Below are 57,671 nucleotides of genomic sequence, written 5' to 3'. Positions count from 1 at the left end.
TATAGATAACTGTTGGTACCTGAACCTAACACGTTAGACAATGCATTCAGGGAAGCTTGCGTCTCTTCACCGCGATACGTTGTTGGCCAACCCACAAGCACCATCGGCTGACGAATATTGTCTTCTAAGGTGATGTACTTATCTTCTGTTAGAACAGCAGGTTGCTTCTCTGCCGCCTTTACTTCAGGACCTTGAGGGATTGGGCCGAAGTACTTGTTAACCCACTCTAGCGTGTCATCAACGTCGATATCACCACCAATCGTTAACACGGCATTGTTTGGGCCGTACCAACGTAGGAAGAACGCCTTTAGGTCATTCACGTCAACACGGTCAAGATCTTCAACATAGCCGATTGGCTGCCAAGAGTAAGGGTGACCTTCTGGGTAAAGCGCTTCGCCCATGCGTTCCCACATTAAGCCGTAAGGACGGTTTTCGTAGCTCTGCGCTCGCTCGTTCTTGACCGTGCCTCTTTGAACCTCAAATTTCTTCTGAGAAACCGCATCCAACAAAAAGCCCATTCGGTCTGATTCTAACCACAACATTTTTTCAAGTTGGTTAGAAGGAACAGTTTCAAAATAGTTGGTGCGGTCACGGTTGGTCGTGCCGTTTAACGAACCACCCGCTTCGGTAATGATCTTAAAGTGCTGTTGGTCACCAACGTTCTCAGAACCCTGGAACATCATGTGCTCAAAGAAGTGAGCAAAGCCCGACTTACCAATCTCTTCACGTGCTGAACCGACGTGATAAGTTACATCAACATGCACCAACGGATCGGAATCATCAGGGGAAAGAATAACTGTCAGGCCGTTTTCAAGCTGATACTTGGTGTAAGGAATCACCACTTTATCTTTAGAAGGCTTAACCTCTTCTAACAGAGTGACACCTTCAGGTAACGAGGAAAAGAAGGGCGTTGAGCTAGGTACATTGTAAGAACAGCCAGCAATGGCGATAAGAGAAAATGTACCAAGTAAAACCTTTTTCATAGGTTCTCCTTAGAAAAAACCGAAGTAGATAGCAGCAAGTAAGCTATAGCGAGCGGCTTTGCCAATCGCTATCAAAATAACGCTAGGGATGAATTTCATTCTTAGCCAACCCGCCGCTAGACACAAAGGGTCACCAATGATCGGTAACCAACTAAATAACAGTGTCCAGTAGCCATAACGACTCAGCCAAGCCATAGCCTTATGACCATGCTTTTCAGATTGAGTTCGATTAGGCAACCACAAACCAATCCAATAGTTAGTCAGGCCGCCTAAGGTATTGCCTAATGTCGCCACCAGAATGATCGATGAAGTTGAAAACTGATCTAAGCTCAATGCAGCCACAAGGCTCGCTTCTGAACCGCCGGGTAGTAACGTGGCACTCAAGAAGCCACTAATGAAGAGTACCCACAGCGCCGAGTCCGAGAACCACAGCGCGATATTTTCAAAAAGGGAGTTAAAAAATTCTAACACTGCCTATCAACTTTCTTGCATTTTAAGTAGCACCTTGCCTCTGGTGTGTCCGGTTTCAACCTGCAGGTGCGCCGACTGCGCCTCGTCTAACTGGTAGATACCTTGAATTTCTGTTTTGAGCAATCCGACGCTGACCATGTAAAGCATGGTGTCCATTTGCTCAGGGTTTGGTTCAACCAGCATGCCTGATGCAGTAAAACCTAGTAGTGTGGCTTTTTCGCAGATCAGTTCTGCAGATAGAGTTGGAACGGTTACTACTCTCGCACCATCTTTCAGGCACTTCAATGCATCAAGCGCGGTATCGCCACCAACCAAATCAATCAACACATCGACATCAGATACTCTTTCTGATGCTGGCGCAAACTTATAGTTAATCGCGTGAGCACCTAGCGTCGCAAGGTAATCAAAATTGGCTTCGCTACAGGTTGTGTAAACCTCAGCTTTTGCTGCCACTGCAATTTGAACCGCAAGGTGACCAACGCCGCCCGCGCCCGCTAAAATAAGCACGCGGTCGCCTTCTTTCACTTCGGCTTTGTTGAGCGCTTGTGCCGCTGTTTGACTCGCGAGTGGTAATGCCGCTGCCGCTTCTAGAGTGACAGAATCAGGAACCATACTTAATGCAGCTTCTGGAACACACACATATTGGCTGTAACCGCCACCTTGCAGTGGAAAACCAATAAAGCCAGCCACGTTATCACCAACAGTAAAGCGTTCAGCCTGTTCGCCTAGCGAGGCAATTTGCCCTGAAATATCGTAACCAGGTACCCAAGGTAGGTTATCTTTGTTTTGTGCTGCCGCCCAACCAAGGCCCGCTCGGGTTTTGACATCAATCGGATTAATGCCTGAAAAGGAAACTTTAACCACCACTTCTCCAGCCTTAGGCTCAGGGATCGCACTGGTTTGAATACTTAGGTTTTCGACGCCGCCGAATTGAGTAATCGCAATCTGTTTATTTTCCATTTCCACATTTCCTTGATTGATAAAAGCCCTAGTGAGCAAGCACCCTAATTAATAAAAAGAAAGGGATGCGAAAGCATCCCTTTGACTATAAACCATTTAATAAGGCTAAGTTAACCGCTCATTCGTAAATTGACGACCAATTAACGTAACGATACATGACCCAGCAAATCCACTAGCCCACGAGAGCTAATAGAATACCCGCCGCAACCGCACTACCAAGTACACCGGCTACGTTCGGGCCCATTGCATGCATCAACAAGAAGTTCTGAGGGTTTGCCTCAAGACCAACCTTGTTTACCACACGAGCCGCCATTGGAACCGCCGATACGCCAGCTGCGCCAATCAGTGGGTTGATGTCCTCTTTCGAGAAGCGGTTCAACACCTTCGCCATCAATACACCACCCGCCGTACCGATACTGAACGCCACCGCACCTAAGCCAAGAATACCCAGAGTCTCTAAGTTCAAGAACGTGTCCGCTTGAAGCTTAGAACCAACCCCTAGACCTAGGAAAATAGTTACAACGTTAATCAGTTCGTTTTGAGCTGTTTTTGAAAGGCGATCAACCACGCCCGCTTCACGCATTAAGTTACCCAAACAGAACATACCCACTAGAGGTGTTGCTGAAGGTAGGAACAAAATCGTCATCAGTAGTACAGCTAGCGGGAAGAGGATCTTCTCTGCTTTGCTAACATGACGAAGTTGAGCCATCTTAATTTTTCGCTCTTCAGGAGACGTTAACGCTTTCATGATTGGTGGCTGAATGATAGGAACCAAAGCCATGTAGCTATAAGCTGCTACTGCAATGGCACCTAAAAGATCCGGAGATAGCTTACTCGCCAAGAAGATCGCAGTTGGGCCATCGGCACCACCAATGATCGCAATTGACGAAGCATCAGCCATCGAGAACTCCATTCCTGGAACGTAGTTCAGCAAGATGGCGCCAAATAGTGTCGCGAAGATACCAAACTGAGCCGCAGCCCCCAGCCACAATGTTTTAGGGTTCGCAATCAACGCACCGAAGTCCGTCATCGCACCAACACCCATAAAGATCAGCAGTGGGAAAATACCTGTCTCAATACCAATGTAGTAGACGTAGTAGAGCAAACCGCCAGGATCAGTAAACCCAGCATTTGGAATGTTTGCTAATACAGCACCAAAACCAATAGGCAGTAGAAGTAACGGTTCAAATCCTTTACGAATTGCCAAAAACAACAGTAAGCAACCAACCAGCATCATACAGATCTGGCCGAACTCAAAGTTCGCAATCCCTGTTTCAGACCATAAGGTCATCAATCCTTCCATGGTACTCCCTTACGCTAAGCTTAGTAGTGGAGCGCCTACAGTAACTGCATCGCCTTCTTTAACATTCAATTCTTGAACGATACCACCGCGAGCAGCACGAACTTCCGTTTCCATCTTCATCGCTTCTAGGATTAGCAGAACGTCGCCTTCAGCAACCTCAGCACCCGCCTGAACGTTTACTTTGAAGATGTTACCCGCCAATGGAGCTGGAACCGCTTCAGCGTCAGACGCTGCTACTGGCGCAGCCTGAGCCGCTTGAGCAGGTTTTGCAGATGGCGCTACCGATGTCAGTTCACCTTGTGGACCAACTTCAACATCATAGACTTGCCCATCAACCTTCACGCTGTAGCTTTCAATACCACCAGAAGCTTGTAAAGGAGCTGCAGCAACTGGAGCCGCAACTTCTAGCGTTGGTGCAGGTTCAAATGCTTCAGGGTTACGACGGTTCTTAAGGAACTTAAGGCCCACTTGTGGGAAGAGCGCGTAAGTCAGTACATCATCAACCGTATCTTCAGCTAGAGAGATACCCTCTGATTTCGCTTTCTCTAACAGATCCGTCGTTAACGTATCCATTTCAGACTTAAGTAAATCGGCAGGACGACAAGTAATCGGCTCTGCACCGTCTAGAACTTTCGCTTGCAGTTCAGCATCCACTTCAGCAGGAGCTTGACCATACTCACCTTTCAGTAGACCAGCAGTCTCTTTCGTGATGCTCTTGTAGCGTTCGCCCGTTAAGACGTTAATAACCGCTTGAGTACCGACAATCTGAGACGTTGGTGTTACCAAAGGAATGTAACCAAGCTCTTTACGTACGCGTGGGATCTCTTCTAGAACTTCATCCATGCGATCGGCTGCGCCTTGCTCTTTAAGTTGGCCTTCCATATTAGTTAACATGCCACCAGGAACTTGAGCGATTAAGATACGAGAATCGACACCTTTCAGCTGACCTTCCCATTTCGCGTACTTCTTACGTACATCACGGAAGTAAGCCGCGATGGGTTCAATTTGGTCTAGTTTAAGATTCGTGTCGCGCTCCGTACCTTCTAACATCGCAACAACCGTTTCGGTTGGCGTATGACCGTAAGTACAGCTCATTGAAGAGATAGCGGTATCTAGAATGTCGATACCCGCTTCAACGGCTTTAACCGCTGTTGCAGTCGATAGACCGGTTGTCGCGTGGCTATGCAGTGCTAGAGGAACGTCACACGATGCTTTGATACGTGTAATCAGCTCTTCCGCTTCATACGGCTTTAATAAACCGGACATATCTTTGATACATAGTGAGTGACAACCTAGGTCTTCTAGGCGCTTAGCCAAATCAACCCAAGTATCTGAGTTGTGAACCGGACTGGTTGTGTAAGACAACGTACCTTGAGCGTGGCCACCAACGTCGATCGTTGCTTTCACTGCTTTTTCAAAGTTACGTACGTCATTCATCGCATCAAAGATACGGAATACGTCCATGCCGTTTTTATGGGCACGTTCAACAAATTTTTCTACTACATCATCCGCGTAATGACGGTAGCCCAATAGGTTTTGACCACGCAGTAGCATCTGCATTGGTGTGTTTGGCATCGCTTTTTTCAGCTCACGCAAACGCTCCCATGGATCCTCGCCAAGAAAACGGATACACGAATCAAACGTCGCGCCGCCCCAAGTCTCAAGTGACCAGTAACCGACTTTATCCAGTTCTGCCGCAATTGGCAGCATATCTTCGATACGCATACGAGTAGCAAATAGTGACTGGTGCGCGTCACGAAGTACCACATCTGTGATAGCTAGTGGTTTAGACATGCTCATAAACTCCTTTTTAATCCTTTAAATGCTACTTAGCAGTAGACGCACGGTATTGATGAACCGCGGCCGAAATTGCTGCCACTACCTGTGGACTAACAGCTGAAGGGTTTGATTGTGATTTTTGAATTTTTTTAGGTGCTGCGATCGGCTCTGGTACTTCTTCTGGTACCAGTTTTGACATCAACCGAACGAGGTAAACTAGAATAGTTAGGAAAATAAAGACAACGGACATCCCCGTCATCATTAGAGTCGCCGCATCTCCCAGCAGGCTTCCAATATTAGTCATGTTGCTTCCTTTCTTCGTCATCCTGACATACGTACAGGATTTCAGCGAATAGTGATCCCGACCCATGGATTATCTCGATTGGTAAAAGTTTGTCAATTTTGTTTAAGGTTCTGTTACGGATAACGCACACATAAGGTTAATTATTCGCCTATCAGATCACATAAATCTGTCAAACACGTCATTTTTAGATATTTAAACTGTGACTTAAACGGGGCTTTTCTGGGAATTGATATGAGAAAGGTGGAATAACAAAGAAGTAATCAAGAACTACTTTAAATACAACAAGTTAAATAACGAACAAATTTAACATTGTCGCAACAAATTTGCAGCGGACATAAAAAAAGCCTCGTATAAACGAGGCTTTTTCTAATAATGTGGCGCGCTCTGGAGGATTCGAACCTCCGACCGCCTGGTTCGTAGCCAGGTACTCTATCCAGCTGAGCTAAGAGCGCACAGTTTTAATATCAATTCATTGTTACTAACAATAGATCAATATAAGGATTTCATTCTTATAAGAAAGAAGCCCTAAATAGTGGCGCGTCCTGGAGGATTCGAACCTCCGACCGCCTGGTTCGTAGCCAGGTACTCTATCCAGCTGAGCTAAGGACGCACGGTTTTCGATATCAGTATTTCCAATATCAGGAGTTCATAAGGAAACCCTAAAGAGTGGCGCGTCCTGGAGGATTCGAACCTCCGACCGCCTGGTTCGTAGCCAGGTACTCTATCCAGCTGAGCTAAGGACGCGCAGTTTTCGATATCGGTATTCCCAATATCAGGGGTTCATAAAAGAAACCCTAAATAGTGGCGCGCTCTGGAGGATTCGAACCTCCGACCGCCTGGTTCGTAGCCAGGTACTCTATCCAGCTGAGCTAAGAGCGCACGGTTTTAGTATCAATTCGTTGTAAACAACAACTCAATACAAGGATTTCTGTTCTTATAAGAAAGAAGCCCTAAATAGTGGCGCGTCCTGGAGGATTCGAACCTCCGACCGCCTGGTTCGTAGCCAGGTACTCTATCCAGCTGAGCTAAGGACGCACGGTTTTTGATATTAATTCTCGACGAACGATTTATCAATATCAGGATTCACATTCTTATAAGAACTAAACCCTAAATAGTGGCGCGCTCTGGAGGATTCGAACCTCCGACCGCCTGGTTCGTAGCCAGGTACTCTATCCAGCTGAGCTAAGAGCGCACGGTTTTAGTATCAACTTAGTCAATACAAGGACTTTCATTCTTAAAAGAAATAAACCCTTAAATAGTGGCGCGTCCTGGAGGATTCGAACCTCCGACCGCCTGGTTCGTAGCCAGGTACTCTATCCAGCTGAGCTAAGGACGCACGGTGTTCATTCATTAAGAATGAAGTTGTGAAATATATCACATTCTTCTTGCTACGAAGAAAAAAAAAGGCCATCGGCCTGTAATGAATGGCGGTGAGGGAGGGATTCGAACCCTCGATGCAGCTACAAACCACATACTCCCTTAGCAGGGGAGCGCCTTCGGCCACTCGGCCACCTCACCTAATTCATTATTCTCAAATCACTTACAAGTAAGAGAAGAGAGAATGGCGCGTCCTGGAGGATTCGAACCTCCGACCGCCTGGTTCGTAGCCAGGTACTCTATCCAGCTGAGCTAAGGACGCACATTTACATTGTCTAAATTGCTAATTTTAGACTCGCAAGAAATGGCGGTGAGGGAGGGATTCGAACCCTCGATGCAGCTACAAACCACATACTCCCTTAGCAGGGGAGCGCCTTCGGCCTCTCGGCCACCTCACCGTCTTGCGGAGGCACATATTACGTTTTACCGAAAATATGTCAAACACTTTATTGAAAAAAATTGGACAAAAACACTCAACCGTTTGCTATTTAATCAAAGCGCTTGCAAATTGAACTTATAAGATTCAAATCGCGCTTTTTCCCTTAAAAATTAAGGTGAAAGATTGGCAATAATAAACAGCCGAAAACAATTATCTAATTTATCCAGCAGCAAGTGCTACCGCTGATGGCACAATACTACGGGATGCGTATTTGCGCCATAGGGGAAGCGAATAAATCTTGAGTTTTGCCAAACAAAATACAGAGCAACCGTTCTGTTCAACCTTGTCTGATTCTCACAACATCACAAAGCATTCACTTCACCACTTTGAGACCGATCCGTTATCCAACCCATCTATGTCCCAATCAGTGTTTCGGTTCCCCAAGATCAAAAAAGGCTAGCAATAATGCTAGCCTCTTCTCTACGCAAAAGTATTAGTAGTTGCCAGATGCAACGTTACCATTACCTTTTTCAGCTTGAATGCGCATGTAGATCTCTTCACGGTGAACAGATACTTCTTTAGGTGCGTTAACACCGATACGTACTTGGTTACCTTTAACGCCTAGTACAGTAACTGTTACTTCATCACCAATCATCAGTGTTTCGCCAACGCGGCGAGTCAAAATTAGCATTCTTTGCTCCTTGAGTAATCTCTAAATTTATCTAGCTACGAGAGCATTATCCAACAAAAGTTATATTTTCGTAAACTATCGATTGAGTTTATTTAACCAAAATGCACTTCTTTTTTAGGATAACCCTGTGTTTCACGCGCTACGATGTATGCATTGTGTAATATGTTAGCAGCCATATCGACTTGCGTTGGTGATATCACCAAAGTTAAAGACTGCTGCTGCAATAAGTGATGCTGTACATCAATTTCGCCTTCAGACAACAATCCATGTGAACTGACCACAATTTCTTGTGTTCGGCTTCCTACCACAGTTAACAAACTAACCTGTTCACTATTACGGATTTTCTCGTCAAAAACTAGTTTTAATTTGGCACTTATGTCTTGTTTAATAATGAGTGCTGCCCGTTCTGTTTCCTCGATCACACTACAGACTTCGATCCCCAACAGTTGGCAATGTGAAATGAAAGACGGTAAATCTTCATTCAAACACTCGATACGTACCATATCTCTTTGGATGGCGATGCCAGCAATATCATTCAAACACTGATTACCCGCGATCAATGTGCCCTCGCCTTGTTCAAAGCTTGAAAGCACTCGCAATGGCACGTTGTGCTGCCATGCATACTGAACACAAGGAAGGTGCAATACCTTAGCGCCTCGGCGAGCCATCTCTTCCATAGAAGGAAAGTCTAAAGTATCTAATTTCTGAGATTGTTTTACGACTCTAGGGTCACAAGAGTAAACACCATCTACATCAGTATAGATCTGGCATTCTTTCGCCTGCAAGGCACCTGCAAGCGTTACCGCTGTAGTATCTGAACCACCGCGGCCTAATGTTGTGATATCACCTTTCGCATTAAACCCTTGAAAGCCTGCAACAATAACAATCTGATTGTCATCTAGCAGAGCTTGAATAGGAGCAGTATCAATACGCTCAATCGCTGCATTATTATGATTAGAATCCGTGTGTATCTTGGCTTGGTAGCCAGTCATCGATGTCGCTTCATAACCTAACTTGTGTAACGTCATTGCTAACAAGGCCATGGAAACTTGCTCGCCAGCCGTTAGCAACACATCCAGTTCTCTAGCGTTTGGTACGCTATCAACTTGTGTGGCTAAGTTAACTAACCGATTTGTTTCACCAGACATAGCAGAAACGACAACCAAGATCTGGTTCCCTTCATTTTTCGCTTCAATGATTTTTTCTGCTACATGATGGATTCGTTCAATTGAACCCACCGACGTTCCACCAAATTTCTGCACGATAAGAGGCATTTTCACCCGTCCTCACCTTCCCAAGACCAATGTCTATATATGACAAAAAAACACATACTCCGCGTCAGGGCGAAGCAATAAAAAATTAACCAAGGAGTCTAACGCCACCATTAGACTTCTTGGGTAATCTCAATCAAACCTTGTTTAAACACACTTCCAATAAGCAAAATAAAAGATGCCCAATCAACTGATTGGGCATCTTTGTATCAATTACTTAAGCTTAAAGACGTTCTTCTAGCCAAGTACGCACAGATTTAAGCGCTTCTGGCAGTGCTTCAACGTCCGTACCGCCCGCTTGAGCCATATCTGGACGACCGCCGCCTTTACCGCCAACTTGCTCAGCAACCATCTTAACAAGGTCACCCGCTTTTACTTTGCCGATTAGGTCTTTGGTTACACCAGCAATCAAGCCAACTTTACCGTCTGCGATGTTCGCGATAAGGATGATACCGCTACCCACTTGGTTTTTAGCGTTATCAACCATAGTACGTAGGTTCTTGTTGTCTGCGCCTTCAATTGCAGCAACCAAAACCTTAGTACCAGAGATGTCTTCTACTTTACCCATGATGTTTGCACTTTCTGCAGCAGCCATCTTTTCTTTAAGCAGTTGGATTTCTTTCTCTAGCGATTTCGCTTTCTTAGCTGATTCAGCAAGTTTCTCTTCGTAAGCGTTAGCCTGAGCTTCTACTGCATCTAGAGCAGCTTCACCCGTTACCGCTTCAATACGACGAATACCCGCAGCAATACCACCTTCAGAAGTGATCTTGAATAGGCCGATATCACCCGTGTTGCTTGCGTGGATACCGCCACAAAGTTCAGTAGAGAAATCGCCCATAGATAGAACACGAACTTCATCATCGTACTTCTCGCCAAACAGTGCCATTGCACCTTTTTCTTTCGCTGACTCGATGTCCATGATGTTGGTTTCAATCACGTGGTTCTTACGAACTTGTGCGTTAACCAAACGCTCTACTTCTTTAATCTGTGTCGGTGTTACCGCTTCAAGGTTAGAGAAGTCAAAACGTAAGTTGTCTGGCTTAACTAAAGAACCTTTCTGAGCAACATGCTCACCTAGCACTTCGCGCAATGCAGAGTGAAGTAAGTGCGTTGCAGAGTGGTTTAGTGAGATAGCAGCACGACGCTCAGCGTCAACCGTTGCTTCTACTTTATCGCCCTTAGCAAATACACCTTCAACTAGCTCACCGTGGTGAGCAAATGCGTTACCTAGCTTCTGAGTATCTTGTACTTTGAAAAGACCCGACGCTGTTTTTAGTGTACCAGCATCACCACATTGACCGCCTGACTCAGCGTAGAATGGTGTCTCTTCAAGGATGATGATTGCTTTGTCGCCAGCCGATAGTGAAGATACTTCTTCGCCGTCAACAAATAGCGCAGAGATTTCACCTGCACCTTCAGTTGCTGTGTAACCACAGAACTCAGTGTTGGTGTCTACTTTGATTGTCGCGTTGTAATCCGTGCCGAATTGGCCAGCTTCACGTGCACGCTTACGCTGTGCTTCCATCGCCTTCTCAAAGCCTTCTTCATCGATAGTAAAGTCGCGTTCACGAGCTACATCGTTAGTAAGGTCAGCTGGGAAGCCGTATGTATCGTAAAGTTTGAAAACTGTTTCGCCGTCAAGCTCTTTGCCTTCAAGTGCATCTAGTGCGTCATTAAGAATAACCATGCCGCGCTCTAGAGTACGACCAAAGTTCTCTTCTTCAATACGAAGTACTTTTTCAACAAGCTCTTGCTGTTTCTTAAGTTCATCTGCCGCAGAGCCCATCACTTCAGCCAGTACACCCACAAGTTTGTGGAAGAACACGCCTTGTGCGCCAAGCTTGTTACCGTGACGAACTGCACGACGAATAATACGACGTAGAACGTAGCCACGCCCTTCGTTTGAAGGCATAACGCCGTCAGCGATTAGGAATGAACAAGAACGGATGTGGTCAGCAATAACGCGTAGCGATTGGTTAGATAGATCGTCATGACCCACAACTTCCGCTGTCGCTTTGATTAGCTTTTGGAATACATCAATTTCGTAGTTAGAGTGAACGCCCTGCATAATTGCAGAAATACGCTCAATACCCATACCTGTATCTACAGCAGGCTTAGGTAGCGGTTCCATTGTACCGTCAGCGTGACGGTTGAACTGCATGAATACGTTGTTCCAGATCTCGATGAAACGGTCACCATCTTCTTCAGGTGTGCCAGGACGGCCGCCCCAGATGTGCTCACCGTGATCGTAGAAGATTTCAGTACATGGACCACAAGGACCTGTGTCACCCATCGTCCAGAAGTTATCAGACTCGAACTGTTTACCGCCTTCTTTGTCGCCAATGCGAACGATACGGTCAGCAGGAACACCTACTTTCTTGTTCCAGATATCGAATGCTTCATCATCTGTCTCGTATACCGTTACCAGCAGGCGGTCTTTTGGCAGTTGAAGAGTTTCAGTCAGGAATTCCCAAGCAAAACCAATCGCTTCTTCTTTGAAGTAGTCGCCAAAGCTGAAGTTGCCTAGCATTTCGAAGAACGTGTGGTGACGAGCCGTGAAACCTACATTTTCAAGGTCATTGTGTTTACCACCCGCACGTACACAACGCTGAGCCGTAGTTGCTCGAGTGTAGGCACGCTTTTCGGCGCCTAAGAAGCAATCTTTGAATTGGTTCATACCTGCGTTAGTAAATAGCAGGGTTGGATCGTTATGTGGAACTAACGATGAACTGTCTACGATTTGGTGTTCTTTGCTCTCAAAGAACTTAAGGAACGCGTTGCGAACCTCATCAGTGCTCATGTACATGCAGCTCTTCCTGAAAATAGTCGAGTTAGAATTTTGCCGTATTGTAGATCATGGTTAAGGCTTCGACTAGTTTTCTTGTAGAAAAGACACCCTTGGGCAGGATTTTAGTGGGAATTCGATAAAATGAAGAATATTCCACTATATCTAGCCGTGGAAAAGCAGAACTAAATTGACGACCTAATATCGAAGAAACTCAGTCAACGAAAGAGAGTTGACCAAAGACATGCTCGACGGAGCTGCTCCAATAAAAAAGCCCCGCATAAAATATGCGAGGCTTTAAGTTCTTTCAAAGCGGATGGCTTCTTTCAAACACCCACTCTACAAAACGTTAGCTTATAGCTCTTCGTTTTCTTCTTCTTTCTCTGCGTCTTTCTCTTCAAGAACAGCAGGAGTCAGTAGTAACTCACGAAGTTTAGTATCGATCTCTAGAGCAACTTCTGGATTTTCACGTAGGTATTTACCAGCGTTAGCTTTACCTTGACCGATCTTATCGCCTTTGTAGCTGTACCAAGCGCCTGCTTTTTCTACTAGCTTATTCTTAACACCTAGGTCGATAAGCTCACCTTCGCGGTTGAAGCCTTTACCGTAAAGGATTTGAGTTTCAGCCTGTTTGAATGGTGCTGCAATCTTGTTCTTAACGACCTTGATACGAGTTTCATTACCAACAACTTCATCACCATCTTTAATCGCACCAGTACGGCGAATATCAAGACGAACAGATGCGTAGAACTTAAGTGCGTTACCACCTGTTGTTGTTTCTGGGTTACCGAACATCACACCAATTTTCATACGAATTTGGTTAATGAAGATAGCCATACAGTTAGACTGCTTAAGGTTACCCGTCAGCTTACGCATTGCTTGAGAAAGCATACGAGCCTGAAGACCCATGTGGCTATCGCCCATTTCGCCTTCGATTTCTGCTTTTGGTGTTAGTGCTGCTACTGAGTCAATAACAAGAACGTCGATTGCACCTGAACGAGCCAGTGCATCACAGATTTCAAGCGCTTGCTCACCCGTATCTGGTTGAGAAACAAGAAGTGCATCGATATCAACACCAAGCTTTTGAGCGTAGATAGGGTCTAGTGCGTGCTCCGCATCAACGAATGCACACGTTTTGCCCACTTTCTGTGCTGCAGCAATAAGCTCAAGCGTTAGCGTTGTTTTACCTGATGATTCAGGACCGTAAACTTCTACGATACGTCCCATCGGTAGGCCACCAGCACCTAGTGCGATATCTAGAGATAGAGAACCTGTAGAAATAGTTTCTACGTCCATTGTGCGGTTATCACCAAGACGCATGATAGAACCTTTACCAAATTGCTTTTCAATCTGACCAAGGGCTGCGGCTAACGCTTTTTGTTTATTCTCGTCCATTTCTATCTCCACATAATCGGTTGTCTCAACAAACGATCTAGAATCTATTTCTAACCCACATAGGGGTGACTAATTGGCTTTCATTATACTGTTGATTCATACAGTGTCTATACCTGTATGAAAATAATTTGTACAAATGTTATTTACCTTCCATTGATAGGTAATCATAAATAACTTGCAGGGCATGGTGCGTGGCTTGTTGGCGTACTTGTGATCTGTCGCCTGTAAATACATGCGTTTCTACTTTATACCAGCCATTTAGCGCTTTCCACGCGAAGCATACTGTACCAACAGGCTTATCTTCGGTCGCGCCACCTGGGCCAGCGATGCCACTGATTGATACAGAGATCGTCCCGTTTGAATGTTGCAATGCCCCGCTCGCCATTTCTATTACGACAGGCTCACTCACGGCGCCGAACTCCATTAAGGTTTTAAGCTGTACACCGATCATCTCTTGTTTGGCTTCATTGCTGTACGTAACAAAAGCGCGATCAAACCATCCAGAGCTGCCCGCAATATCGGTGACTGCACTCGCGACACCTCCGCCAGTGCAAGATTCAGCCGTCACTAACACGTGTTTGTGTTTAGCGAGTAAATGTCCAAGCTGTTCACTAAGGTCTTGAGTCATCTGCATCATCTGCTTCCCTTTATTTACTGTCATATCATTTGGATTCGCATCTTTTCGCATCAGCCGCTTTTCGCACGAAACGCTTTCACGTATCCTAAGCCGCAATAGAAATAAACGAAAGAAGTTAACTGTGAAAGCCGATCAAAAACATACTCCCATGATGCAGCAGTACCTAAAACTGAAAGCAGAAAACCCAGAAATTCTGCTGTTCTACCGCATGGGCGATTTCTACGAGCTTTTCTACGATGATGCTAAAAAAGCTTCTCAACTCCTCGATATTTCACTGACTAAACGCGGTTCATCAAACGGTGAGCCTATTCCTATGGCGGGTGTTCCTTACCATGCCGTTGAAGGGTACCTTGCAAAGTTAGTGCAACTTGGTGAATCCGTAGCAATTTGTGAACAGATTGGTAATCCAGCAACTTCAAAAGGCCCTGTTGAGCGTGCTGTTGTACGTATCGTCACACCCGGTACCGTGACCGATGAAGCATTGCTTTCTGAGCGCGTTGATAACCTGATTGCTGCCATCTACCATCACAACGGTAAGTTTGGTTACGCGACACTGGATATCACCTCCGGTCGGTTCCAACTCTGCGAGCCAGAAACCGAAGAAGCAATGGCCGCAGAACTGCAGAGAACCTCACCACGTGAGCTACTCTTCCCTGAAGATTTCGAACCCGTCAATCTAATGGCAAGCCGTAATGGCAACCGCCGCCGCCCTGTATGGGAATTTGAATTAGACACCGCTAAGCAGCAATTGAATAAGCAGTTTGGCACTCGCGATCTGGTTGGCTTTGGCGTAGAAAGCGCGAAACTGGGTCTATGTGCGGCTGGTTGTTTGATCCAATACGTGAAAGATACCCAGCGTACTGCCCTTCCTCATATCCGTTCACTGACGATGGATAAACAAGATCACTCGGTGATCCTTGATGCTGCAACTCGTCGTAATTTGGAGATCACGCAAAATCTTGGTGGTGGTACTGATAACACCCTTGCCGAAGTACTTGATCACACTGCGACAGCAATGGGTAGCCGTATGCTTAAGCGCTGGTTACATCAACCAATGCGCAATATCTCTGCACTCGATCAGCGCCTAGATGCGATTGGTGAGATGAAAGATCTGGCTCTATTCACAGAGCTACAGCCAACCTTAAAGCAGATTGGTGATATTGAACGTATTCTTGCTCGGTTAGCACTTCGCTCTGCTCGTCCACGTGATATGGCGCGTCTTCGCCAAGCAATGGAATATTTGCCAGAGCTTGCTGAAACACTGACGCAACTGAAGCACCCATACCTAACTCAACTTGCTCAATATGCTTCTCCTGTGGATGAGGTTTCTGAGCTGCTTGAGCGTGCAATCAAAGAGAACCCACCGGTCGTTATCCGTGACGGTGGTGTGATTGCAGAAGGCTACAATGCCGAGTTAGACGAATGGCGCGACCTTGCAGCAGGCGCAACCGAATTTCTTGATAAGCTTGAGCAAGAAGAGCGTGAACGTCATGGCATCGACACGCTAAAAGTTGGCTACAACAACGTACATGGTTTCTTCATTCAAGTAAGCCGTGGGCAAAGCCATCTTGTGCCGCCACACTATGTTCGTCGTCAAACGCTGAAAAATGCTGAGCGTTACATCATTCCTGAGCTTAAAGAGCACGAAGACAAAGTACTTAACTCTAAGTCGAAAGCACTCGCTATCGAGAAACAGCTGTGGGAAGAGTTGTTTGACTTACTACTGCCGTATCTAGAGCGCCTACAAAATATCGCCTCTTCAGTATCTCAGCTTGATGTTCTACAGAACTTGGCTGAGCGTGCAGATACCCTTGATTACTGTCGTCCAACCATGACAGAGTCTGCTGGCGTACAAATTCAGGCCGGTCGTCACCCTGTTGTTGAACAAGTGATGGACGAACCTTTCATTGCTAACCCTATCGACCTGAATGATCAACGTAAGATGCTGATCATCACGGGTCCCAACATGGGTGGTAAATCGACCTACATGCGCCAAACGGCACTCATCGCATTGATGGCTCATATCGGTTGTTATGTTCCTGCAGAAAGCGCAACCATCGGCTCTATCGACCGTATCTTTACGCGTATTGGCGCATCCGATGATTTGGCTTCTGGTCGTTCAACCTTCATGGTTGAGATGACAGAAACCGCAAATATCCTGCACAACGCGACACCAAATAGCCTAGTGCTAATGGATGAAATCGGTCGTGGTACCAGTACTTACGATGGCCTATCTCTGGCTTGGGCAAGTGCGGAATGGCTAGCTAATCAAATCAATGCGATGACACTGTTTGCAACGCACTACTTTGAGCTAACTGAACTGCCTAACCAACTTCCAACACTGGCTAACGTACACCTAGATGCGGTTGAGCATGGTGACAGTATTGCCTTTATGCACGCAGTTCAAGAAGGTGCAGCAAGTAAATCTTACGGTCTAGCGGTTGCAGGTCTAGCTGGCGTACCGAAAGCGGTGATCAAGAATGCTCGTGCGAAGCTGACTCAACTAGAAGCGTTAAGTGTCGAGTCGCCAACATCGAAGCCAAGCGGTGTCGATATCGCAAATCAACTGAGTCTGATCCCAGAGCCGAGTGAAGTAGAGCAAGCACTGGCGAATGTTGATCCTGATGATCTAACTCCTCGCCAAGCATTAGAAGAACTTTACCGCTTGAAGAAGCTGCTTTAGTTTCTTACCAAGTAGCTTGTTATGGCCGTACTGCTATTTTCATTAGACGGCATGAAATACCAAAGCCACAAACAAAAAAACGCTGACTTAAAGTCAGCGTTTTTATTTGTCTTCTATTTAGAGAAGCATCATCCGTTCAACTAGTCGTTTTCTACGTTGAACAGGTTTTCCATATTCAGACCTTGCTTGATAAGAATCTCACGTAGACGGCGAAGACCTTCAACTTGGATTTGACGAACACGTTCACGAGTCAGGCTGATTTCGCGGCCTACTTCTTCTAATGTTGACGGTTCATAACCCAGTAGTCCAAATCGACGTGCAAGCACCTCTTTCTGCTTAGGATTCAGCTCATCAAGCCAGAAAATCAACGAGTTCTTGATATCGCTATCTTGAGTTGAAACCTCAGGATCTGAATTATTGATGTCTGGAATAATATCCAACAGCGCTTTCTCACCGTCACCACCAATTGGCGTATCAACAGAGCTCACTCTTTCGTTTAGACGAAGCATCTTGCTCACATCACCAACCGGCTTATCTAGCTTAGAAGCAATTTCTTCTGCCGTTGGTTCATGGTCAAGCTTTTGTGATAGCTCTCTTGCAGTACGTAGGTAGATGTTCAGCTCTTTCACAACATGGATTGGCAAACGGATAGTGCGAGTCTGATTCATTAACGCACGTTCAATGGTTTGACGAATCCACCATGTCGCGTAAGTTGAGAAGCGGAAGCCACGCTCTGGATCAAACTTCTCTACGGCGCGAATCAAACCTAGGTTGCCTTCTTCGATTAGATCGAGAAGTGCAAGGCCGCGGTTGCTATAACGACGTGAAATTTTTACCACTAAACGCAGGTTACTTTCGATCATGCGTTTACGTGCTGCTTCATCACCGCGTAGAGCTCGACGTGCATATAGCACTTCTTCTTCAGCGGTTAGTAGTGGTGAGAAACCAATTTCGCCTAAGTAGAGTTGAGTGGCATCTAAACTTTTAGACGTAACTTCAACTTCTTCTTTCGCTTCGGTTTTCTTAGTGACTGTTCGTTTTGCTTTTCCAAGAGCTTCCGGTTCCGTGGTTGCTTGGTCAAGATCGAACTCTTCTTTGGTTACTGCATTGCTTATACTCATAACGCCTCCCCCTGGCGAAATTAGCATGACATTACAACTTCATATGTCGCTAAATGACTATGTCACTCCATACAATACGTAATTTTTGCATATTGTATTTAAGGTAAATATCGTTTTGGATTAACGGATTTACCTTGGTAACGAATCTCAAAGTGCAACCTAACACTGCTGGCTCCAGAGCTTCCCATTGTTGCTATCTTCTGCCCTGGTTTCACACTTTGCCCTTCAGATACTAATAGTCGGTCGTTATGCGCGTATGCACTTAAGTAATTATCATTGTGCTTCACAATCACTAGATTGCCGTAGCCTCGTAGTGCATTACCCGAATAAACAACCGTTCCCCCTGCAGTAGATACTATTGGCTGACCTCGCTGTCCTGCTATGTCTATGCCTTTATTTCCTTGTTCGCCTACAGAGAAATTCTTGATTACTCTCCCTTTAGTTGGCCATAACCATTTGGATACTTTATCACTTGTTGGTTTGGTGGGCGGTGTAACATTCTGTTTACCTTTAGAACCAACATACTCCTTTGATTTGGATTGTTCAACCTTCTTCGGTGGATCTTTTTTCACCACTTTGGTGGTAGTTTGAGCTGGAGCCGGTTTAGAGTTTTTGCTCTTTTGTGGTGTGGTTTTCGGTTTACTTGCCGCAGATGACGTTGTGGATGCGGCGACAGGCGCAGCAACTGCTGCTGCCGCTACCGTTGACTTACCATACGCTGGCGCGTTGTAGCTAGGACGCCATAACTTAAGCTTCTGCCCTGGGTGGATAGTGTAAGGAGCAGACAACTTGTTATAACCGATGAGGTCTTTAACGTCTTTATTGGTGACATAAGCAATGAAGTAAAGGGTGTCGCCTTTTTTAACTTCATAGTAACTGCCACGATAACTACCACGATCAATCGATGAGTAATTCTTGTTTAGGTTTGAAACGGGCGCAGGCGAATTCGCTGCACACCCAACAAGGGCACAGCTAAGCAGTAAAGTACTTCCTTTTAACAACTTCGAACGCATCGACTCTCTATCCACCTACACCATTAGTCTTTTATTAAGCTAGCTCACCAGGAACAAGAGGTACAAATCTCACCATCTCGATAACACTCGATAAAAACTCATCGCCGTGTCGAACGATCTTCAATAGTTGCTGTTCGTCATCACCGACTGGAATCAGTAAACGACCGCCATCTTTCAGCTGTTGCAGAAGCGCTTGAGGAATCGACTCTGCAGCGGCGGTGACAATAATCGCATCAAAAGGGGCTTTTGAAGACCACCCTTGCCAACCATCACCATGCTTAGTTGAGATATTGTAGAAATCGAGTTGCTTCAACCTACGTTTCGCATCCCATTGTAGCGACTTTATTCTTTCAACCGAATACACATGATCAACAAGTTGAGCCAATACCGCAGTTTGGTAACCAGAACCCGTTCCGATCTCCAAGACACGGCTATCTTGTTGTAATTCAAGTAGCTCTGTCATTTTAGCAACAATGTATGGCTGTGAGATTGTCTGACCCTGACCGATAGGCAGCGCATTATTATCATAGGCTTGGTGATACATCGCCTGCGATAAAAAGCTCTCTCTCGGCAATTGGTAAATCGCATCAAGAACCTTTTGATCTCGGATGCCATTTTCAATCAGAAAAGTAATTAAACGCTCAGCTTGCGGATTACTCACTTACTTCTCCCCTAACCATGTTGCCATCGCGCCCAACGACTCATGCGCCGTCAGATCAACCTGCAACGGTGTTACCGACACAAAGCCATGCTCAATCGCGTAAAAATCGGTGCCTTCACCGGCATCTTGCTCTTTGCCCGGAGGGCCGAGCCAATAGATATCGTGACCACGCGGGTCTTTTTGCTTGATCATATCTTCAGCGTGATGACGAGCACCTAGGCGTGTCACCTGAGTACCGGACAGTTGTTCTAAGGCTAAATCAGGAACGTTCACGTTCAACAAGCGATTGGTCGGGATTGGGTTTGCTAAATGTTGTTCGACAATACGACGAGCAATCACTGCCGCTGTCTTAAAATGTTTTTTTCCCACCAGAGAAAACGCTACCGATTGAACACCTAGAAAATGCCCTTCCATTGCTGCTGCCACCGTGCCGGAATAAAGCACGTCATCACCCAGGTTAGCACCGTGATTAATGCCCGTTAATACCAGATCAGGCATATCGTTCTTTAGCAGTTCGTTTAACGAAAAATGCACACAGTCGGTCGGTGTTCCTTGTACCGAATAGGTATTTTCAGCAATCTCTTGAACACGCAGAGGTTGTTCTAAAGTTAATGAATTTGACGCACCCGAGCGATTACGGTCAGGGGCAACAATGATAACTTCAGCAAGATCACGTAGCTCATTTGCCAGCTCATGAATACCTTGAGCGTGCACACCATCATCATTGCTGAGTAAAATCTTCATCCTGTATCCTTTCTTTTGTTCCCATACTAAGCCAAGCCACTTAAATTCCAATATCAAGTGACCCAGCTCCAAGCAGAATCGTTATTGCTCGTAGGTTCTTTCTACGTGTACTTCTTCAACCAACTCTCGAACGATAGCAGTTGCGAAACAACCTGCGTCTAGAGAGAACTTAAGAGTGATATTATCTTCGTTCACTTCCCAAGTTAAATCGGTTGGTTTTAACGATGCTTCACGACGGTCATGGCGCATGCGGTTACCGCGAATCAGCGCCATTAGGTCAGGTTCAGAATCAAGATGTTTTTGCTCTAACGCTTGAGACTCATCAGTCGTTGGCAAAGCATTATCGCCAGCCAAAGCAACAGTAACCCATGCAGCGCCATTCAGGATGTCTTGGTTTACTGCTTCGATATTGTCCGCAGTTACCGCTAGTTGAGCGCCGTCTTTCATGACAATATCGCCAACCAATGCCGATGCAAACGCATCTTGCTCAATACGGTCTGACAGGATCAGGTTGTAAATCCACGAGCGAGCGGCAGAAAGGTACAAGCTGCGCTTATTCTGGTTACGAGTACGAACGTTATCACGGCCCCAACGACGAGCTTCAGATAAGTTGTTACCTTCATTACCAAAACGCTGAGCACCGAAGTAATTTGGCACGCCAACTTGAGCGACTTTTTCCAAACGTTTCACGACATCATCACAGTCTGTTACTTCAGACAAAGTCAGCTCGAATTGGTTGCCAACTAAATCACCCGGGCGTAACTTTTTGTTGTGTCGTGCTATCGCCAAGATCTCAATGCTTGGGTACTGTGCTAAGAAAGCTGAAAAGTCAGGCTCACCTTTTGGTAGGTGCACACTCAACCACTGCTCAGTTACTGCGTGACGGTCTTTTAAACCTGCCCAGCTCACGTCTTTCGACTTAACACCGCAAGCTTTAGCCAGCTCGTTTGCTACGAAACTCGTGTTTTCACCGGTTTTACGAATACGAACCATTAAGTGCTCGCCTTCACCAGTAAACTCAAAACCCAAGTCTTCATTAACGACAAAGTGTTCGGCTTTTGCTTTTAGTTTTGCTTTCGCAGTTGGTTTACCGTTTAGATAAGCCAATGAAGATAAAATATCTGACATGCTGTTCTTTTCGTGTTGGTGCTTACGCACTTTTAGTAATTAGGACCACCGCTTCACATGCGATGCCCTCTTTGCGACCTGTAAAACCTAAACGCTCAGTGGTCGTCGCTTTTACATTCACATTGCTAATGCTGGTTTCTAGGTCTTGAGCAATAGCTTGGCACATAGAGTCTATATGAGGCGCCATCTTTGGAGCTTGCGCCATGATAGTAATATCGGCATTACCAATCACGTAACCTTGTTCTTTTACTCGACGGTAAACATCTTTCAGTAGTTCACGGCTATCCGCGCCTTTCCATTCGTCATCGGTATCAGGGAAATGACGACCAATATCACCCGCAGCAATCGCACCTAATAGAGCGTCACACAACGCATGAAGGGCTACATCACCGTCTGAGTGGGCAATAAGACCTTGCTCGTAAGGGATGCTTACACCACCAATAATTACAGGGCCTTCACCACCAAACTTATGTACATCAAAGCCATGGCCAATACGAATCATCATTATTCCTTATTCTGACTTAAATAGAACTCAGCAAGCGCTAAATCTTCAGGCTGAGTAATCTTAAAATTATCTGAGCGCCCTGCCACTAAAGCGGGCGATAAACCTTTCCATTCAAAGGCTGAGGCTTCATCAGTAATTGAAGCGCCTTGTTGCAACGCCTCACTTAATACCTTCCACAGAGGCTTTGCTCTGAACATTTGTGGCGTAAGTGCATGCCATAAATCGGCACGCTCAACGGTATGCTCAATCTGCCCTTGGGCACCGCGCTTCATCGTGTCACGCACTGGAGCCGCTAAAATAGCGCCCACATCATGGCTCATTGCACCGGAAATTAGCTTGTCGATATCACTTAGCTGAACACACGGCCTTGCCGCATCGTGAACCATTACCCAATCACTAAGCTGCTGCTCAGCGATATAGTTTAGCGCAGAGAGTACAGAGTCTGCTCGCTCGCTTCCGCCAGACACTCGGATCACTTGTGGATTCTGGTTAAGTGCTAGCTCAGGGTAGTATGGATCATCATCACTGATCGCAACGACAATTTGAGCGACTTGAGGGTGAGACAGTAATTTCTCAACGGTGTGCTCTAAAATTGTTTTGCCGTGAATCTTAAGATATTGCTTAGGGCGGTCTGCCTTCATTCGGCTACCGACGCCTGCCGCAGGTACAACAGCAATCACGCTTTGAAGTTGAGTCGACATTAATGGGATTCCTCACCAATGATGCGATAAAACGTTTCGCCTTCTTTGACCATTCCAAGTTCATGACGTGCGCGTTCTTCTATCGCGTCTAAGCCTTGGCGTAGATCGTCAATTTCAGCAAACATTTCTGCATTTCGAATATGCAGCTTTTCATTTACTTGCTGTTGAACTTGGATTTCGTTGTTCACACCGTAGTAATCAGAGATACCATTTTTACCGAGCCACAGTGTGTGTTGTAGCCAGCCAAACACTATGAGCAGTACTAAAGCAAAAATTCGCATAACACCTTTCGCCGGTTGAAAAAGAAGGAGCTAGAATAAGGCACATATATACCATAATGAGCTTATTGGTGCGAGATATGTGGTGTCAGGGAATCAATAAGTCGGGGAATTATTGTTATTCGAAATCCACAATGAGATTCCCGACTCCCTCCTCCGTCGGTCTCGAGAATGACGGGGAATACAAATCACTGCAGACAAAAAACTCAAAGAGATAGCACCTTCCCTAAGCCACATACTCTCGTCATTCCCAAGAAGGAGGAACGACTGAGTTGGGAATCTATGGAGTCAAAGGTAAATAAGAGATTCCCTATTCCTTCCTTCGTCAGTCTAGGGAATGACGAATTTTAGGCAAAAAATGCCCCGCATAAGCGAGGTATTTAAAAAACTTAGATTAACAATTCGCTAGGAATTATTGACCTTTAACTTCTTTAAGACCGCTTTCGTTGTAAAAAGGAGGAGCTTTAGAAATTAGACCTCACTTTCCTACAAGCAAAAAAAAACGCCCTACCGAAGTAGAGCGTTTTCAAAAGCTTTAAGCTAATAATTCAGAGTGAATTATTGACCTTTAACTTCTTTAAGACCGTTGTAAGGAGCTTTAGAACCTAGAGCTTCTTCGATACGGATAAGTTGGTTGTACTTAGCAACACGGTCAGAACGGCTCATAGAACCAGTTTTGATTTGACCTGCAGCTGTACCTACCGCTAGATCAGCGATAGTTGCATCTTCAGTTTCGCCAGAACGGTGAGAGATTACTGCAGTGTAGCCAGCGTCTTTAGCCATCTTGATAGCAGCTAGAGTCTCTGTTAGAGAACCGATTTGGTTGAACTTGATAAGGATAGAGTTAGCTACGCCTTTCTCGATACCTTCAGCAAGAATCTTAGTGTTTGTAACGAACAGGTCGTCACCAACGATTTGAAGCTTGTCGCCTAGAAGTTCAGTTTGGTGCTTGAAGCCATCCCAATCTGACTCGTCAAGACCGTCTTCGATAGAAACGATTGGGAAGTTGTTCGCTAGCTCAGCTAGGTAGTGGTTGAACTCTTCAGAAGTGAAAGTTTTACCTTCGCCCTTCATGTTGTAGATGCCAGCTTCTTTGTCGAAGAACTCAGATGCTGCACAGTCCATAGCAAGAGTAACGTCTTTACCTAGTTCGTAACCAGCAGCTGCAACAGCTTCTGCGATAACTTCTAGAGCTTCAGCGTTAGACTTAAGGTTAGGAGCGAAACCACCTTCATCACCAACTGCAGTGCTGTAGCCTTTAGACTTAAGAACTTTAGCTAGGTTGTGGAATACTTCAGCGCCGATACGTAGACCTTCTTTAAGAGTTTTAGCGCCAACTGGTTGGATCATGAACTCTTGGATGTCAACGTTGTTATCTGCGTGCTCACCACCGTTGATGATGTTCATCATTGGTAGAGGCATAGAGAACTGACCAGCAGTACCGTTTAGCTCAGCGATGTGCTCGTATAGAGGCATGCCTTTCGCAGCAGCAGCAGCTTTTGCGTTAGCTAGAGATACAGCTAGGATAGCGTTCGCGCCGAACTTAGACTTGTTATCAGTACCGTCTAGGTCAAGCATGATTTGGTCAACGTCAGCTTGTGCTTTAGCGTCAGTACCAACTAGAGCTTCAGCGATTGGGCCGTTTACAGCTTCAATAGCTTTAAGAACACCTTTACCTAGGAAACGTGATTTGTCGCCGTCACGTAGCTCAAGAGCTTCGCGAGAACCAGTAGATGCGCCAGATGGAGCAGCAGCCATACCTACGAAACCGCCTTCTAGGTGTACTTCAGCTTCTACAGTTGGGTTACCACGTGAATCGATGATTTCACGACCTAGAACTTTAACGATCTTAGACATTGAATGTTTCCTTCTCGTTGAATATATAAATGTCAAATTTAAAGGTAGCAGCACAACTTACGCAGCTACCTGTATTCCTTTTTACTTCTCTAACTCGCCGCGCTGGAACTCGCCAGCCGCTTTAACGAAACCTGCAAACAATGGATGACCATCGCGAGGCGTTGAAGTGAACTCTGGGTGGAATTGAGCAGCAACGAACCATGGGTGGTTCGGGTTCTCAATAACTTCAACCAGTTTCTTGTCCGCAGATAGACCCGATACTTTTAGGCCCGCTTTTTCGATTTGTGGACGAAGATTGTTGTTCACTTCGTAACGGTGACGGTGACGTTCATGGATCGTCGCGCTACCGTATAATTCGTAAGCTTTCGTCCCTTTCGCTAGGTGACAAAGCTGTGAACCAAGACGCATTGTGCCGCCAAGGTCAGATGTTTCTGTACGCTCTTCAACTTTACCTTCGCCATCAGTCCACTCAGTGATAAGACCAACAACTGGGTACTTAGTTTCAGTACAGAATTCAGAAGAGTGTGCCCCTTCCATTTTCGCAACGTTACGAGCGTACTCGATAAGTGCTACTTGCATACCTAGACAGATACCTAAGTACGGTACTTTGTTTTCACGAGCGTATTGAGCAGCAAGAATCTTACCTTCAACACCACGGTCACCAAAGCCACCAGGAACTAGGATTGCATCTAGGCCTTCTAAAACTTCTACGCCACGAGACTCAACGTCTTGTGAATCTACGTATTTAATATTAACGCTTAGGCGATTTTTCAAGCCCGCGTGTTTTAGCGCTTCATTTACTGATTTGTATGCGTCTGGTAGTTCAATGTACTTACCAACCATACCAATCGTCACTTCACCCGTTGGGTTAGCTTCTTCGTAAATTACTTGTTCCCATTCAGACAGGTCTGCTTCTGGAGCTGTGATGCCGAAACGCTTACATACAAGTTCATCAGTACCTTGAGCTTTAATAAGCTGAGGGATCTTGTAGATAGAGTCAACATCGCGCATAGAAATAACTGCATTTTCTTGCACATTACAGAACAGAGCAATTTTCTTACGCTCGTTCGAAGGAATGTTGCGGTCTGAACGACAAACTAGGATGTCTGGCTGAATACCAATAGACAGTAGCTCTTTTACAGAGTGTTGCGTTGGCTTAGTTTTCACTTCGCCCGCAGCTGCTAGGTATGGCACTAGAGTCAGGTGCATGAACATTGCGCGTTCACGGCCTAGCTCTACTGCTAGCTGACGAATCGCTTCCATGAATGGTAGAGATTCGATATCACCAACCGTACCACCAACTTCAACGATCGCGATATCGTGGCCAGATGCGCCAGAAATTACACGCTCTTTGATAGAGTTAGTGATGTGTGGGATAACCTGAATAGTTGCACCTAGGTAATCACCGCGACGCTCTTTAGCGAGTACGTCTGAGTAAACACGACCTGCAGTGAAGTTGTTACGCTTAGTCATCTTGGTGCGAATGAATCGCTCATAGTGACCAAGGTCAAGGTCTGTTTCAGCGCCATCTTCCGTAACGAACACTTCACCGTGCTGAGTCGGGCTCATAGTGCCTGGATCAACGTTGATGTAAGGGTCAAGCTTCATCATAGTCACTTTAAGACCACGAGCTTCTAAAATAGCCGCAAGAGATGCTGCAGCAATACCTTTACCTAGAGAGGATACAACCCCGCCAGTAACAAAAATGTAATTTGTCGTCATGTTTAACCTGAAATTGGTTGAATGAGGGAAATGGACTACTTCTGGACGGGATGAAAATATACCAGAAGCCCCTTATCGCCACAACGTGAAATCTATCACACTGCTATTTTTTATTTTTTGCTTCAAATCAATTCATGATAAAAGCTTTGGTTATCTTTTCTCCGCCACCTTGACTTCATCCCACATGGAATCAAGCTGTTGTAGTGAAAAATCGGTCAAAATTTTATCTTGCTGACGAACTTTTTGTTCCACCCCTTTAAAGCGACGTGAGAACTTCAGATTGGCTTTATTTAGTGCAGACTCTGGATTTTTACCCAAATGTCGCACCAAATTGACCGTCGCAAACAGCAAATCACCCAACTCTTCTTCAACCAAATCTTCATTTGGCGTCACTTGAAGCGCTTCTTCTAGCACCTCATCGACTTCCTCTAAAACCTTATTCGCCACTGGGCCAATAGAGTCCCAATCAAAGCCATATTTCGCTACCTGTTTTTGAATCTTTGTAGCACGTGAAAGCGCAGGTAGAGAGTTTGGTATTGAGTCTAGAATACTTTCTTGAGTTTTGCCTGCCTGAGCTTTTTCTTTGGCTTTTTCAGCTTCCCAGTTGGCATTAATTTCTTCATCGCTCGCAAACTCGGTATCAGAAAACACATGCGGATGGCGGCGCGTTAGCTTCTCATTGATGCCATCGACCACATCAGAGAACTCAAACAGCCCTTGCTCTTTGGCGAGCTGGCTGTAGAAAATCACCTGAAATAGCAGATCACCCAGTTCTTCTTGTAGGTTCGGCCAATCTTTGTTGTGAATCGCGTCCACCACCTCGTAGGTTTCTTCGATAGTATGCGGCACAATTGTTTCAAAATTTTGTTTCAAATCCCAAGGACAGCCACCTTCTGGATCGCGCAGCTTAGTCATGATCTGTTCAAGTTGTTCAATCGGGTGATTCATCGCTTTCTTCCTATTCACTGTCTTTGATTTTTAAATTTATAATGTCTTCTATAACTAAAAAAGGTGAGCAGCCAAAACCACTCACCTTTCTATTCTTTCCGTCATCCCCAAGAGCGAAGAATGAGCGAGTTGGGGATCTCAAATCGCTTGACGAGATTCCCTATCACGTTCGTTCCTCACTGTAGGGAATGACAGCTATCTTTTTTACTAAGTAATTAGGGCGTGTTGATCTTTCGTGAGTGTTTTTTGAACAGCATGGTAAAGAGTTATAATTTGCTTCGCCAAAAGTAAAACCATAACCAATACCATGCCAAGAACAATGCTAACTGATATTCGCTGGGAACTGCTACTCCAAGTTATGAAAAGTACAGGTCGTATTTACGATAAAACTGAACATCGAATGACATTTGAAGGAATACTTTATCGAATGAGAACAGGTATTCCTTGGCGAGATCTACCCTCTGAGTTCGGAGAGTGGAGTACCGTTTACAGACGATTTAATCTTTGGTCAAAGAAAGGGATTTTAGATAATCTTTTCAAAGCTTATCTAACATGGCTGATTTTGAATGGGTATTTCTTGATGGCTCTATAGTTAGAGCACATCAGCATAGTACAGGTGCAGCTACTGAAAGTTCAGAGCAAATAGGAAAAAGTCGCGGGGGCAACTCAACCAAAATTCACTTAGCCGTAGATAGTGGTGGCCTGCCGATTTGCTTTGATTTATCAGAGGGACAACGCCACGATATAGTGCATGCCGAAAGCTTAGTTGAGCAACTCGATGAAGTTAATACCATCGTTTGTGATAAAGGATATGACAGCGAACCTTTCCGTATTTTTGTTAAGGAACGTGGCGGAGAAACGGTAATTGCTAAACGCAATTACGGACAAGATATAGACAAAGACAGTATGGATTGGTGTTTATACAAGTATCGTCACTTGGTCGAAAATGCCTTTGGGAGAATTAAGCATTATCGAGCTATTTCAAGTAGATATGACAAGCTAGAAAGGAATTATGCCAGCATGTTATCGCTGGCATTCATGTTAATGTGGCTACCGATGTATTGTTGAACGCGAAATGTACAGCAAAGATCAACACGCCCTAGTTCTTCTAACAAGGCAGTAAACTTATGAGGCTCCTGAGCATAGCTTGCCTATGTGATGGAGTGAAATAAGTGAAACTAACGCAGTTAGAAAGCTAAGTACGACGTAAAAACTAGCCTAGGCGTTTTACGCTCATGACATCTTTGATCTGCTCTACTCGGCTGGTCACGCGACTCAGAATTTCAATATTGGTCACTTCCAAATCGAAATCCATTACCGATAGCTGACGCTTGTAGTCGATACGGCTCTTCATTGTGGTCACGCTGATCTTTTCATTCGAGAACAGTGAGGTGATGTCTTTCAACAAGCCATTACGCTCTAGCGCTTCAACACGCAGCGTTAGGATGTATGAACCAACAAAGCCATTGCCCCAAACAGTATCAATGATACGTTCTGGTGCGTGCATACTAAGTTCGCCTAGCTGTTCACAGTCAGCGCGGTGCACTGAGATACCACGACCTTGAGTAATGTAACCTTTAATCACATCACCAGGGATTGGCTGACAGCAACGAGCTAGGTGCGTCATTAGGTTATCAACGCCCTCAACCACTACCGCATCTTTCTTCGGACGGCTCTGTTGTGCTGGCTTGTTTTCCGACTCAAGCAGTTTCTCTAGCGCTTTCTTGTCTTCCTCTTCCGCCGTAGGCTTGTTGACCAACGCATTGATGTGATTAACCACTTGGTTAATGCGCAAATCGCCACTGCCGATACCAGCATAAAGCTCATCTGGCGTGTTGACGTTAAAGCGTCTCAGAGCGTATTGGTCTGCATCTTTTAAGGTTGCACCCACTTTAGCAAGTTCCGCCTCAAGGATGTCTCGACCCGCTTCTAGGTTCTTCTCACGACTTTGCGCACGGAACCAAGCATTGATCTTGGCTCGAGCACGACCAGAATGAACAAAACCTGTGGTTGGGTTCAGCCAATCACGTGATGGGTTCGGCTCTTTCTGAGTGATAATTTCAACCTGATCACCCATCGATAATTTATGAGTGAATGGGACGATACGGCCTGCTACTTTGGCACCGATACAACGGTGTCCGACCATCGAGTGGATGTGGTAAGCGAAGTCCAGTGGGGTTGCACCCATAGGTAAATCGACCACGTCACCGCGCGGTGTAAAGGCATATACGCGATCATCGAATACTTGGCTACGAACTTCATCCAGCATCTCGCCAGAATCCGACATCTCTTCTTGCCAATCGATAAGTTTACGCAACCAAGTGATTTTCTCGTCGTAACCACTGCGTCCGCTTGAAGCACCTTCTTTGTACTTCCAGTGCGCCGCCACACCAAGCTCAGAGTCTTCGTGCATCTGCTTGGTACGGATCTGAATCTCAATGGTCTTGCCTTCTGGGCCCAAAACCACGGTGTGAATAGACTGGTAACCATTTGGCTTAGGGTTCGCCACATAGTCATCGAATTCACTTGGTAGATGTTTGTATTTGGTATGAACCACACCTAAGCCGGCATAGCAGTCTTGAAGCTGGTCGGCGATGATACGTACCGCACGTACGTCAAAGAGCTCATCGAAGTCCAAGCCTTTCTTCTGCATTTTACGCCAGATGCTGTAGATGTGTTTTGGTCGACCGCTGACTTCTGCATTGATGCTTGAACGGTTCATTTCCGCCGTTAAGTCGTCAACGAAATCTTTAATGTATTGTTCACGTACGATGCGACGCTCGGACAACTGTTTAGCAATCTGCTTGTAGGTGTCTGGCTGTTGGTAGCGAAATGCGTAATCTTCGATTTCCCACTTAAGCTGACCAATACCTAAACGGTTAGCGAGCGGAGCGTAGATGTTAGAACACTCTTTTGCTGCCGCGCGACGCACAGCATCAGGCGCTTTTTTCACCTCAATAAGGTTACAGATTCGCTCAGCGAGTTTGATGACTACGCAGCGGAAGTCGTCGACCATCGCCAGTAACATACGACGAACGTTATCAACTTGACCCGAGGCAGCACTGCCTTCAAGAGTCACGTTTAACTGGCCTAAGGCCGCCATTTCTTCAACGCCATCGATCAACTTTACGGTTTCTTTACCGTAGCTTTCTTCAAACGCTTCGCGCTCAAAAACGCCGCTTGAGACGACGGGGAAAAGTTGCGCTGCAATTAAAGTGGCACGGTCCATGGACAGCGTAACCAAGATTTCGATCATCTCGCGGCCACGCCAAAGCAGGAGCGACGCTTGCTCGTGATCTTTTAATAGCTCTTCACAGTGACGATAAACTTTGATCAGTTTATTCGAGGTTTTTGCGTCTTGATTTAGTGACGCAATCCAACTTTCTAGCTCAAACTGTTCGCTTGGGTTTAAATGTGCGCTTCGTACCGCAACCATCATGCCTTCCTAGTTATTATGTTTTATACCCAATTCAATATGACTAACTGGTTCCAAGTTAGTTCGACCATATTGATATCAGCGCAGGCTTCCCTGCGCCTTTGTGATTCATTTGAAGCCTTGTTAAGGGCCTCTAAGCCTTGATAAAGAGAGCCATCGATTCTAGATGACTGGTGTGGGGGAACATGTCCAACATACCCAGTTTGGCTAATTGATAGCCTTGTTTTTCTAAGCTCTCAGAATCTCTAGCTAGAGTAGCAGGATTACACGAAACATAAACCACACGCTTCGCTCCTAACGCTGAAATTTGATCAACGATCCCACTCGCTCCCGCACGTGCCGGGTCAAGCAATACTTTATCAAATTTCTCTTTTGCCCAAGGCTGTGAAGATAAGTCTTCTTCAAGGTTAGCTTGGTAAAATTCCGTATTGCTTAACTGGTTTAACGCTGCGTTAGATGTGGCTTGCTGAACCATTTCATCAACGCCTTCTACGCCAACCACAAACGCCGATTGTTGCGCGATAGGCAAACTGAAATTCCCTAAGCCACAAAACAGGTCGAGCACTCGCTCATCCGCTTGAGGTTCTAGCCAATCAATCGCTTGAGCCACCATCTGCTGATTCACTTTCTGGTTTACTTGGATAAAGTGGTTTGGCTCAAACGGCAACGTTACGCCAGTTTCGCTATAAGAAGGTGCATCGCCAACTAAGCGAACCAACTTATCGGTTTCAGGCATCGAGTACAGCGTAGCGCCTTCTTCTTTTGCTAACGCAATCAGCGCTTGCTCATCTTTTTCAACCAAAGGCTTAAGGTGACGTAGCACCATTACAGGGCCAGTATCGCCCAACACCAATTCAACGTGTCCTAAAGACGTAAGGCTGTTGAAAGTGTTCAGTAAATTTTTCAGTTTTGGCAGCAATACATTGAGGCGAGGATCAAGCACGGCACAGTCGGTGATATTTTCAATCTGCTTACTCTGCTTCTTACGGAAACCGAACTGAAGCTGCTGTGTCTTTTTGTCAACAAATAGGCTGATACGCGCGCGACGTCGATAACCGGTTTCATCACCGACAATAGGTTGTGCAACTTCAGTGTTCACCGTTTGGTATTGGCTCATCAGGTGGGTCAGAGATTGCGACTTATGCTCAACCTGAGAAGAGTAGCCGAGGTGTTGAAGGTGACAGCCACCACACTGATTAAAGTGCTTACAAAACGGCTTTAAACGCTGCTCGCTCGGCTTCAATAACTTGATGAGTTTAGCTCGCGAAAACTTACTTTTGCTCTCAGTAAGTTGAATAACCACCTGCTCACCGGGCAATGCACCATCAATGAAAACCGGTTTATTCTTTTGATAAGCGATGCCAGCGCCATTGTGATCCATTCGTTCAACCAAAACCGATTGATGCTTGGTCTCGAGTTGAGTTTTCTTTTTTGGTTGGAAAAAACGTGCCATTGCTTGTGCCTAATGTATCTTTTAATAAGTAATTGGTATCCAGGACTCACTATTATGTCTTGGAATCATTGTCGAACGTCACGGCTTTGATTAAGCTTACCGTTCACTTAACCGCCATTGTGTGCGTTATTTTCCCATATCCAGACCTCGATGTAATTAAAGAACATGACCAGATATGGCTTAAGAGCCCGTGTAATTACCTTAACTCTAGCTCCAACCCTGATTATTGGGTTGCTATTGAGTGCATTTTTCTCATTTAACCGCTATCAAGACCTTGAGGGTCAGGTGGTTAATACTGGTACTAGCATCATTGAACCACTTGCGATTGCGAGTGAATCAGGCATGAAGCTCGAAAGTCGAGAGTCTGTTCGTCAGCTTATTAGCTATGCGCATCGAAAAAACTCTAAGCTGGTACGCAGTATCGCGGTGTTTGATGAGCGTCATGAGTTGTTTGTAACCTCAAACTTCCACCCCGATTTTGAAAGCCTAACCTATCCGAAAGATAAACCGATTCCGCATTTGAGCTCATCGAACCTTCTCGATAATACGCTGATCCTGCGGACGCCTATCATCGCCGAAGGCCAGTACATCAATTCAGCCAACGGTCAGTCTCAAGCCAATCAAGCGATCGGCTATATTGCAATTGAGTTAGATCTATCTTCACTTCGACTGCAGCAATATCAAGAAGTGTTCTCTGCCTTCTTGGTGTTGATTCTCGGACTTGGTTTATCGGCCGTGTTTGCGTTCCGTTTGATGCACGACGTAACCCAACCGATCACACACATGAAAAATATGGTCGACCGCATTCGTCGTGGTCACCTAGATGTACGTATCGAAGGTAAGATGCATGGTGAGCTAGATTCGCTGAAAAACGGTATCAACGCGATGGCGGTATCGCTATCAGAATATCACGTCGAGATGCAGCACAGTATCGACCAAGCCACATCAGATTTGCGTGAAACCCTTGAACAGCTAGAGATTCAAAACGTTGAGTTAGACATCGCGAAGAAACGCGCGCAAGAAGCGGCTCGTGTTAAATCTGAGTTCTTAGCGAATATGTCTCACGAACTGAGAACGCCTCTGAACGGTGTAATTGGCTTTACTCGTCAGATGCTCAAGACTCACCTATCGAACAGTCAAACCGATTATCTGCAAACCATTGAACGTTCGGCAAATAACCTGCTTAGCATCATCAACGATATCTTGGACTTCTCAAAACTTGAAGCCGGTAAGTTAGCCCTAGAGAACATTCCATTTGAGTTCCAAGCCAGCCTTGAAGAGGTAGTAAACCTTCAAGCAACCAACGCTCATGAGAAAGGCCTAGAGCTGACACTGAAGATCGATCCTAAAGTACCGCCAGGCGTGGTGGGTGATCCACTGCGTATTCAGCAGATCCTAACCAACCTTGTTGGTAACTCAATCAAGTTTACCGAACGCGGCAACATTGATATCAGCGTTGAGCTTCGCTCACAAAGTGAAGACAACATCGAGCTGCAATTCATGGTTCGCGATACGGGTATTGGTATTTCTGAGCGCCAACAAGCTCAGCTGTTCCAAGCCTTCAGCCAAGCCGATGCAAGTATCTCTCGTCGCTATGGTGGCACAGGCTTAGGTCTGGTTATCACCCAAAAACTGGTCAGCCAAATGGGCGGAGAGATCAGCCTAACCAGTCGTCTTCACCAAGGCTCTACCTTCTGGTTCACCTTGAGACTATCAACGACTGATATGCCGATGACTGAGCTAATTGAGACTCAGTGTCTGCAAGACAAACAACTGCTGCTTATCGAACCAAACATGCAAGCGGCATCGATTACTCAGCAAATCCTAACTCAAGAAGGTTTAGTGGTAACGTATCGTTCGGTGATGCCAGACGAGACCACCTCGTATGACTACGTTTTGCTTAACCTAGCCGCCAACCAAGAATATCAATTTGATACCGTGAGTGGTTGGGCGATCGGTGCGAAGAAGATTGCTCAAAACGTGATAATTGGTACACCAAGTACCGAGCTAGCGTTGGGTGAGCAACTAATGAAAGAGGTCGATGTTCAGTGCATCACTAAGCCTCTTTCTCGTAAGAAGTTACTGCAAACTCTGGTATCGAATCAGGCACCAACCTTGATTGCACCAGCAATTGAAACACATTCAGAAGAGAAGCTTCCGCTTACGGTATTGGCGGTCGACGACAACCCAGCCAACCTAAAACTGATCACCGCGCTGCTCAAAGAGCGTGTAGAAACCGTCATCAGTTGTACCAGTGGTCAGCAGGCGATAGACAAAGCGACAGAGACGCCATTTGATATCGTCTTCATGGATATTCAAATGCCACAGATGGACGGTGTGACCGCTTGTCAGAACATCAAGAAGCTGGCGAACAATGCAAATACGCCTGTGATTGCCGTTACCGCGCATGCCATGATTGGCGAACGTGACCGACTGCTTGAAGCGGGCATGGATGACTACCTAACCAAACCTATTGAAGAGCATGTTTTACAGCAGGTTCTGATTCATTGGAGCTCGACCTCTGAGGTTGAGCACATCGAAAAAATAGATCCAGACCACCCAGCGGTCTCTGCTGAAGTCGACAACGCTCCAGTGTCAGAAACTGAAGCCAGCGTGCACACAAACATCATCATTGATTGGCAAGCTGCGATGAAACAAGCCGCCAATAAAGAAGATCTCGCACGCGATATGCTGCAAATGCTCGTAGACTTTATTCCAGAGGTTTATGAGGCAGCAGACAAAGCGATAGAAGACAGTGACTACCCAGTTGAAGAGCTGATACACATCATCCACAAGATGCATGGCAGCAGCTCGTACAGCGGCGTACCAAGACTAAAATCGGTATGTGCGACGATAGAGAAAGAGCTACGTTCTGGTACTTCTGTTGAAGATATTGAACCGGAGCTTTTCGAGCTTCAGGATGAATTAGATAAGGTTCAAGCAACCGCGATTCACTACTTGAAACCGGCCAAGACCTAGTGGGCACTTGTTACTCACCAGTATTCGTTAGAGGGTTTACCCGCTAATAAAAAAGCAGAGCTCATGAGCTCTGCTTTTTTCTGTCTAGAGCCAAGAGCACTAGATATAAAGTCGCGATAATCTATTTACGATTCGAGTAACACCGTTGCCACTGCGTAGTGACGCTCATCCGAGATAGTCAGATGAATTGATGTTGTGCCGTTCGCCTCTGCGATTTCACGCGCTTTTTTATGCAGGCTCAGAACTGGCTTGCCATGCTCATCGTTTGAAATCTCAAAGTCGTGGAAAGTCACACCCAGTGCGATCCCCGTGCCCAACGCCTTAGATGCTGCTTCTTTGGCAGCAAAACGTTTTGCAAGGTAACGCCCTTTTTGCTTCAGTTGCTGAAATACTTCAAATTCAGAATCGGTCAAAATACGCTGAGCAAAAGCGTCACCACTTCGTGACAATGCCTTTTCAACACGTTCAATTTCTGCGATATCTGTACCTAATCCAACAACAGCCATGCTTACCCTACTACTAAACTTCTATCTATTAATTCTACTAATTCGTCGCTTACGACTTAACGCTTACGGTTTAGAAAACTAAGCGTTGTTGCGTGCTGTTTCCATCACGGCTTTCATGTCTGCAACGGCTTTGTTCAAACCATCAAACACTGCGCGTCCCATGATCGAGTGACCGATGTTCAGCTCGTAGATCTCAGGAAGAGCCGCAATTGGGGCGACGTTGTGGTAAGTCAGACCATGGCCCGCATTGACTGTGATACCAAGATCGTCCGCGTAGCTTGCGCCTGCAGCAATCTTTTTCAGCTCGTCTTGTTGATCTTCTTCTGTTTTAGCATCGGCGTAATGACCAGTGTGCAGTTCAATGAACGGTGCGCCACACGCTTTTGCTGCGTCGATTTGCTCACGGTCAGCATCGATAAACAGAGACACCTTAATGCCAGCTGCAGACAGTTTTTCCATCGCCGCTTTGATCTTTTCAAGTTGACCAACCACATCCAAGCCACCTTCAGTGGTCAGCTCTTCACGCTTCTCTGGAACCAGACAAACAAACTCAGGATTAGTATCGAGGGCAATTTGAACCATCTCATCCGTTACTGCCATCTCCAAATTCATACGAGTCTGAAGTGTTTCAGCCAGAATACGCACATCACGGTCAACGATATGACGACGGTCTTCACGCAGGTGAACAGTAATGCCGTCAGCACCCGCACGTTCAGCAATTTCAGCTGCGTGTACTGGATCTGGGTATTTAGTACCACGTGCATTACGTAGTGTTGCAATATGGTCGATATTAACGCCTAAAAGGATTGAGCTCATTTTCCAATACTCCGTGCTCTAGAGAGGGCTATTGTTGGCATAAATAGCTCTCTACTTTTTAATGGTTTGCCGCCAAGATACGGCTTTAAGGCTATGCGTGTAAAGCGTTTTGCCGCTTTTAACTGCTCTTTAGTGATAAACCTACGTTCACTGATTGCGATAAGTTCATCGCCCATAAAAGTCAGGTTGTCTCGACGCACCGAAGCGATGAAACCTTTCTGCTCTCGATAGCGATAAGTCATGCTCGAATCGATCGCTTCGCCAGTGCCCGCGCAGTGTAAAAAGTCGACGCCATAGCCCATAGCGGATAATAGAGCCAGCTCAAAGCGACGCAGTGCTGGCTCAGGATTATCATTATGCGCCAGCTCTGTTAAAGCATGAAGATAGTCGTGAAAAAGTGCAGGCATCGGTACTTCCGCCATCAATACCCGACCGATAAGCTCGTTCACGTACATGCCTGAATACAGATTAATACCGGCGAGAGGAAGCCCCAAGCTGATGGGTTCAGCTTGGCGTAAGGTTTTCATCGAACCATTACCAGACCACTTAAGCAGTAGCGGCGTAAAAGGTTGTAATGCACCTTTCAAATTGGAACGCTTGCTGCGAGCGCCTTTAGACATCAACGTCACCCGACCGAACTCTTCGCTGAAGACGTCCAAGATCAGGCTCGACTCACTGTATGGTCGACGGTGCAACACAAAGCATCGCTGTAACCCTTCGCTCAATCACTTACCCTTATTACAGATACAAAAAGAGAGAGTTCGCACTCTCTCTTGGATTTATCTTCAGTTCAACTTTCTTAATCTCAGAAAGTGACGTTCAATATATTATAGATCGTCGATGTAGCCTAACGAGCGAAGTGCACGCTCATCATCAGCCCAGCCAGATTTAACCTTGACCCAAGTCTCTAGGTAAACCTTACGGCCGAATAGCTCTTCCATATCGATGCGCGCTTCACGACCAATCGTTTTGATCTTCTCGCCCGCTTTACCAATCACCATTTTCTTCTGACCTGTACGCTCAACAAGAATCAGTGCATTGATGTGGAAGCCATCGTTATCTGGGTTGTAATCGAAACGTTCGATTTCAACCGTTACCGAGTAAGGTAGCTCATCACCCGTAAAACGCATTAGCTTTTCACGGATAATTTCAGAGGCCATAAAACGTTGTGAGCGATCAGTCACGTATTCTTCAGGGAAGTGGTGTGTCGCTTTAGGTAAATGTTCACGTACGTGCTTACGCAGTACATCAATATTTTTACCTTGCTTCGCTGAGATTGGCACAACGTCAATGAAATCCATCTTCTTAGAGACTTCCATCATGTGCTGCATCACGTTAGTACGGTCTTGAACGTTATCTACTTTGTTGATGCAAAGTACAACTGGGAAGTCAGTCTTCTTCAGTTTGTTCAGAACCATTTCATCGTCGTCAGTCCAGTGAGTACCATCGACAAGGAAGAATACTAGGTTTACATCACTCAGTGAGCTGTTCGCCGCACGGTTCATCAAGCGGTTGATGGCACGCTTTTCTTCAATATGAAGTCCAGGAGTATCAACAAAAATCGCTTGGTAGTCACCCTCAGTTTCAACGCCCATAATACGGTGACGTGTCGTCTGTGGTTTACGTGATGTAATAGAAATCTTCTGACCCAGAATATGGTTCAGAAGCGTCGACTTACCTACGTTTGGGCGACCGACAATAGCGATAAAGCCACAGTGTTGGTTTTCCGGTAGGCCTGTTTTTTTGCTATCAGATGAAAAGAATGCATCGATATCGAAATCTTGGTTGTTATCAGACATTGCTTAGTTGCTCTAATGCTGTTTCAGCAGCCGCTTGTTCTGCCTTGCGGCGGCTAGTGCCTTTACCGATAACAGGTTTATCCACACCTGCCACTTCACACTCAACCGTAAACTCTTGGTTGTGTGCTTCACCTTTAATATTAGTCACTGTGTAGACAGGTAGAGGATTTCTTCGACCTTGCAAAAACTCTTGTAGGCGAGTTTTCGGATCTTTTTGAGATACTCCAGGCTGAATAGCATCTAGGCGAGATTGGTACCAGCTTAAAATAATGCCGCGAACCGTCTCGGTATCACTATCTAAATAGACAGCGCCGATGATCGCTTCAACCGCATCCGCTAGAATAGAATCACGACGGAAACCGCCACTCTTCAACTCACCTGGACCTAATTTTAAGTAATCTCCTAGTTCGAATTCACGACCTAGTTCTGCCAATGTATGACCACGTACTAATGTTGCGCGCATGCGGCTCATATCACCTTCGTTTACCTTAGGAAAACGGTGGTAAAGATCATCAGCGATAACAAAACTTAAAATTGAATCGCCCAGAAACTCAAGACGTTCGTTATGTTTACCTGCGGCGCTGCGGTGAGTCAGCGCCAAGTGGATAAGATCGGCATCATTAAACTGATAGCCAATCTTTCTCTCTAGTTTATCAATTGGAGAATTCATGCTCTCTCGATGTGTTATGTGATCGATTAATGAATCCCACCGATGCGATTAAAACGCACACCAGTAGGAATCCATGTTGGAAGTACACTGTCTGAACCGCGTTCGAATTCGAAGCTGATCCAAATAGCAACGGCCTTACCAACAAGGTTTGCTTCAGGGACAAAGCCCCAGTAACGGCTATCGGCACTGTTGTCACGGTTATCACCCATCACAAAGTACTGGCCTTCTGGAACGACCCATTCGTTAACACCATTGCGAGGCTGATATGCTTGCACACGATCACGGCGTAATGGGTTAACTAAAATCTGGTGCTCTACGTCTCCAAGCTGTTCGTTCAGCTGAATCAGAGGCACACCATCTTGAATAAATTGGCTTTCTTCAACATTACTTAGTTTCACTGGTTCACAGCTACTTGTACCCTTCGCCTGAATACAGATCTCTTTACGACTGCTGTAGCGAATCGTGTCACCAGGCATACCAACAACACGCTTAATGTAGTCGATGTTTGGCTGAGGTGGGTACTTAAATACGATTGAATCACCGCGTTCTGGCTTGCCTGTTTCTACCAATTGAGTGCGCCATACTGGGTCTTTTAGACCGTACGCGTACTTCTCTACCAAGATGAAATCACCAACCAAAAGAGTTGGCATCATCGAGCCAGAAGGGATTTGAAACGGTTCATAGATGAATGAACGCAAGATCAAAACAAATGCAATTACCGGGAAAATGGACACACTGTTCTCAACCCACCAAGGCTGAGCCGTAACTTTTGCGCTGGTTTCAGCGTCTAGGCCATTCGATTGTGCTTCAACGTCAGCAAGTTTTTGCTGGCGCTTCTTCGCCCACACAAACTTTTCCAACGTCCATACAATGCCGGTCACTAGAGTTACGATCACTAAGATAAGCGAAAATGTATTAGCCATTGATATCCCTTAAATTTCATTTCTTTAAAAATAACGAAAGTGAAAGAGCATAACTCTTTCACTCTGCTTAATATTTCTAATTTGTATCAATCATGCTGACTAAATGCTGGGAAGATTACGAAGGAAAAATCGTTTAGTTCGAGGCGCAAAGTGCAGTGACTAGTGGGCCTAATTGCAATCTTTGCAACAAAGAAATAAACGATTTTAACCAGTAATGTTCAGCAGATAGTTAGTGCGATTGATACCTAGTCTTTTCCAACGTGAAGGATTGCAAGGAAAGCTTCTTGAGGCAGTTCAACGTTACCGATCTGCTTCATACGCTTCTTACCTTCTTTTTGTTTTTTAAGAAGTTTCTTCTTACGACTGATATCACCACCGTAACATTTTGCAATTACGTTCTTACGCAGTTGTTTCACTGTAGAACGAGCAATGATGTGGTTACCAATCGCTGCTTGAATCGCGATATCGAACATCTGACGAGGGATGAATTCTTTCATCTTCTCTACCAGTAGACGACCACGAGACTGAGCAATATCTTTGTGCGTAATGATCGCTAGTGCATCAACCGTTTCGCCATTCAGCAGTACGTCTACACGTACCATGTTTGATGGCTCGTAACGTTGGAAGTTGTAATCCAATGATGCGTAACCGCGAGACGTTGACTTCAGACGGTCGAAGAAGTCTAGAACAACTTCTGCCATAGGAAGGTCGTACGTTACAGCAACTTGGTTACCGTGGTAAACCATGTCTACTTGTACGCCACGCTTCTCAACACACAGTGTGATTACGTTACCTAGGTAGTCCGAAGGTACCAAAATATTACAGCGTGCAATTGGCTCACGAATTTCTTCTAGGTCATTAACCGCTGGCAGTTTAGCCGGGCTATCAACGTACAGAACTGTTTTATCTGTTTTTACAACTTCATACACAACTGTTGGAGCAGTTGTGATTAGATCTAGGTCGTATTCACGCTCTAGACGCTCTTGGATGATCTCCATGTGAAGCATTCCTAAGAAGCCACAACGGAAACCAAAACCAAGTGCTGCTGAACTTTCTGGTTCGAAGAACAGTGATGCATCGTTCAGGCTTAGTTTGCCTAACGCGTCACGGAAGTTTTCGTAATCATCAGATGATACAGGGAATAGACCTGCGTATACCTGAGGCTTCACTTTTTGGAAACCAGGTAGACGTTCAGTGCTGCCGCCTTTTGCAAGCGTCAACGTATCACCAACTGGCGCACCTAGGATGTCTTTAATACCACAAACAACCCAACCTACTTCGCCAGTATTTAGCTCTGTCGTGTCGATTTGCTTAGGCGTGAAGATACCTAGACGGTCAACACCCCATACTTGGTCTGTCGACATTACTTTGATCTTGTCGTTCTTCTTCAGCTTACCGTTTTTAATACGAACCAAAGAAACTACGCCAAGGTAGTTATCGAACCAAGAGTCAATGATCAACGCTTGTAGAGGCGCTTCAGGATCACCTTCCGGTGGCGGGATTGCCGTTACGATGTTTTCTAGGACATCATCAACACCCAAACCTGTTTTCGCAGAACAGCGAGTCGCTTCCATCGCATCGATGCCAACGATCTCTTCGATTTCTTCAGCAACACGTTCTGGTTCAGCTGCAGGTAAGTCAATCTTGTTCAAGATTGGCACTACTTCCAGTTCCATTTCGATTGCTGTGTAACAGTTTGCTAGAGTTTGTGCTTCAACACCTTGCCCAGCATCCACTACAAGTAGTGCGCCTTCACAAGCCGCTAGAGAACGAGATACTTCGTAAGAGAAGTCTACGTGTCCAGGAGTGTCGATAAAGTTAAGTTGGTAAGTTTCACCATCTTTAGCTTTGTAATCTAAAGTCACACTCTGCGCTTTAATTGTAATACCACGCTCGCGTTCTATATCCATAGAATCGAGGACTTGAGCTGCCATCTCACGTTCACTTAATCCTCCACAAACTTGGATTAAGCGGTCAGAAAGGGTCGACTTACCGTGGTCGATGTGGGCGATAATCGAAAAATTACGAATGTGCTTCATAGGCTTGGTGTGACTAAACTCTTTGAATAGGGATAATAAGAAAGCCGCGACGCGTCCAATCTACAGTCAGCATTGGTGGCGGCATTTCAATCAAGTTGGCAGATTCTACCCAATTTAAGGGCAAGAAGCATCATAAATTAGACGAGAGACTCACCTAGGATTCGAATCAAGACGACTTCTTGCTTGGATTTGTCTTCCATGGGTTTGGCTAACCGCTTCGCTAAGGCAATCCCACCAGCAGTAAACAGCGCTGCACTTAAGATAACAATGCCCTCGCCCCCTTGGAGTAAGGGTTGTAACAAGAGTTGTCCAAAACCAGCACCAATCATCAACATGAAAAGTGGGATGAGATAAACAATCGCCGCCGATTGAAGTAGGCTTTTTTCTGGAAAGCCAATTTCTACGATTTGTCCTGCTTTGACTAAGCTTTTGGTTTTAAGCTGCCAAAACAAAGATTTATTGCCAACAGCCTTGGTCACAATACCCGTACCGCAACTTTTTTGAGAAGAGCAACTGCTGCAACTGGTTTGTTGTTCGCAGCTCAGTTGAACAAAGTATTGCTTACCTTTTTGTTCAACCGAGCTAACGGTCGCCAGCGCGGTCATCATTGCGCTTGTACCGATTTATTGAATGTAACTGACTGAGCAACACGTTTTGCAGTTGCCGGCGGAATGTCACCAACCACTGAGATCTCTTTGTCGCCAATCACTAAGCTGTGCAAGGTTCTACGCCCTTGACGTACTAGCTGCCCTTTCAATGAATGCTCGTCTTTTTCAGCGATATAAACTGAAAAGCTAAACAACCCATCACTGAAAAGCTGACTTTCAACCATTTTATCGGTCGCAGCCATTTGATAGCGGCTAAGCTCTTTTGACTTAAACCCTTCAGGAATCCAAGACGCTTGCCAATTAGTTTCACTCACTAAGCCTTCCGGCAGTGATAAGACTTTCGGCAATTGAGCTTGGTTCAAGCCCCCCATTGCCTCTGCAATCTTATCGTTCACCACGTAAGAGATAGTGCGGTACTGTTCTAGTACTTCGCCATCACGATCCAAAAGGTCGGCACGCAAAGGAAGACTCGTTTTCTCGTCGACCCAAACCACGTAAGAATAGCGAAGGCCGTCTTTCGGCACGACACGCAGCACTTGAGTGGTGCTACCTGCTTCACGAGAGCGCCCAACTTTCACAAAGTCGTAGTACTGATTCAGAGATTCGATATCTCGATTAATCATCGGAATAACAGGTGCAACCATGCTGCCTGACTGAATCGTAAATGGCTCTGTACCCGGCTCGATGTAGCTAACTTCGTTGCCACGTCGAATGACTTCACGAACAGGACCACTTAGATAAACAAGGTGTGCAAGTTGTTGGTCGTCGTTAACCGCATGGCGATAAACAAGAGGCTCAATACTGCTCTTCTTTATCAAAATGTAGGAGAGTTCGTAATTTAGATGCTGACTGGCCTCGTTCATTTGATGCAACAAGGCCTTTGCAGTGGTTTCCTCTGCAAAGGCTGTTGGAGACATCAAGCTGAACAGTGTCAGTGCACTGACCAGGATTTTCTTCATTCAATGTCCGATTCTAGATGTGCATCTTGCATTGGCGATGCATCACTGTTTAATCTTAGCTGCAGCTCATAATCTTCTAACATTGCATGAACGCGTTTGCGCTGCTCTTGCAAGTTAGCTTCAGATGCTGGTTTCTCAACAGAGTCACGCGTTAAGCTTACTGGTTCCGCAGAACCCGCAAATGGAATCGTCTGGAGTACAGGCAACTGCTCTGGTGCTGCAGGGTCGCTGCCACCATATTGTTGAACACCTAATACAACGGCTAATGAAACACACGCTGCCACGGCAACTTGTCCAAACTGTTGTAACCACGCCGGAAGCTGACGCTTCGCTTGCTGAGGTTTTGGCTGCTCTTCAATTGGAGCAACAGCAGGTTCAACATTCACTTGGTGCAGGTTCGACATTGAACCATGTGCAGGCTCGTTCTCAAGCGCTGCCGCTACACTATTAGCAATGTTCCACTCTGGAGTTTCTGGCGCATCCCCACGCATAACATCACCAATTAAATGGTAACTCTGCCAGGTATCCATGCTTTCTTGATCGGATTCGAGATCTACAATGAGAGCTTTATCGATCGTTTCACCATCCATGAGTGCCGAAAGCTTTTCTTTATCAGCCATTATTTTCACCATAATTATTACAAGTTCTAGCGTTGCAAAAGAGGTTTAATTTTCTTTTCCACCGCTTCACGAGCTCGGAAAATACGCGAACGTACGGTTCCTACAGGGCAATCCATTACTTCTGCAATCTCTTCGTAGCTCAAACCTTCGAGCTCTCGCAACGTCATTGCAGTTTTTAAGTCTTCTGGTAGCGCTTCAATCGCTCCAAAAACGACTTGTTTCAATTCTTTTGACAGCGTTAAGTTCTCAGGGTTCGATATTTCTTTTAACGCGTTGCCTGTTTCGTAATATTCTGCATCTTCTGCATCTACATCTGTTGCTGGCGGCCTACGGCTTTGGGCAACGATATGGTTTTTAGCGGTGTTCACGGCAATTCGGTACAACCATGTATAGAAGGCACTCTCGCCACGAAAGTTAGGTATCGCGCGGTAAGCTTTAATAAAAGCTTCTTGTGCTACATCAGGTACATCACCAGAATTATTCACGTATCGAGAGATAAGATTACAAACTTTGTTTTGATACTTAACCACTAGTAAGTTAAATGCCTGCTTATCTCCACTCTGAACTCGCTCAATCAACACTTGATCGGTTAGCTGCTCGTTCATTCGAGCGGGTACTCCTATTGTTATAACCCTCACCTTCACAGATATGGGTACTAATTATGCGAAATGTAGTATTGACACCACCGTCTACAAGAGCACTATTGTGACCAAGCCAAATACCGAAAGTTCCAACTTTCTTAAAATTATTTGCCATTATTGTTTCACAATGTGATGTAATAAAAATAGCTATCCCTATCAATTTGGGGAAACTTGAGCAAAAGCAATGGTATTGAGCAATTAAATATTTCTAGATAGCTGTCTATATATTGATTTTGCATAGCGTTTAAGGATGACTCTGGAGAGATTATAACAGTCTTAGCCAAACTCCTAAAACAAGACAAAGTCAATTGAGAGTGGACAACTCGACTATAGCCCGGGATTTAATAAGTTTTATGAACGCAAACCGTGAACATCAGTGTGATGTATTAGTGGTAGGAAGTGGTGCGGCAGGCTTGTCATTAGCCTTACGCGTAGCAGAACATGCAAAAGTAATTGTATTAAGCAAAGGACCACGCAGCGAAGGATCGACGTATTACGCACAAGGTGGTATCGCCGCGGTGTTCGATGAGTCGGACAGTATTGAGTCTCATGTAGAGGATACTCAAATAGCTGGGGCTGGGTTATGCGAAGAAGATACAGTTCAATTCATTGCTGAAAATGCGAAAGAGTGTGTGCAATGGCTGATTGATGGTGGTGTTCCATTTGATAAAGATGAGAACAGCACAGAAGGCCAACCAAAATATCACCTCACTCGTGAGGGTGGCCACAGTCACCGCAGAATTCTGCACGCTGCCGATGCAACTGGCATGGCGATGCAAACCTCACTACAAGATAACGTCAACAACCACCCAAATATCGAGATCTTCGAGCGCCACAATGCGCTGGATTTGATCACTGAAGATAAGATTGGTGGTTCAAAAGACAAGGTGATCGGCGCCTACATTTGGAACCGTAACCAAGAACACGTTGAAACCGTGCGCGCTAAATTTGTTGTATTAGCAACAGGCGGCGCTTCAAAGGTTTACCAATACACCTCTAACCCAGATGTTTCTTCAGGTGATGGTATTGCTATCGCTTGGCGTGCGGGTTGTCGTGTGGCAAACCTTGAGTTCAACCAGTTCCACCCAACTTGTTTATTCCACCCAGAAGCGCGTAACTTCCTACTAACGGAAGCACTGCGTGGTGAAGGTGCCTACCTGCGTCGTCCAGATGGTTCTCGCTTTATGAAAGACTTCGACGAGCGCGGTGAGCTGGCGCCACGTGATGTGGTTGCTCGCGCAATTGACTTCGAAATGAAGCGCTTGGGTGCCGACTGCATGTATGTTGATATCAGCCACAAGCCTGAAGAATTCATCACAACGCACTTCCCGATGATCCATACTCGCTTGATGGACTTGGGCATCGATATGACCAAAGAGCCGATCCCTATCGTGCCAGCCGCTCACTACACGTGTGGTGGTGTCATGGTGAATAAGCAAGGTCAAACCGACCTAACGAACTTGTATGCGATTGGCGAAGTGAGCTACACCGGCTTACACGGTGCAAACCGTATGGCTTCTAACTCACTGCTTGAGTGTGTGGTTTACGCATGGGCAGCAGCAAAAGATATCGTTGAGAACATAGACCAATCTCAACTGTGCGCTGAACTACCAGCATGGGATGAAAGCCAAGTCACCAACAGTGATGAAGAAGTTATCATTCAACACAACTGGCACGAACTGCGCTTGTTCATGTGGGATTACATGGGCATTGTTCGAACGGATAAACGACTGGAGCGTGCATTACGCCGTATTCAGATGCTGCAACAAGAAACTCATGAGTACTACAGCTACTTCAAGGTTTCGAATAACCTATTAGAACTGCGTAACTTGCTACAAGTGGCTGAACTGATGGTTCGCTGTGCAATGCAACGTAAAGAGAGCCGAGGCCTTCACTACACGTTGGATTACCCTGAACTTGCAGAAGACAGCGGCCCAACGATTCTGACGCCAGAGAAACGCCAAGCATAATAATGGGTTAAACGTGATTAGCTAATTAGTCGTCAGCGAAAAATAATTAAGCGAAAGGGAGCCGAGTGCTCCCTTTTCTTTTGTCTAACGCTTTCTTTTATCTAGCGTGCTCGTTGTAAGTTCGCCAGAAAATGACGATATTCTCGCTCGCAACAGCTGTCCCGCCAAAGCAGTACCGAGTGCCCACATTCAAACTGCAATTTAACGAAGAACTGCGCCCAGATCTTATCAACGGACTTAAGTCGGTAAGTTCGGTCATTGAGTCGAATATCACCATCCTCTTTGTAATCAAAACGCCCATAGGCACTATTTAGAATCACATGGTTGTTTCTGAACAAGCGGATCATTAAAACTAAGCAATAAAGGCTGGCCGCAAGTGGAATAGAAGACAGGACGATGAAAAACAAAAGGCACCCAAAAATAGTGCCTTTTGCAAATAATGCGGAATACGAAGGGTTAAGCTGAAGCTTAACGAACCTTGCTGAGGTTGTGTGCGACAATTTTATCAACCATTGATGCATGGCCTAGGTTTTCACTGCGTCCGTGTCCCATTACCCAAGTAAACAAATCTGGGTCATCACACTCTAATAGAGAAACAAACTCGCGCTGTTCCTGCTCTTGCAATGAATCAAAACACTCTTCGAAAAATGGCATGATGACTACATCAAGTTCTAACATGCCGCGACGGCAACCCCATTTAATTCGTGCTTTCTGCTCTGCAGTGTACATTGGCTATCCTCACCTATAATTTTTCTTTCTCGGAGTGTAACAAGTCATACGCCCTGCAACTACTATGTGAGTCACAGTCCCTATCTAAGCTCACAAAAAAACCTAGGCTGACAAAGAAACAGAACCGGATTAACATAGAGCCAAATAAAATTCTTAGGAAAGATAAAATGGATTGGAAAAACACATTTCAGCCACTCGCTCATACGCAAAATGAATCGCTTCCAGAACTGATGATGACACACGTGTCAGACTGGAGCGCAATCACCATGATAGGCGATGACAAAAAGTCGTACCTACAGGGTCAAGTAACGTGCGATGTCGTCACTCTTCCTAATGATGAATCGACGTTAGGCGCGCACTGTGATGCAAAAGGAAAGGTATGGAGTATCTTCCGCCTGTTCCATCACAATTGCGGTTACGCACTCATGCAGCCTAAATCTGCGATTGAAGTAGAGCTGGTCGAAATCAAAAAATACGCCGTGTTCTCTAAGGTTGATATCGAGCAAACGACAGATGTTGTTATCGGTGTGATGGGCGCGTCTGCGGATCAATACATTGATTCAATCTCAGAAGGCCAAGGTAACGTGCGTGCTATCTCTGGTGGCACAGCGGTTAAAGTCTCTGACAATCGTTGGGCGCTGCTTATTACGGAAGATGTTGCTGCAACCTTAGTATCAAGTAGCTCAGCAGAAAAAGTATCAGAAGCACTTTGGCAATATCATGAAATTCTTGATGCTCAGCCTAACCTATCGAAAGAAGAACAAAACGAGCACATCCCTCAAGCACTTAACCTGCAAGCGATTGGTGGTATCAGCTTTTCAAAAGGCTGTTACACAGGTCAAGAAACGGTAGCTCGTGCCAAGTATCGTGGCATGAACAAGCGTGAGATGCGTATTGTTTCAGGAACAACAGCAGAAGTATTGTCTCTAGAGAACCCAATTGAACTAGAGCGTAGCGTGGGTGAGAACTGGCGTGGCGCAGGCCGACTATTAAACGTCTATCAATTTGCTGATAACCAAGCGATTGGTTTGATGGTACTTCCAAACAACCTTGATGACGATGTTCAGCTTCGACTGACCGCGCAGCCTGATCAAACATGGAATATCCTGCCACTGCCGTACAGCCTTGACGATGAGTAACCACGTGGAAACGCTGATTACACAATGGCTGGATCAACAGCAGGTGAACTATCGCCTGCTGATGCAAAGCAAGCCAACCACCAGCATTGAAGAAACGGCACAAGAGCGAGGCATCGACGCCTCTCAAATGGTGAAGTGCATCCTGCTCAAGGATATGGGTAACCAGTATGCGTTGGCCTGTACTGCTGGCGATCGCTCTGTCGACCCTAAGAAAGTACGCTCGGTACTGAATTACCGTCGAATGACCTGCGTGTCGCTCGCTGATGTTGAAACAATCACTGGCTTTAAAGTGGGTTGCGTTGGCCCGCTTGCTCTAAAGAGACACATGCCGATCATTTTTGATCCTTCCATTCAGAACAACTCGACCGTGACCATTAGCTCCGGCGATCGAATGGCTGGCGTTGCGTTGGATCTCAATGATCTTATGGCGCTATGTGCACCGACTGTCGCGGACATCAGTCGATGATCGTTTCGATCAGATCATGCTTCGCAAACTTCATTTGAATATTTCATTGAGTACATTTTTAGTGTGAACTTCGTCATAAGAAGAACACACCATTAATAAATATTTACTCAAAATAAAGGCATAAGTAGTCACAAAGTTAAATTTGCGTTATTGTAAATTTACTGACTAGCTATTAAGCAAATCAGTGCAAGTGAATCCACTGAGTAACATCAGTATCCACTTTTGTGTAATGCATCTGTGACTATTCGCCCGTTTTAGACGGGCTTTTTTTTGTCCGAAATTTACAATTTGATTACACAAACAAAAAAATCCCGCCTATTCTTATACTTGTAACATTATCACTGCTTAATACCGAACAGGAAAGTTCACGGCAGTTCACTACTCAGTATTATTTTGGGGAGGAGCTCACGTAAAAATAGATATTTACTGCAAAAAGTGCTTAGAACAGCACAAATATCTAATTGACGTCAACGCTACTGCATATTACTCCATGCTTATCACAATTATTATCTCGGAGTTTTTCTATAATATGCAGGCTAGGTAAATATAAGGATAATTAAGAATGAGACTGTTTAAGCGCTATACACCGAGTATGATTGCTAAACATGTAAGTCGACTTTTCAAAGGACGAATCTACATTTACGGCGTAGGAAAATTTGAGTTTGATAACGGTAAGCTCGTGCTACCAGACCGAGCAGAAAAGCGTCACTTTCAAACAGTGAAAGAAATAAATAATGAAATCATGAAACTGCGCTGCGCGTACGCATGACCTGATTATCTACAGAATTAAAAACAAAAAGGGTTGGCATTATGCCAACCCTTTTTTCGTATCAATGATGATTCGATAAATCACCAGAACACTATGTCACTATCGATGAGTCACTGGACGCTTAGCTAAATCAGGAAGATTGCCAGATAAACCCAGTGCGCGCTTCATGATCTCATCTTTCGCACCCGGTAATTGACCTGCTAGCTTCATACCGATACCACGAATCAGCTTCTTAGCTGGGTTATCGCCTTCAAACAGGTCTTTAAAGCCCTGCATTGAAGCAATCATTTTCGCCGCCTCTGCTTTTCTCCAACGCTCGTAGCCGCGAAGATTACGCTTGGTGCCAATGTCCTCACCCGCAGCCCATAGCTTTAACAGCTCTTGTGCTAAGCTTGCTGCGTCTAATAGGCCAAGGTTAACGCCCTGCCCCGCTAATGGATGAATGGTATGAGCAGCATCACCAACCAAAGCCACACGCTCTACCGCAAAGTCACGTGCATAACGCATACGCAGTGGGAAGGCAAAACGGTCACCAACCACTTCGCACAATCCAAGCTTCGAGTCGAACTCTGCCGTTAGCTGCTTATTAAAATCAGCATCCGACATGGATACCAGCTTCTCGGCACGGTTTGGTTCGGTAGACCAAACAATCGAGCTCATGTGGCCTGGTTGCATTGGTAGGAATGCCAATGGGCCTTGAGGTGTGAATATTTGACGAGCAACGCTGTGGTGCGGCTCTGCTGTTTTGATGTTCGCGACAATCGCACTGTGTCCGTAATCCCAATGTGTTAATGGGATATCTTGCTGCTTACGAACCCAAGAGTTTGCGCCGTCTGCTCCAACAACTAACTTAGCTGTCAGTGCTTGACCATTGTCCAATGTTAACCAAGCTTCACTTTCACCAATCGCCATCGTTTTACACGTTGCGGGCATATACAGGCTGACGTTGTCTTGCTTCTTAACCTGATCAAGCAGCGCTAATTGAATCACACGGTTTTCAACGATATGACCCAAGTTCGGCTGAGCCAAGCGTGTCGAGTCAAACTCAATACGGGCAAAGCTGTCTTGCTCCCACACTTCCATCGCTTGATACGGTGCTGCACGTCTTTGTTCGATACCTTGCCATGCACCTAAGTTGCGAAGAATCACTTCACTAGAACGACTCAACGCGGATACACGTACGTCAGGCAGCTCACTAAGCCCTTCACTGGGAGCTCTACCTTCAATGACAGCAATTCTTAGGTCACTGTCTTTCAGGGCAGCAGCAAGCGCTAAGCCAACCATGCCACCACCAACAATCGCGATATCAACACTTTGCATCATTATTTATTACCTTATCTTTCTACTAGGCCAAGCGTATGACGCAAAAGTGGACCTTTAGGTGGTGGAAGGTTATCTATTACGGCTAACCCAAGATTACGCCCAATGCGAGCGGTCATAAAATCGTTTGAGAACAGGTGAACTAGGCTTGAAGTCAACGTGATCGTTGCGTCTCTATCTTGTTCTCTACGTTTTCTAAAGTTAACAAGACCACGGTAACGACCCACATCATCCAACTGAGTACACAACTCTTCTGCCAAGGAAGCCACGTCTCGGATACCTAGGTTAAAGCCTTGCCCCGCAATGGGGTGAAGCGTTTGAGCAGCATTACCAACAATGGCAAATCGATGAGAGATATTTTGCTGTCGGTGACGAAGAATCAGTGGATAGCTCGCACGCTTGCCGACTTTCTCTAATCGGCCAAGTCGCCAACCAAAATCTTTCTGCAGCTGCTCAAGGAATTCGTCGTCGTTAAAAGCCATAACTTTATCGACTTGCTCCGGCGGTAAACACCAAACCAGAGACAAACGGTTATCACTCATCGGCAATAGAGCGACTGGCCCATGATGGGTAAAACGCTCAAATGCGCGACCTTGATGGGGTTCGCTCGCCACGATATTGGCAATCACAGCAACCTGTTCAAAGTCATGTTCATTCAGTGGGATATTGAGTTGCTGACTACAGGTTGAGATTGCACCGTCAGCCGCAACCAGTAACTTAGTCGTTATGGTTTGCCCACTTGTCAGTTCAATCGTCGTCAACGCTTCTTCACGTTCAACTTTACTGACAGACTCAGGACAAAGCATGGTAATGGCCGCTTCTGATTCCAGCTTCTGCTGATAAATTCGACCAACATCGGCTAACTCGACTACATAGCCAAGTGCATCTACAGCCAGTTCTTCACTATAGATATCCGTCATCCCTGCATGCCCACGATCCGATACATGGATATCTTTAATCGGGGTCGCTACCGGAGCGATAGATTGCCACAGGTGCAGAGAGTCAAGGATCTGTACCGTGCCATAAGACAAAGCGATCGAACGAGAATCAAACCCAGGATGAGCTTGATGATCAACCTGATAAGGCTCAACCACCGCAATCGACAACGAGCCTTGGCTTAGGCGGTTCAGAGCAAGGGCTAACGTCGCCCCCGCCATTGCACCACCAGCAATTACAACATCATATTGAGCCATCATAACCTCAAACCGACAAACGATTAGTGAATGGTTGGCGCCGCATCTTCAGATGGGCGTGCACCAAATTCAGCGTGAATCGTTAATGCACACGCTTTTACGTGCTCAATAACGTGCTCTAGAAGTTGTGCTTGTTCTTCCAGATCATCTTCTTCATCAATGCCTAGCTTTGCCATCTCTTCAAGATCCGCCAACGCTTCTTTCGTGCCTTCAGACGCTTTGTTCAATTGAGCGCCAACAAGACCTAAACCAGAGATGAAATGGTTAATCCAATCAGACACACCGTCAGCCAAGTCAAACAGGCTTGCGCTTGCGTCTTCGTCAGGCAGCAACATAGACAATTCCATGCCTGAACCTGTGATTTCACTGGTCGTTACTTTCAATGTCGCTTCCGCTAGCGTTAACGCGCGATCTGGCCAGCCCATACCTTCGTTGGTGTAATCAAAGATCAGCGGTTGCCAACTCTTATCTGCTAGGCTTAAGCCTCCGCTTAACATACCCGTTAATAAACCATGCATCTCAGCAGGGGTTACGGCTAGACTTGCCGATTGAAGTTCAGTCGCAACCGTTAGGTAATCAGGTAAAGTAGTTTCGCTCATCAGATAGCTCGCTCAGTTATTCTTTATATCGATAGTATAATCGTACCACTTCACCCCAATTCTGGTAAGCATCGATCCCCAGCAATTGAAGGATGACTGACTACCAATTGTTCAATTTGCTGAATTACTGTGTGCTCAAGCTCTCATTTACAAACAGTCACTCTGAAAAGCTTGAATCTTAATAGCGGTTTACCTATAGTTTCTCCCTCAGAGGAGATTGCTTCCTCATCGGTACTTGCACTTTTTCTTTCTCAAAAAATGGCGAAGGGCAACAGCCTTAAAATAGCGCGTTAAAGAGTTCATCCATCATGAGTAATCAAGCGGTAGACGTTGAAATATTAGGAAAACTGACTCGAGTGAATTGTCCACCAGGGCAAGAAGAGTCATTGATTGCAGCGGCGGCCGATCTTGATAATCGATTGAAAGAGATGGCTGAACGTACTAAGGTAACCAATGAAGTGAAGCTGCTGACTATCGCAGCTCTGAATATTTGCTACGAATTACAAACCAAGAAGTTTGAAGCAAACGATGAACAAAACGCACTGACCGAGCGAATGGAACAGCTCACGACATCACTTTCAGATGTCCTCAGTAAAGTTAAGCACGGACAGCAATAGCGTACACAAAATTTACCCTGGAGTGTTTGTCAGAGGATTCACGTCCCCGAGCCGATAAGCAATCCCTAAGGGTTAGTACTTGAGTGCTATTGAGCATGCTCGGCCCGACCGAGAAGCCTACGGTAATCATTGCTGATCCGCCTTGAACTCGCTGGTTCAAGGGCCATCTATTCTCAACGGCACTTTGGGGTATCCCTTCTTATGAAGACGCTCACACGCAGCGAATTTCGCAAACAGATCCGTATCAAGCGCAATGCCTTATCTGGCGACCAACAAACTCAATCCGGTATAGACTTAGTTAAGCAATGCATGCAGCTTGATGAGATTCAGTCTGCTCAGCATATTGCCCTCTATATCTCTATCGATGGCGAACTCGATACCCAGCCTTTAATCGAATGGTTATGGGCGCAAGGCAAGCAAACTTATTTACCAGTATTGCACCCCTTCTCTGCCGGACACCTGCTGTTTCTGCACTACTCGCCAAGCACACCGACGGTCTTGAATAAGTACGGTATTGTCGAACCTCAGCTCAATCAGATGCTGGTTAAACCTTGTCAGCAACTCGACCTCATTCTTACGCCCCTTGTCGGCTTTGACTCTCATGGCCATCGTTTAGGTATGGGCGGCGGATATTACGATCGCACCTTGGTGAAGTGGTTCGAGACGGGGGAAGGTGCAACTCCAATTGGTTTGGCTCATGATTGCCAACATGTTGATACCCTACCGATTGAAGAATGGGACATTCCGTTACCTAAAATCGTGACTCCGAGTAAAACTTGGCAATGGGAAAACAACCATTAAAGCGCTATAATCGCGCCGCAAACGTTAACCTCGAAATATAAACGTTAACTTCAATACGCGAACGATTAATTCAAAGCGCAAGACCTTATTCAGGAGAATGGCATGACTCAAGATGAAATGAAAAAAGCAGCGGGCTGGGCAGCACTTCAATATGTTGAAGAAGGCAGCATTGTAGGTGTAGGTACTGGCTCTACAGTAAATCACTTCATCGACGCACTTGGCACAATGAAAGACAAAATCAAAGGTGCGGTTTCAAGCTCTGTAGCCTCTACTGAAAAACTAGAAGCACTAGAAATCAAAGTATTTGAGTGCAACGACGTATTCAAACTAGACATCTATGTTGATGGCGCAGACGAGATTAACGCTTCACGCGATATGATCAAAGGCGGCGGCGCTGCTTTGACTCGTGAAAAAATCGTAGCGGCTATCTCTGATAAGTTTGTGTGTATTGTTGACGGCACTAAAGCAGTTGATGTGTTGGGTAAATTCCCACTGCCTGTTGAAGTAATCCCAATGGCACGTTCATACGTGGCACGTGAACTGGTTAAGCTTGGTGGTGACCCAGTTTACCGCGAAGGCTGCACAACCGATAACGGCAACGTGATCTTAGATGTGTACGGCATGGCGATTGAAAACCCGAAACAACTAGAAGATATCATCAATGGTATTGCTGGTGTGGTGACGGTTGGTCTGTTCGCTCACCGTGGCGCTGATGTGGTTATCACCGGCACGTCTGAAGGTGCAAAAATCGAAGAATAAATAATAGAAGATTGAGTTTTTCTGTTACTTCATTACATACGGTGCCCTAGGGCGCCGTTTTTTTTGCTTTATTGCTGTAAAATTATGTCTTATTCCGTAATTTTCTTACCCAAAACATTTTTTTTTTGTTACTTTATTGTTCAGAAGACGCACAGGGAAAACGTTTGTCTCCTAACAAAGTGGTGAATTTGTTCCCCTTTCAGCCATTTTGTAGCACGTGCGCCGCATTTGCCCAACCTTTCCATTTTAAGGACGAGAACAATGGCCAAAGTTTCACTGGAAAAAGAAAAAATAAAAATTCTACTTCTAGAAGGTCTTCACCCTTCTTCTGTAGAAGTGCTGCAAGCCGCTGGTTACACAAACATTGAGTACCACAAAGGCTCGCTACCGGAAGATGAACTTCTTGAAGCAGTAAAAGATGCTCACTTCATTGGTATTCGTTCTCGCACTAACATCTCCCAAGAAGTTATTGATGCAGCTGAAAAGCTGGTTGCCGTTGGTTGTTTCTGTATTGGTACTAACCAAGTCAACCTTCAAGCAGCAGCAAAACGCGGTATCCCTGTGTTCAACGCACCATTCTCAAACACTCGAAGCGTTGCTGAGCTGGTTCTTGGCCAGGTTCTATTACTACTACGTGGCATTCCAGAAAAGAACGCTCTTGCTCACCGTGGCATCTGGAAAAAGAGTGCCGACAACTCTTACGAAGCTCGTGGTAAGCGTTTAGGTATTATTGGTTACGGTCACATTGGTACTCAGCTGGGTATTATTGCGGAAAACCTTGGTATGCGCGTTTACTTCTACGACATTGAAAACAAATTGTCTTTAGGTAACGCAACCCAAGTTCATACCATGACGGAATTACTGAACAAGTGTGACGTAATCTCTTTGCATGTACCTGAAACCAACGAAACAAAAGACATGATGGGTAAAGAAGAGTTCGAGCGCATGAAGCCTGGTTCTATCTTTATCAACGCAGCTCGTGGCACGGTAGTCGATATTCCTGCTTTGTGTGGCGCTCTGGAATCTGGTCACCTTGCAGGTGCGGCTATTGACGTTTTCCCAACAGAACCAAAAACCAATGCAGACCCGTTTGAGTCGCCATTGATGCAGTTCGACAACGTGATTCTTACACCTCACGTAGGTGGTTCAACTCAGGAAGCACAAGAGAATATCGGTGTTGAAGTGGCTGGCAAGCTAGCGAAATACTCTGATAACGGTTCTACGTTATCAAGTGTTAACTTCCCAGAGGTATCTCTACCGCTACACACGGGCACGTCTCGTTTGCTGCACATTCACGAAAACCGCCCAGGTATCCTAACTCAGATCAACACCATCTTCGCTGAAGAAGGCATTAACATCGCGGGTCAGTACCTACAGACTGCGGCTGATATGGGTTATGTAGTTATCGATGTAGAAGCGGATCGTTCAGAAGAAGCACTGCTTAAACTGAAAGAGATCGAAGGCACAATCCGTGCTCGTCTACTTCACTAATCATCGAACTCGATATTAGTAAAAACAAAAAGGCTCTCATTATGAGAGCCTTTTTAGTATTTGGCCTATCGTAGGTAATTAGATCACCGTGATCCAAAAGCCTCTATAGCGCTATCTTATTCTTCGATCTGGTAGATCACATTAACACGGTCGCGAATGGTGATCGTTGAGTCTTCATAAGAGTTCGACTCTGTTCTCGCATCCATCGCCATTGAACGCATTAACACAGGCTGAGAAGATTGTGCGTTGTAATCAACACGCCAAACATCACCCAACTCACGCTCAAACCCACTCGCTAATGATTTAGCTTTCGATCGCGCATCCTTGATGGCTTCTAAGCGCGCTTGCTCTTGATACTTGGCTTGATCTCGAACTTGAAGCTGAATGTTGTCGATCTGATTAATGCCTTCTCCAATAGCAATATCCATGTACTCATTAAGATTAGCTAGCTCAGTCACTTGAACGGTCACATTACGTGAAGCGCGGTAGCCAACCAGTTCCGGTTTGCCATCTTTCGGGTAGTGATATTGAGGAGATAGATACAGGTTTGAGCTATGAACACTCGCCTCATCAACACCAGCTTGATACAACTTATTTAGAAAGCCTGTCACGACTTTATCAACGGTATTTTTAGCCTGTTCAGCAGTCATCGTCGATTCCACGACTCTCACAG

The 57,671-nt window shown here is 45.6% G+C and carries 52 protein-coding genes, 10 tRNA genes and 1 other RNA gene (2 of these 63 only partly in view); 12 read left to right on the top strand and 51 right to left on the bottom strand.

Features of this window, described 5'->3' with window-relative positions; translation table 11 throughout:
* The 21 genes from OCV19_RS02595 to pncC form a co-directional block, all read right to left on the bottom strand.
* Positions 1 to 983 carry the start of a M16 family metallopeptidase gene (locus tag OCV19_RS02595; protein WP_065676615.1) on the bottom strand. It extends 1,876 nt beyond the left edge of the window, so 983 of the gene's 2,859 nt are visible here — the first part of the coding sequence; it begins with the start codon at positions 981 to 983; the stop codon falls past the left edge of the window.
* A gap of 9 nt (positions 984 to 992) precedes the next feature.
* Positions 993 to 1,454 (bottom strand): YqaA family protein, encoded by a 462-nt coding sequence (locus OCV19_RS02590; RefSeq protein WP_017059555.1) that lies wholly within the window; start codon positions 1,452 to 1,454, stop codon positions 993 to 995.
* A gap of 6 nt (positions 1,455 to 1,460) precedes the next feature.
* Positions 1,461 to 2,414, bottom strand: coding sequence for an NADP-dependent oxidoreductase (locus OCV19_RS02585; RefSeq protein ID WP_065676614.1), 954 nt, complete (start codon positions 2,412 to 2,414; stop codon positions 1,461 to 1,463).
* A gap of 172 nt (positions 2,415 to 2,586) precedes the next feature.
* A complete protein-coding gene (locus tag OCV19_RS02580; RefSeq protein WP_019825842.1) occupies positions 2,587 to 3,717 on the bottom strand; it encodes a sodium ion-translocating decarboxylase subunit beta in 1,131 nt (376 codons plus the stop codon).
* 9 nt (positions 3,718 to 3,726) lie between these two features.
* Positions 3,727 to 5,511: a sodium-extruding oxaloacetate decarboxylase subunit alpha gene (gene oadA / locus OCV19_RS02575; RefSeq protein ID WP_065676613.1), complete on the bottom strand. Its 1,785-nt coding sequence runs from the start codon at positions 5,509 to 5,511 to the stop codon at positions 3,727 to 3,729.
* A 31-nt stretch (positions 5,512 to 5,542) separates the two neighbouring features.
* Positions 5,543 to 5,800 carry an oxaloacetate decarboxylase subunit gamma gene (locus OCV19_RS02570; protein ID WP_065676612.1) on the bottom strand — a complete coding sequence of 86 codons (258 nt, stop codon included), beginning with the start codon at positions 5,798 to 5,800 and terminating at the stop codon, positions 5,543 to 5,545.
* Between the two features lie 375 nt (positions 5,801 to 6,175).
* Positions 6,176 to 6,252, bottom strand: a tRNA-Arg gene (locus OCV19_RS02565).
* An 81-nt stretch (positions 6,253 to 6,333) separates the two neighbouring features.
* Positions 6,334 to 6,410, bottom strand: a tRNA-Arg gene (locus OCV19_RS02560).
* A gap of 57 nt (positions 6,411 to 6,467) precedes the next feature.
* Positions 6,468 to 6,544 (bottom strand) — tRNA-Arg (locus OCV19_RS02555).
* A 58-nt stretch (positions 6,545 to 6,602) separates the two neighbouring features.
* Positions 6,603 to 6,679, bottom strand: a tRNA-Arg gene (locus tag OCV19_RS02550).
* Between the two features lie 79 nt (positions 6,680 to 6,758).
* Positions 6,759 to 6,835 (bottom strand) — tRNA-Arg (locus OCV19_RS02545).
* A gap of 80 nt (positions 6,836 to 6,915) precedes the next feature.
* A tRNA-Arg gene (locus OCV19_RS02540) sits at positions 6,916 to 6,992 on the bottom strand.
* A gap of 67 nt (positions 6,993 to 7,059) precedes the next feature.
* A tRNA-Arg gene (locus OCV19_RS02535) sits at positions 7,060 to 7,136 on the bottom strand.
* Between the two features lie 89 nt (positions 7,137 to 7,225).
* Positions 7,226 to 7,318 (bottom strand) — tRNA-Ser (locus OCV19_RS02530).
* Positions 7,319 to 7,362: 44 nt separating this feature from the next.
* A tRNA-Arg gene (locus OCV19_RS02525) sits at positions 7,363 to 7,439 on the bottom strand.
* A gap of 43 nt (positions 7,440 to 7,482) precedes the next feature.
* Positions 7,483 to 7,575, bottom strand: a tRNA-Ser gene (locus OCV19_RS02520).
* Positions 7,576 to 8,049: 474 nt separating this feature from the next.
* Complete coding sequence (gene csrA, locus OCV19_RS02515) at positions 8,050 to 8,247, bottom strand: carbon storage regulator CsrA (RefSeq protein WP_004415691.1); 198 nt, start codon at positions 8,245 to 8,247, stop codon at positions 8,050 to 8,052.
* A gap of 92 nt (positions 8,248 to 8,339) precedes the next feature.
* Positions 8,340 to 9,521 carry an aspartate kinase gene (locus tag OCV19_RS02510; RefSeq protein ID WP_083994320.1) on the bottom strand — a complete coding sequence of 394 codons (1,182 nt, stop codon included), beginning with the start codon at positions 9,519 to 9,521 and terminating at the stop codon, positions 8,340 to 8,342.
* 220 nt (positions 9,522 to 9,741) lie between these two features.
* Positions 9,742 to 12,324 carry an alanine--tRNA ligase gene (gene alaS, locus OCV19_RS02505; RefSeq protein WP_065676610.1) on the bottom strand — a complete coding sequence of 861 codons (2,583 nt, stop codon included), beginning with the start codon at positions 12,322 to 12,324 and terminating at the stop codon, positions 9,742 to 9,744.
* Positions 12,325 to 12,657: 333 nt separating this feature from the next.
* Positions 12,658 to 13,698, bottom strand: a complete 1,041-nt coding sequence (recA, locus tag OCV19_RS02500; RefSeq protein WP_029225458.1) for a recombinase RecA — start codon at positions 13,696 to 13,698, stop codon at positions 12,658 to 12,660.
* Between the two features lie 139 nt (positions 13,699 to 13,837).
* Positions 13,838 to 14,332: a nicotinamide-nucleotide amidase gene (pncC, locus tag OCV19_RS02495; RefSeq protein ID WP_065676634.1), complete on the bottom strand. Its 495-nt coding sequence runs from the start codon at positions 14,330 to 14,332 to the stop codon at positions 13,838 to 13,840.
* Between the two features lie 124 nt (positions 14,333 to 14,456).
* On the opposite strand from pncC, the gene mutS reads away from it, so the two are divergent.
* Positions 14,457 to 17,018, top strand: coding sequence for a DNA mismatch repair protein MutS (mutS, locus tag OCV19_RS02490; RefSeq protein ID WP_065676609.1), 2,562 nt, complete (start codon positions 14,457 to 14,459; stop codon positions 17,016 to 17,018).
* Between the two features lie 140 nt (positions 17,019 to 17,158).
* On the opposite strand, the gene rpoS is transcribed toward mutS, so the two are convergent.
* From rpoS to mazG, 11 genes are all read right to left on the bottom strand, one after another.
* Entirely contained in the window at positions 17,159 to 18,139 is a 981-nt protein-coding gene (rpoS, locus tag OCV19_RS02485) for an RNA polymerase sigma factor RpoS (protein ID WP_017059027.1), read from the bottom strand.
* Positions 18,140 to 18,237: 98 nt separating this feature from the next.
* A complete protein-coding gene (nlpD, locus tag OCV19_RS02480; protein ID WP_065676608.1) occupies positions 18,238 to 19,152 on the bottom strand; it encodes a murein hydrolase activator NlpD in 915 nt (304 codons plus the stop codon).
* A 34-nt stretch (positions 19,153 to 19,186) separates the two neighbouring features.
* Positions 19,187 to 19,813: a protein-L-isoaspartate(D-aspartate) O-methyltransferase gene (locus OCV19_RS02475; protein WP_019826319.1), complete on the bottom strand. Its 627-nt coding sequence runs from the start codon at positions 19,811 to 19,813 to the stop codon at positions 19,187 to 19,189.
* A complete protein-coding gene (gene surE, locus OCV19_RS02470; protein WP_065676607.1) occupies positions 19,814 to 20,557 on the bottom strand; it encodes a 5'/3'-nucleotidase SurE in 744 nt (247 codons plus the stop codon).
* 81 nt (positions 20,558 to 20,638) lie between these two features.
* Positions 20,639 to 21,685 carry a tRNA pseudouridine(13) synthase TruD gene (truD, locus tag OCV19_RS02465; protein WP_065676606.1) on the bottom strand — a complete coding sequence of 349 codons (1,047 nt, stop codon included), beginning with the start codon at positions 21,683 to 21,685 and terminating at the stop codon, positions 20,639 to 20,641.
* Between the two features lie 22 nt (positions 21,686 to 21,707).
* Complete coding sequence (gene ispF / locus OCV19_RS02460) at positions 21,708 to 22,187, bottom strand: 2-C-methyl-D-erythritol 2,4-cyclodiphosphate synthase (protein ID WP_004739053.1); 480 nt, start codon at positions 22,185 to 22,187, stop codon at positions 21,708 to 21,710.
* Between the two features lie 2 nt (positions 22,188 to 22,189).
* Complete coding sequence (ispD, locus tag OCV19_RS02455; RefSeq protein WP_065676605.1) at positions 22,190 to 22,891, bottom strand: 2-C-methyl-D-erythritol 4-phosphate cytidylyltransferase; 702 nt, start codon at positions 22,889 to 22,891, stop codon at positions 22,190 to 22,192.
* On the bottom strand, positions 22,891 to 23,172 hold the full coding sequence (gene ftsB, locus OCV19_RS02450) for a cell division protein FtsB (RefSeq protein WP_010435786.1): 282 nt from the start codon (positions 23,170 to 23,172) through the stop codon (positions 22,891 to 22,893). The genes ispD and ftsB overlap by 1 nt, the downstream gene beginning before the upstream one ends.
* Before the next feature lie 555 nt (positions 23,173 to 23,727).
* Positions 23,728 to 25,026, bottom strand: coding sequence for a phosphopyruvate hydratase (gene eno / locus OCV19_RS02445; protein ID WP_017059033.1), 1,299 nt, complete (start codon positions 25,024 to 25,026; stop codon positions 23,728 to 23,730).
* A gap of 81 nt (positions 25,027 to 25,107) precedes the next feature.
* Positions 25,108 to 26,748 carry a CTP synthase gene (locus OCV19_RS02440; protein WP_048605791.1) on the bottom strand — a complete coding sequence of 547 codons (1,641 nt, stop codon included), beginning with the start codon at positions 26,746 to 26,748 and terminating at the stop codon, positions 25,108 to 25,110.
* A gap of 150 nt (positions 26,749 to 26,898) precedes the next feature.
* The gene (gene mazG / locus OCV19_RS02435) at positions 26,899 to 27,696 is read right to left on the bottom strand and encodes a nucleoside triphosphate pyrophosphohydrolase (protein ID WP_048611394.1); all 798 of its coding nucleotides are present in this window, start codon (positions 27,694 to 27,696) and stop codon (positions 26,899 to 26,901) included.
* 307 nt (positions 27,697 to 28,003) lie between these two features.
* On the opposite strand from mazG, the gene OCV19_RS02430 reads away from it, so the two are divergent.
* Positions 28,004 to 28,764, top strand: a protein-coding gene (locus OCV19_RS02430) for an IS5 family transposase (protein ID WP_261875686.1) whose coding sequence is annotated in 2 segments (ribosomal slippage) — positions 28,004 to 28,238 and positions 28,238 to 28,764 — 762 coding nt in all. Because the reading frame shifts where the segments join, the coding sequence is not laid out codon by codon here.
* A 145-nt stretch (positions 28,765 to 28,909) separates the two neighbouring features.
* On the opposite strand, the gene relA is transcribed toward OCV19_RS02430, so the two are convergent.
* Together relA and rlmD are read right to left on the bottom strand one after the other, a co-directional pair.
* Positions 28,910 to 31,132, bottom strand: a complete 2,223-nt coding sequence (relA, locus tag OCV19_RS02425) for a GTP diphosphokinase (RefSeq protein ID WP_048611396.1) — start codon at positions 31,130 to 31,132, stop codon at positions 28,910 to 28,912.
* 133 nt (positions 31,133 to 31,265) lie between these two features.
* Positions 31,266 to 32,585 carry a 23S rRNA (uracil(1939)-C(5))-methyltransferase RlmD gene (rlmD, locus tag OCV19_RS02420; protein ID WP_065675479.1) on the bottom strand — a complete coding sequence of 440 codons (1,320 nt, stop codon included), beginning with the start codon at positions 32,583 to 32,585 and terminating at the stop codon, positions 31,266 to 31,268.
* A gap of 165 nt (positions 32,586 to 32,750) precedes the next feature.
* Between rlmD and barA the strand changes: the two genes are divergently transcribed.
* On the top strand, positions 32,751 to 35,564 hold the full coding sequence (gene barA, locus OCV19_RS02415) for a two-component sensor histidine kinase BarA (protein WP_065675478.1): 2,814 nt from the start codon (positions 32,751 to 32,753) through the stop codon (positions 35,562 to 35,564).
* A gap of 125 nt (positions 35,565 to 35,689) precedes the next feature.
* Here barA and acpS read toward each other — a convergent pair whose 3' ends face one another.
* From acpS to rpoE, 11 genes are all read right to left on the bottom strand, one after another.
* Positions 35,690 to 36,070 carry a holo-ACP synthase gene (gene acpS / locus OCV19_RS02410; RefSeq protein ID WP_017059039.1) on the bottom strand — a complete coding sequence of 127 codons (381 nt, stop codon included), beginning with the start codon at positions 36,068 to 36,070 and terminating at the stop codon, positions 35,690 to 35,692.
* 78 nt (positions 36,071 to 36,148) lie between these two features.
* On the bottom strand, positions 36,149 to 36,886 hold the full coding sequence (pdxJ, locus tag OCV19_RS02405; protein ID WP_065675477.1) for a pyridoxine 5'-phosphate synthase: 738 nt from the start codon (positions 36,884 to 36,886) through the stop codon (positions 36,149 to 36,151).
* A complete protein-coding gene (gene recO, locus OCV19_RS02400; protein WP_029235586.1) occupies positions 36,883 to 37,611 on the bottom strand; it encodes a DNA repair protein RecO in 729 nt (242 codons plus the stop codon). Before recO ends, pdxJ begins: the two co-directional genes overlap by 4 nt.
* Positions 37,612 to 37,713: 102 nt before the next feature.
* A complete protein-coding gene (gene era / locus OCV19_RS02395; RefSeq protein ID WP_017059042.1) occupies positions 37,714 to 38,685 on the bottom strand; it encodes a GTPase Era in 972 nt (323 codons plus the stop codon).
* Positions 38,678 to 39,355, bottom strand: coding sequence for a ribonuclease III (rnc, locus tag OCV19_RS02390; RefSeq protein ID WP_017059043.1), 678 nt, complete (start codon positions 39,353 to 39,355; stop codon positions 38,678 to 38,680). The genes era and rnc overlap by 8 nt, the downstream gene beginning before the upstream one ends.
* Before the next feature lie 26 nt (positions 39,356 to 39,381).
* Positions 39,382 to 40,278: a signal peptidase I gene (lepB, locus tag OCV19_RS02385; RefSeq protein ID WP_065675476.1), complete on the bottom strand. Its 897-nt coding sequence runs from the start codon at positions 40,276 to 40,278 to the stop codon at positions 39,382 to 39,384.
* A 245-nt stretch (positions 40,279 to 40,523) separates the two neighbouring features.
* Entirely contained in the window at positions 40,524 to 42,317 is a 1,794-nt protein-coding gene (gene lepA, locus OCV19_RS02380; RefSeq protein ID WP_017059045.1) for a translation elongation factor 4, read from the bottom strand.
* Positions 42,318 to 42,454: 137 nt separating this feature from the next.
* The gene (locus OCV19_RS02375) at positions 42,455 to 42,925 is read right to left on the bottom strand and encodes a SoxR reducing system RseC family protein (RefSeq protein WP_048605807.1); all 471 of its coding nucleotides are present in this window, start codon (positions 42,923 to 42,925) and stop codon (positions 42,455 to 42,457) included.
* A complete protein-coding gene (gene rseB, locus OCV19_RS02370) occupies positions 42,922 to 43,884 on the bottom strand; it encodes a sigma-E factor regulatory protein RseB (protein WP_065675475.1) in 963 nt (320 codons plus the stop codon). The genes OCV19_RS02375 and rseB overlap by 4 nt, the downstream gene beginning before the upstream one ends.
* Positions 43,881 to 44,504 carry a sigma-E factor negative regulatory protein gene (locus OCV19_RS02365; RefSeq protein WP_050644139.1) on the bottom strand — a complete coding sequence of 208 codons (624 nt, stop codon included), beginning with the start codon at positions 44,502 to 44,504 and terminating at the stop codon, positions 43,881 to 43,883. The genes rseB and OCV19_RS02365 overlap by 4 nt, the downstream gene beginning before the upstream one ends.
* A gap of 26 nt (positions 44,505 to 44,530) precedes the next feature.
* The gene (gene rpoE, locus OCV19_RS02360) at positions 44,531 to 45,109 is read right to left on the bottom strand and encodes an RNA polymerase sigma factor RpoE (RefSeq protein ID WP_065675474.1); all 579 of its coding nucleotides are present in this window, start codon (positions 45,107 to 45,109) and stop codon (positions 44,531 to 44,533) included.
* A gap of 389 nt (positions 45,110 to 45,498) precedes the next feature.
* Here rpoE and nadB point away from each other — a divergent pair, with 389 nt between their 5' ends.
* On the top strand, positions 45,499 to 47,115 hold the full coding sequence (gene nadB, locus OCV19_RS02355) for an L-aspartate oxidase (protein ID WP_050620518.1): 1,617 nt from the start codon (positions 45,499 to 45,501) through the stop codon (positions 47,113 to 47,115).
* A 101-nt stretch (positions 47,116 to 47,216) separates the two neighbouring features.
* On the opposite strand, the gene OCV19_RS24870 is transcribed toward nadB, so the two are convergent.
* Positions 47,217 to 47,636 (bottom strand): protein YgfX, encoded by a 420-nt coding sequence (locus tag OCV19_RS24870; protein WP_306345534.1) that lies wholly within the window; start codon positions 47,634 to 47,636, stop codon positions 47,217 to 47,219.
* A complete protein-coding gene (locus OCV19_RS02345) occupies positions 47,584 to 47,844 on the bottom strand; it encodes an FAD assembly factor SdhE (protein ID WP_004735374.1) in 261 nt (86 codons plus the stop codon). Before OCV19_RS02345 ends, OCV19_RS24870 begins: the two co-directional genes overlap by 53 nt.
* A 167-nt stretch (positions 47,845 to 48,011) precedes the next feature.
* On the opposite strand from OCV19_RS02345, the gene ygfZ reads away from it, so the two are divergent.
* The 3 genes from ygfZ (at position 48,012) to OCV19_RS02330 (ending at position 50,218) form a co-directional block, all read left to right on the top strand.
* Positions 48,012 to 48,983: a tRNA-modifying protein YgfZ gene (gene ygfZ, locus OCV19_RS02340; protein ID WP_065675473.1), complete on the top strand. Its 972-nt coding sequence runs from the start codon at positions 48,012 to 48,014 to the stop codon at positions 48,981 to 48,983.
* Positions 48,984 to 48,987: 4 nt separating this feature from the next.
* Entirely contained in the window at positions 48,988 to 49,449 is a 462-nt protein-coding gene (locus tag OCV19_RS02335; RefSeq protein ID WP_083994257.1) for an aminoacyl-tRNA deacylase, read from the top strand.
* A 562-nt stretch (positions 49,450 to 50,011) separates the two neighbouring features.
* A complete protein-coding gene (locus OCV19_RS02330; RefSeq protein ID WP_065675471.1) occupies positions 50,012 to 50,218 on the top strand; it encodes a DUF1107 domain-containing protein in 207 nt (68 codons plus the stop codon).
* A gap of 99 nt (positions 50,219 to 50,317) precedes the next feature.
* Here the strand turns inward: OCV19_RS02330 and OCV19_RS02325 are convergent, their stop codons facing one another.
* The 3 genes from OCV19_RS02325 to OCV19_RS02315 are packed head-to-tail and all read right to left on the bottom strand — an operon-like array spanning position 50,318 to position 53,330.
* Complete coding sequence (locus OCV19_RS02325) at positions 50,318 to 51,541, bottom strand: FAD-dependent 2-octaprenylphenol hydroxylase (RefSeq protein WP_065675470.1); 1,224 nt, start codon at positions 51,539 to 51,541, stop codon at positions 50,318 to 50,320.
* 11 nt (positions 51,542 to 51,552) lie between these two features.
* Entirely contained in the window at positions 51,553 to 52,731 is a 1,179-nt protein-coding gene (ubiH, locus tag OCV19_RS02320; RefSeq protein ID WP_065675469.1) for a 2-octaprenyl-6-methoxyphenyl hydroxylase, read from the bottom strand.
* Between the two features lie 23 nt (positions 52,732 to 52,754).
* Positions 52,755 to 53,330, bottom strand: coding sequence for a YecA/YgfB family protein (locus OCV19_RS02315; RefSeq protein ID WP_048664485.1), 576 nt, complete (start codon positions 53,328 to 53,330; stop codon positions 52,755 to 52,757).
* Positions 53,331 to 53,638: 308 nt separating this feature from the next.
* Here OCV19_RS02315 and zapA point away from each other — a divergent pair, with 308 nt between their 5' ends.
* The 5 genes from zapA to serA all read left to right on the top strand — a co-directional run bounded on the left by zapA (position 53,639) and on the right by serA (position 56,998).
* The gene (zapA, locus tag OCV19_RS02310; protein ID WP_004735366.1) at positions 53,639 to 53,947 is read left to right on the top strand and encodes a cell division protein ZapA; all 309 of its coding nucleotides are present in this window, start codon (positions 53,639 to 53,641) and stop codon (positions 53,945 to 53,947) included.
* An 11-nt stretch (positions 53,948 to 53,958) separates the two neighbouring features.
* Positions 53,959 to 54,142, top strand: a non-coding RNA gene (gene ssrS, locus OCV19_RS02305) — 6S RNA.
* A gap of 6 nt (positions 54,143 to 54,148) precedes the next feature.
* Positions 54,149 to 54,748 carry a 5-formyltetrahydrofolate cyclo-ligase gene (locus OCV19_RS02300; RefSeq protein WP_065675468.1) on the top strand — a complete coding sequence of 200 codons (600 nt, stop codon included), beginning with the start codon at positions 54,149 to 54,151 and terminating at the stop codon, positions 54,746 to 54,748.
* Positions 54,749 to 54,850: 102 nt separating this feature from the next.
* Complete coding sequence (gene rpiA / locus OCV19_RS02295) at positions 54,851 to 55,507, top strand: ribose-5-phosphate isomerase RpiA (protein ID WP_065675467.1); 657 nt, start codon at positions 54,851 to 54,853, stop codon at positions 55,505 to 55,507.
* A gap of 261 nt (positions 55,508 to 55,768) precedes the next feature.
* Positions 55,769 to 56,998 carry a phosphoglycerate dehydrogenase gene (serA, locus tag OCV19_RS02290; RefSeq protein ID WP_017059058.1) on the top strand — a complete coding sequence of 410 codons (1,230 nt, stop codon included), beginning with the start codon at positions 55,769 to 55,771 and terminating at the stop codon, positions 56,996 to 56,998.
* A 116-nt stretch (positions 56,999 to 57,114) separates the two neighbouring features.
* Here serA and OCV19_RS02285 read toward each other — a convergent pair whose 3' ends face one another.
* On the bottom strand, positions 57,115 to 57,671 hold the 3' portion of the coding sequence (locus tag OCV19_RS02285; protein ID WP_065675466.1) for an oxidative stress defense protein. Its footprint extends 157 nt past the window's final position; 557 of the gene's 714 nt are visible here — the last part of the coding sequence; its start codon lies off the right edge, out of view; the stop codon is at positions 57,115 to 57,117.

Origin of the sequence: Vibrio celticus (assembly GCF_024347335.1) — a bacterium.
GTDB lineage: Bacteria > Pseudomonadota > Gammaproteobacteria > Enterobacterales > Vibrionaceae > Vibrio > Vibrio celticus.
Note: the sequence above shows the minus strand (reverse complement) of the source record. Positions and strands in the feature narration are given on the sequence as shown.

Excerpts from the sequence above, each read along its gene's own strand:
- OCV19_RS02585 (WP_065676614.1), bottom strand. The coding sequence starts at position 2,414 with ATGGAAAATAAACAGATTGCGATTACTCAATTCGGCGGCGTCGAAAAC.
- OCV19_RS02580 (WP_019825842.1), bottom strand. The coding sequence starts at position 3,717 with ATGGAAGGATTGATGACCTTATGGTCTGAAACAGGGATTGCGAACTTT.
- oadA (WP_065676613.1), bottom strand. The coding sequence starts at position 5,511 with ATGTCTAAACCACTAGCTATCACAGATGTGGTACTTCGTGACGCGCAC.
- OCV19_RS02570 (WP_065676612.1), bottom strand. The coding sequence starts at position 5,800 with ATGACTAATATTGGAAGCCTGCTGGGAGATGCGGCGACTCTAATGATG.
- csrA (WP_004415691.1), bottom strand. The coding sequence starts at position 8,247 with ATGCTAATTTTGACTCGCCGCGTTGGCGAAACACTGATGATTGGTGAT.
- OCV19_RS02510 (WP_083994320.1), bottom strand. The coding sequence starts at position 9,521 with ATGCCTCTTATCGTGCAGAAATTTGGTGGAACGTCGGTGGGTTCAATT.
- alaS (WP_065676610.1), bottom strand. The coding sequence starts at position 12,324 with ATGTACATGAGCACTGATGAGGTTCGCAACGCGTTCCTTAAGTTCTTT.
- recA (WP_029225458.1), bottom strand. The coding sequence starts at position 13,698 with ATGGACGAGAATAAACAAAAAGCGTTAGCCGCAGCCCTTGGTCAGATT.
- pncC (WP_065676634.1), bottom strand. The coding sequence starts at position 14,332 with ATGCAGATGACTCAAGACCTTAGTGAACAGCTTGGACATTTACTCGCT.
- rpoS (WP_017059027.1), bottom strand. The coding sequence starts at position 18,139 with ATGAGTATAAGCAATGCAGTAACCAAAGAAGAGTTCGATCTTGACCAA.
- nlpD (WP_065676608.1), bottom strand. The coding sequence starts at position 19,152 with ATGCGTTCGAAGTTGTTAAAAGGAAGTACTTTACTGCTTAGCTGTGCC.
- surE (WP_065676607.1), bottom strand. The coding sequence starts at position 20,557 with ATGAAGATTTTACTCAGCAATGATGATGGTGTGCACGCTCAAGGTATT.
- truD (WP_065676606.1), bottom strand. The coding sequence starts at position 21,685 with ATGTCAGATATTTTATCTTCATTGGCTTATCTAAACGGTAAACCAACT.
- ispF (WP_004739053.1), bottom strand. The coding sequence starts at position 22,187 with ATGATTCGTATTGGCCATGGCTTTGATGTACATAAGTTTGGTGGTGAA.
- ispD (WP_065676605.1), bottom strand. The coding sequence starts at position 22,891 with ATGTCGACTCAACTTCAAAGCGTGATTGCTGTTGTACCTGCGGCAGGC.
- ftsB (WP_010435786.1), bottom strand. The coding sequence starts at position 23,172 with ATGCGAATTTTTGCTTTAGTACTGCTCATAGTGTTTGGCTGGCTACAA.
- eno (WP_017059033.1), bottom strand. The coding sequence starts at position 25,026 with ATGTCTAAGATCGTTAAAGTTCTAGGTCGTGAAATCATCGATTCACGT.
- OCV19_RS02440 (WP_048605791.1), bottom strand. The coding sequence starts at position 26,748 with ATGACGACAAATTACATTTTTGTTACTGGCGGGGTTGTATCCTCTCTA.
- mazG (WP_048611394.1), bottom strand. The coding sequence starts at position 27,696 with ATGAATCACCCGATTGAACAACTTGAACAGATCATGACTAAGCTGCGC.
- relA (WP_048611396.1), bottom strand. The coding sequence starts at position 31,132 with ATGGTTGCGGTACGAAGCGCACATTTAAACCCAAGCGAACAGTTTGAG.
- rlmD (WP_065675479.1), bottom strand. The coding sequence starts at position 32,585 with ATGGCACGTTTTTTCCAACCAAAAAAGAAAACTCAACTCGAGACCAAG.
- barA (WP_065675478.1), top strand. The coding sequence starts at position 32,751 with ATGACCAGATATGGCTTAAGAGCCCGTGTAATTACCTTAACTCTAGCT.
- acpS (WP_017059039.1), bottom strand. The coding sequence starts at position 36,070 with ATGGCTGTTGTTGGATTAGGTACAGATATCGCAGAAATTGAACGTGTT.
- pdxJ (WP_065675477.1), bottom strand. The coding sequence starts at position 36,886 with ATGAGCTCAATCCTTTTAGGCGTTAATATCGACCATATTGCAACACTA.
- era (WP_017059042.1), bottom strand. The coding sequence starts at position 38,685 with ATGTCTGATAACAACCAAGATTTCGATATCGATGCATTCTTTTCATCT.
- rnc (WP_017059043.1), bottom strand. The coding sequence starts at position 39,355 with ATGAATTCTCCAATTGATAAACTAGAGAGAAAGATTGGCTATCAGTTT.
- lepB (WP_065675476.1), bottom strand. The coding sequence starts at position 40,278 with ATGGCTAATACATTTTCGCTTATCTTAGTGATCGTAACTCTAGTGACC.
- lepA (WP_017059045.1), bottom strand. The coding sequence starts at position 42,317 with ATGAAGCACATTCGTAATTTTTCGATTATCGCCCACATCGACCACGGT.
- OCV19_RS02375 (WP_048605807.1), bottom strand. The coding sequence starts at position 42,925 with ATGATGACCGCGCTGGCGACCGTTAGCTCGGTTGAACAAAAAGGTAAG.
- rseB (WP_065675475.1), bottom strand. The coding sequence starts at position 43,884 with ATGAAGAAAATCCTGGTCAGTGCACTGACACTGTTCAGCTTGATGTCT.
- OCV19_RS02365 (WP_050644139.1), bottom strand. The coding sequence starts at position 44,504 with ATGGCTGATAAAGAAAAGCTTTCGGCACTCATGGATGGTGAAACGATC.
- rpoE (WP_065675474.1), bottom strand. The coding sequence starts at position 45,109 with ATGAACGAGCAGCTAACCGATCAAGTGTTGATTGAGCGAGTTCAGAGT.
- nadB (WP_050620518.1), top strand. The coding sequence starts at position 45,499 with ATGAACGCAAACCGTGAACATCAGTGTGATGTATTAGTGGTAGGAAGT.
- OCV19_RS24870 (WP_306345534.1), bottom strand. The coding sequence starts at position 47,636 with ATGCATCAATGGTTGATAAAATTGTCGCACACAACCTCAGCAAGGTTC.
- OCV19_RS02345 (WP_004735374.1), bottom strand. The coding sequence starts at position 47,844 with ATGTACACTGCAGAGCAGAAAGCACGAATTAAATGGGGTTGCCGTCGC.
- ygfZ (WP_065675473.1), top strand. The coding sequence starts at position 48,012 with ATGGATTGGAAAAACACATTTCAGCCACTCGCTCATACGCAAAATGAA.
- OCV19_RS02330 (WP_065675471.1), top strand. The coding sequence starts at position 50,012 with ATGAGACTGTTTAAGCGCTATACACCGAGTATGATTGCTAAACATGTA.
- OCV19_RS02325 (WP_065675470.1), bottom strand. The coding sequence starts at position 51,541 with ATGATGCAAAGTGTTGATATCGCGATTGTTGGTGGTGGCATGGTTGGC.
- ubiH (WP_065675469.1), bottom strand. The coding sequence starts at position 52,731 with ATGGCTCAATATGATGTTGTAATTGCTGGTGGTGCAATGGCGGGGGCG.
- OCV19_RS02315 (WP_048664485.1), bottom strand. The coding sequence starts at position 53,330 with ATGAGCGAAACTACTTTACCTGATTACCTAACGGTTGCGACTGAACTT.
- zapA (WP_004735366.1), top strand. The coding sequence starts at position 53,639 with ATGAGTAATCAAGCGGTAGACGTTGAAATATTAGGAAAACTGACTCGA.
- OCV19_RS02300 (WP_065675468.1), top strand. The coding sequence starts at position 54,149 with ATGAAGACGCTCACACGCAGCGAATTTCGCAAACAGATCCGTATCAAG.
- rpiA (WP_065675467.1), top strand. The coding sequence starts at position 54,851 with ATGACTCAAGATGAAATGAAAAAAGCAGCGGGCTGGGCAGCACTTCAA.
- serA (WP_017059058.1), top strand. The coding sequence starts at position 55,769 with ATGGCCAAAGTTTCACTGGAAAAAGAAAAAATAAAAATTCTACTTCTA.